Raw genomic sequence first — 55,138 nt, forward strand, 5'->3', positions numbered from 1 at the left:
GCGGCATGATGAGCGACATTGAGTCAGCAGTAAAAGCAGTAATCCCGATGCATCCGTAGCTCAGCTGGATAGAGTACTCGGCTACGAACCGAGCGGTCGGAGGTTCGAATCCTCCCGGATGCACCATCTCTTCTCTGTTCGTCTTCTGAAATTTCCCATCCGAACAAACTTTTCAGTTTTTAATGCTCCTTATTTGCAATACCGCCTCTACCCGCAGACAGCGACAATTTCAGCCATTTACGCTAAAGTAACCGCCTCGACATTCAGTGAAGTGAGGGTGAGATGTACGATCGCTATGACGGGTTAATCTTTGATATGGACGGCACGATTCTCGATACGGAGCCGACTCACCGTAAAGCCTGGCATGAAACCCTTGGCCGCTATGGCATGAGCTTCGACGAGCAGGCGATGGTTGCCCTAAACGGCGCGCCAAGCTGGAAAATTGCCGCTGCAATTATTGAAAGCCACAATGCCGATCTCGATCCCCACAGTCTGGCGGCTGAAAAAACCGTTGCCGTGCGCGCAATGCTGCTTGATACGGTGCGTCCGCTGCCGCTGATTGACGTGGTGAAAGCCTGGCATGGCCGCCGCCCGATGTCGGTCGGCACAGGTAGCGAAAGCGATATTGCAGAAGCGCTGCTCAAGCATCTTGGCCTGCGTCAGTATTTTGCGGCGGTCGTGGCAGCAGATCATGTTAAACATCACAAGCCAGCACCTGATACCTTCTTACGCTGCGCTGAACTGATGGGCGTGGCACCGGAGAAATGCGTCGTGTTTGAAGATGCTGATTTTGGTCTTCAGGCGGCGCGTAGCGCGGGAATGGATGTTGTGGACGTGCGCTTACTGTGAGCGACACGCTATCGCTCCTTTCACTGTTCACCAGCAGTTTCCTGAGCGCGACGCTGCTGCCGGGAAGCTCGGAAGCGGTACTTGTGGCGCTTCTGGTTGCCGGTAGCGGTCCCGTATCGGTTCTTGTGATAATAGCAACAATCGGTAATAGCCTTGGCGGTATGACTAACGTTATTCTGGGGCGCTTTTTCCCGCAGCGAATACAATCGTGCTGGCAGGGGAAAGCGACCGACTGGTTGACTCGTTTTGGCCCAGCGACATTGTTACTGAGCTGGATGCCGCTGATAGGCGATCTGTTGTGCCTGCTGGCCGGGTGGTTACGCCTGAGCTGGGGGCCGGTGATATTCTTTTTATGCCTTGGCAAAGCGCTACGCTACATCGTTGTCGCGGCTGCAACGGTACAAGGCATGGCGTGGTGGCACTAATTGCGTGGGATGAGTCTTCATCACCGGCGAAAACAATTATGCTTATTAAAATAAATTCGACAGGCGGGAGGTCAATTTGATCCCGGACGTATCACAGGCTTTGGCCTGGCTGGAAAAACACCCTGAAGCAGTAAAAGGCATTTGCCGTGGTCTTGAGCGTGAAACGCTACGCGTGACGCCAGAAGGCGATTTAGCCACCACCGGGCATCCTGAAAGCCTTGGCTCAGCGTTTACGCATAAATGGATTACCACGGACTTCGCCGAAGCCCTCCTGGAATTTATTACCCCGGTTGATGGTGACATTGACCATATGCTGACCTTCCTGCGTGACATTCATCGTCACACGGCGCGTGAACTGGGCGAGGAGCGTATGTGGCCGCTAAGTATGCCGTGCTACATCGATGACGGTCAGAACATCGAGCTGGCGCAGTACGGTTCTTCTAATGCGGGGCGTTTTAAAACGTTGTACCGCGAAGGGTTGAAAAACCGCTATGGCGCGCTGATGCAAACCATTTCCGGCGTGCATTATAATTTCTCCCTGCCGATGGCCTTCTGGCAGGCAAAGTGCGGCGTTAAAGATGCTGAAAGTGGCAAAGAGGCGATTTCTGCCGGTTACTTCCGTCTGATCCGCAATTATTATCGCTTTGGTTGGGTTATCCCTTATCTCTTCGGTGCTTCTCCGGCTATCTGCTCTTCGTTCTTGCAGGGCAAAGAGAGCGCATTGCCGTTTGAGAAAACCGAATGCGGCATGTATTACCTGCCGTATGCCACTTCATTACGCTTGAGTGACCTGGGTTACACCAACAAGTCGCAGAGCAATCTGGGCATTACCTTCAACGATCTGAACACCTATGTCGATGCGCTGAAGCGGGCGATTAAAACCCCGTCAGAAGAGTACGCTAAGATTGGTTTGATGAAGGACGGCAAGCACCTGCAGCTCAACACTAACGTGCTGCAAATTGAAAACGAACTTTATGCGCCGATTCGTCCAAAACGCGTGACGCGTGACGAAGAATCACCGTCAGATGCGCTGCTGCGCGGCGGCATCGAGTATATCGAAGTGCGTTCGCTGGATATCAACCCGTTCTCACCTATCGGCGTGGATGAGCAGCAGGTTCGCTTCCTCGACCTGTTTATGATTTGGTGCGTGCTGGCGGATGCGCCGGAGATGAGCAGCGACGAACTGCTGTGCACCCGTACCAACTGGAACCGCGTGATTCTGGAAGGACGTAAGCCTGGGCTTACCCTGGGTATGGGCTGTGAAACGGCTCAGCACCCGCTGTCAAAAGTAGGCAAAGATCTGTTTACCGATTTACGTCGCGTGGCGGAAACGCTGGACGGCATGACCGACAGCCAGGAATACCAGCAAGTTTGTGACCAGCTGGTCGCCAGCTTTGACGATCCGGAATTAACGTATTCAGCCCGTATTTTACGTTCTATGATTGATAACGGGATTGGCGGCACCGGCCTTGCGCTGGCCGAACAATATCGTCAGATGCTGATTCAGGAACCGTTGGAAATTTTAACTGCGGATGCCCTGCAGAAAGAGCATGATGCTTCATGGCAGCGTCAGCGGGATATTGAGGCGGCGGATACGGAGTCGTTCGATAGCTTTCTGGCGAAGAAGGCCTGACAGAAAAGAAAAAGGCCACATACTTGTGGCCAAATATTCATCTCTGAATAACAGGGATGATGATAACAAATGCGCGTCTTTCATATACTCAGACTCGCGTGCGTAAAAATAGTTTCAATTATTTTTAAAAAAAATCATTTTATCGGAGGTGACCAGATGCCGTTGTTGGATAGCTTCACAGTCGACCATACTCGTATGGGTGCGCCTGCAGTCCGTGTAGCCAAAACTATGCACACGCCACACGGTGACACCATTACGGTGTTTGACCTGCGCTTTTGTGTCCCAAACAAGGAAGTGATGCCGGAAAAAGGGATCCATACTCTGGAGCACTTGTTCGCCGGGTTTATGCGTGACCACCTGAACGGAGATGGCGTGGAGATCATCGATATCTCCCCAATGGGCTGCCGCACCGGGTTTTATATGAGCCTGATTGGTGTCCCGACAGAGCAGCGCGTGGCGGATGCCTGGAAAGCGGCAATGCAGGACGTGCTGAAAGTGAAAGAGCAAAACCAGATCCCTGAGCTGAACGTTTACCAGTGCGGGACTTATCAGATGCACTCTCTGCAGGAAGCGCAGGATATCGCGCGTCACATCATTGAACACGGCGTCAGCGTCAACAGCAATGATGAGCTGGCTCTGCCGAAAGAGAAGCTGAAAGAGCTGCACATCTAGTTTTGCGTAAATCGTTATAAGGAGCCACCCGGCTCCTTTTTTTACGTCTGCGGTATGCTATCTTCATCTTTTTGCTCACGAAATAAACTATGTCCACCAGCCTGAAGTTCAGTTTTGCCACGCGGCCACTGGTTCCTTTTGCCCATGATTACAGCCATGGCGCCTCGGAGCCCTGGCACAGTCACGACTGCGCGCAGCTGCTGCACACGTTGAGCGGTGTCGTGCGGGTCGAAACCGGGCGGGGAATATGGGTTGTTCCGCCGGGGCGCGGCGTCTGGCTGCCCGCGGGCACTCAGCACCGCCTGCAAATCACCGGCCACGTAGCGGCGCGCACATTGTTTATTGATCCGTTCGCCCGGGCTGACTTACCGTCGGTTTGCCAGGTCGTGCAGATATCGACTTTGCTGCGCGAGCTGATTATTTGCTCGCTCCAGTTACCGGAAGCTTATCCGGCGGGAAGTCGGGCAGAGCGAATTTACGAGCTTATCCTCGATGAGATTCGGGGCATCGCCGCGCTGCCGTTTAATCTTCCTGAGCCGCAGTCTGCGGGGCTACTGGCGCTATGTCGTCAGATTCAGGCCGAGCCCGGTCAGCCCTGGACAAACGCGTTGGCCGCCGAACGGCTTAACGTCAGTGAGAGAACCTTGCTGCGCCATTTTCGCCAGCAAACCGGCCTGGCATTTAGCGAATGGCTGCGCAGGGCAAGACTGATGGAGGCGCTCGATCGTCTTGCCCAGGGGCAGTCCGTACTGCGCGTTGCGCTGGACCTGGGGTATGAAAGCCACAGCGCTTTCAGCGCCATGTTTCGCCGAACGCTCGGCGTTTCACCGAGCGAATACTTCTTTTCTGACTAACCCATTGGCAGCGCGTTTAGCAGCGCCTGGAGCGACGCACGCGAAACGTCGTTATCAATGCCGGTTCCCCAGTGGCTCACGCCCTCCCTGAAGGTGCAGCGGATATAAGCCGCCGAGCGGCTTTCGCTGTGCCTGCCGAGCGTATGTTCATGATAATCTTCAATAGAAAACGCCAGGCTAAAACGAGATTTCAGGGCATCTGCCGCGGCGGAAAGTAAACCGTTGCCTTTGCCCTGCAGGGCAATCACGCCGTCGTGCGTCTGAACGTTAGCCCACAGCTGGAGCGAGCCATCGGCCTGGCTCTCCGTCCGGTAATCCAGCAGCTGGCGTGGGGCGGTTTGATGCGGGCCATAAAGTGAGCGGAACAGTTGCCACAGCGCGCTCAGCGTCATCTCGTTGCCCTCTCTGTCGGTTTGCGCTTGGACGTGGCGACTAAAGTCCTGCTGTAAACCGCGCGGCAGCACCAGGCCGTGGTTTTGCTCCAGCATCCAGGCGGCACCGCTTTTCCCGGACTGGCTGTTGACGCGGATCACGGCTTCGTAGCTGCAGCCAATATCGTTCGGATCAACGGGCAGATAGGGCATTTCCCACCGCGCTGAGCTGGACTCGCCCCGCGCGGTAAAACCTTTCTTAATGGCATCCTGATGCGATCCGGAAAAAGCGGTAAAAGCGAGCTTCCCGGCGTAAGGATGGCGAGGATGCACCGGTAATTGATTGCATTGCTCGACCAGTTCCACCACCTGCTTCATATCGCTGAAGTCCAGCTGCGGCGAAATCCCCTGGCTATAAAGATTCATCGCCAGCGTGACCAGGCAGACGTTCCCGGTGCGCTCGCCGTTGCCAAACAGGCAGCCTTCCACCCGATCGGCTCCAGCGAGGATGGCGAGTTCGGCGCTGGCCACGCCGCTACCGCGATCGTTATGGGGATGTACGCTGATGCACACCGCATCGCGGCGGGAGAAGTGGCGGCAGAAATACTCAATCTGATCGGCATAAACGTTGGGCGTGTTTACCTCAACGGTGGCGGGCAAATTGATAATCATTGGCCGCTCGGGAGACGGCTCCCAGACATCCGCCACCGCCTCGCAAATTTGCAGGGCAAATTCCGGTTCGGTGAAGCAAAAAGTTTCCGGGGAGTATTCATAGCGCCATTGCGTCTGTGGGTTAGCCTCGCACAGCGCCCGCACCTGGCGGGTGGCGTTGACCGCCAGCTGAACGATCTCTTCTTTGCTCTGGCGGAAGACCAGCCTGCGGAACAGCGGCGCCGTGGCGTTGTACAGGTGTACCGTAGCGCCATGTACCCCAGCCAGGGATGCAAAGGTACGCTCAATCAGGTCGCTGCGTGCCTGGGTGAGGACCTGAATGGTGACATCTTCAGGAATCCGATTTTCTTCAATCAGCTGGCGCACAAACTGAAAATCCGTTTCTGAGGCGGAAGGGAAGGCGACCTCGATCTCTTTGAAACCGCACTTAAGCAGTAAATCCCAGAAGCGCAGCTTGCGGGCAGCGTCCATCGGTTCAGCCAGCGCCTGATTGCCGTCGCGCAGGTCAGTGGAAAGCCAGCGTGGAGCGCTCGTCAGGGTTTTATCCGGCCACTGGCGATCGGGCAACGGAATCGGCGCATGGGCGAGGTATTTTTGCGATGGGTGGGTCAGCATCAGGTTTCTCCAGGTCAGGTGGTCTGTTTATCCTGGCGAATAATTTCTGCAGGGGCTGGCGCAAAGCTGACAACCTGTGTGGCGAAACCGCCAGATTCAGGCAAAGAAAAAGGAGCCCGAAGGCTCCTAAGGCTGCTGACAAAGAGGGAAAAAGCGTGGTTTTTCCCTCTTTGTGGTTATCAGCCGAAAATCAATAAATTGATTTTCCTGTTTTTTTTAACGAGCCGTCTGGTATTTCTTCTCTCGCCAGAGGTTTGTCCGCTGTCTTCGGAGCCCGAAGGCTCCTTTAGGGAGGAATGTCAGTGTGCGCCACCGCCGCCACCGCCCGCCCCGAAAGGCGGTTTAGCAAACCACACCAGCCCAAGCAGCAGAATAAACACCCCTGCCGAGAACCAGAAAATCTCGTTGGCGGAGATGATCAGCCCCTGGTTGGTGATCTGCTGGGCGATGTAGCCGGAAGCCTGTTGGTGCGACATGCCCAAGCCCTGAAGCTGGTTGTAGGTTTCAACCGAGTTCGGGTTATACGGCGTCACAGACTCGGTGAGTTGCGCATGGTGCAGCGACTCGCGGTTCGTCCACAGCGTGGTGGTTATCGACGTCCCAATCGACCCCGCCAGCGTACGGGTAAAGTTCGACAGACTCGACGCCGCGGCAAGGCGCTCCGGCGGCAGGCCGGATAGGGTAATTGTGGTCAGCGGCATGAAGAAGCACGCCACCGCAAAGCCCTGAATAAACTGCGGCCACGCCGATGCGGCGAAATCCATCCCCGGTTCAAAGGTATAGGCGCGCCAGTAGAAGCACACCGCATACATAATGAAGCTGAAGGTGACCAGGCGGCGCATATCGAGCTTGTGCGCGAAGCGGCCGATAATCGGCGACAGCAGCACCGGGATGACGCCCACCGGCGCAGACGCAAGCCCGGCCCAGGTTGCGGTATAGCCATACACTTCCTGTAACAGCTGAGGCAGCAGGACAATCGCGCCGAAGTAGAGCATATAGGCGAGGCTGATACACAGGCAGCCGATGGTAAAGTTTCGCGATTTAAACAGCGACAGGTCGACTATCGGATTATCGTCGGTGAGCTCCCAGACAATCAGGAAGCTGATGGTGACCACCGCAATTACCGTCAACACGATGATTTCCGTCGAGTTAAACCAGTCCAGCTCTTTACCCCGGTCGAGCATAATCTGCAGACTACCGATCCCCAGCACCAGCAAGGCCAGCCCTACGCCGTCGATGCGGCGCTGCTCGGTACGAGTTTCGCGGCCTCGCAGGGCCTGCAGGCCCATCAGTACCACGACGATACCAATCGGCACGTTGATGAAGAAGATCCAGCCCCAGTGATAGTTGTCGCTGATATAGCCGCCCAGAATAGGGCCGCAAATCGGCGCCACAATCACCGTCATCGACCACAGCGCCAGCGCAATGCTGCGTTTGGCGGGTGGATAGTTACTCAACAACAGGCTCTGGGACAGCGGAATCAGCGGCCCGGCAACGATCCCCTGGATAACGCGGAAGAAGATCAGCATCGTCAGGCTGTTCGACATGCCGCACGCCCAGGAGGCGATAGCAAACAGCACGGTAGACCACAGGAACAGTCTCACTTCCCCGAAGCGTTTTGCCAGCCAGCCGGTGATTGGGATTGAGATGGCGTTTGCCACCCCGAACGAGGTGATAACCCACGTCCCCTGGCTCAGGGATGAGCCCAGGTTACCGGCAATCGTCGGGATAGCCACGTTAGCGATGGTGGAGTCCAGCACCTGCATAAAGGTCGCCAGCGACAGGGCGATGGTCATAATGACCAGCTGGGCGCCTTCTAGCGGTTTTTGTTGTGCCATACACCCTCCGCTTTATTAACCCGCATTGGCCTGAATAATCTGGTCAATCAGCTGGTTAGCCGGCGTCAGATTCAGCTCACGCGCGTTACTTTCGTAAACCGGTGTGGTGCGGGTCTGAGATGACAGCACGCTCCCGTCGCGGTTGCTGGTATCCACGTTCACCAGCGTGGAGAGACCGATACGCAGCGGATGCTGTTCAACCTGTTTAGCGTCCAGTTCGATACGAACCGGCAGGCGCTGAACCACTTTGATCCAGTTCCCGGTGGCGTTCTGCGCCGGCAGCAGCGAGAAGGCGCTGCCGGTGCCCATATCCAGGCCGACAACTTTCCCGGTGTATTTCACGTCATCGCCGTAGATATCGCTGACGATGGTGGCCGACTGGCCAATGCGCATATGCGCCAGCTGGGTTTCTTTAAAGTTAGCATCAACCCACATACCGCTGGCCGGCACAATGGCCATCAGCGCCGTGGACGGGCTAATTTGAGCGCCAACCTGCACGGCACGGCGGGAAACATAGCCGGTCATTGGGCTGACGATGGTGGTTCTCTGCAGCGCCATCCAGCTGTTACGTACTTCGGTCGCCGCCTGTTGAACCGCAGGCTGCTCTTCCAGTTTGGTGCCGAGAATCATGGCCTGGTTAGCGTTGTATTGCTGCACCGCGACATCCAACTGAGCCTGAGCGCTGGTGACGGCATCACGGGCGTGCTGCAGTTCTTCGCGGCCAATCAGGTTGGCGCTGCCCAGCGGAATACGGCGGTTCAGGTCGCTTTGCGCCTGGGCCAGAGCCGTTTTCTGCAGTTCGATATTGGCCTGATACTGTTTGCTGTTGATCATCAGCTGACGAGTCTGCCGCACGCTGGAGGCCAGCTGGGTTTTGGCCTTCTCGAACGCCTGTTCGGCGTCGGCGCGGTCGAGGCTGACCAGCACATCACCCTGTTTCACAAAATCGGTATTGTCTGCCCAGACTTTCGTCACGCTACCGGAGACCTGGGCCATGATCTGCACCTGGTTGCCTGCCACATAAGCATCATCGGTCTCTTCAAAGTGACGCAGCACCAAAAACCAATAGATTCCATATGCCACAGCAATAATGACAAAGAGCAAGGTCAACAAGATCAGGGCGCTTTTACGTTTCCCCTTCTTGTTAGCCGGTTGCTGCGGGGCTTGAGTCTCCGCATTTGCGCTCATGCTAATCTCCACCTGGTTATTATTATTTCCGGTCAGCTGAGCCGACCTGTTAGACCTGACAGGCCAGCAAGGAGATTGCTGGCCTGAGAGTTGTTTTGAAATCGGATTGTTGTCAGACGTACAGACGGTAAAAGCTTAGCTCAGAGCTTCAAGGATCACTTTGTCCTCTTCCATCTGGTCGAGGCGGTTGAGCAGTTTACGGGTGATTGTTTCCAGCTGTGTTTTTTCGTCAGCATCCAGAGCGGACCACAGTTGATGCAGGCAGTTATGCTGCGGTGGCAGGACCTGTCTCAGGAATTCATGACCTTTTTCGGTCAAATGCAGATGCAGGCAGCGGCGGTCATTGTCGCTTTCACGGCGCTCAATCCAGCCGCGTTTTTCCAGCTCATCGGCAATACGCGTGGCGTTGGTGCGGGATGAACCCAGCGCGCAGCTCAGCTCAGAAGGCTGAATGCTGTGATTTTCCTGGGACTCAAGGGTAATGAGTGCCATGAATAAGGTCTCGTTGATCCCCTGCGCCTTCAGCATCTTATTGCGGTTTTCCAGCAGTTTACCCTGCATGTGCATACAAAGACGCGTCAACAGAACCTCCTGGTACGGGAACTCCTGATAACGTTTGGCGCGGAACTTCAGCATTTGTTCTATGGGCGTGAACGAACTATCCATTTTGGCATAACCTCATTAGTTGCAGCCGATATAGTAACGATGGTGACAAATAAAGTAAATGTATTATTTATACGTTTATATTCGTTTGTATACGTTTATATACGTTTGGTTGATGCCACCATCGGCGTAAACCACGCTAAGCCGTAGCCCAGAGTGCTAAGCAGCGTGGGGAGAGAAAATGGGTTTCGAGTGGTATAACGGCGTTTAACGGCAGCGAAGCCGGAGGCTTGATGCCTTGAGGAAAGGAGAAATGGCGATGGAAACGCTGCTTTCAGACTGACGAACAATTCCGCCCCGTGGCGATTGTCGGCTGAAACAGTTGCGGGTTTATCCATATAGGCTGTTAATAAATAACCTGCGTTAATGTCACTCGAATTAGTAAACGGGGACAACCTTAACAGACTGTCCCCGCCATTACATCTTCAATTTCCCTTACGGGGAGCGACGATACCGCGCTAATCGGCCTGCCGCTGGTATCCGCGCCACCACACTACCAAATTTAGTAGGGCGACGCTGGCGCCGGCAATACACACCCCGTTCCAGCCGGCATGTTGGTAAGCGCTCGCTGAAATCAAAGAGCCCGCCGCGCCGCCGATGAAGTAGCTGGTCATGTACCCGGCGGTCAGTCGGTTACGGGCTTCCGGCATCATGCGGTATATCAGGCTCTGGTTGGTGATGTGGACGCCCTGGACGGTGAGATCCAGCACCAGGATACCCACAATCAGGGCGAGGGCTGAGAACTGACCAAAAGCGATCGCGGCCCAGGAGAGCAGAAGCAGCAGCAGGCCGATGGTGGTGGTGTGGTGCCCTTTGCCCTTATCAACCAGCCCGCCAGCCGGGCGAGCGCCGAGTGCGCCAGCGGCACCTGCAAGGCCGAACAGGCCGATAACCCCTTCGGAATAGTTGAACGGTGGTGAAGCCAGCAGGAACGCCATCGAGGTCCAGAGAATGCTGAAGTTGGCAAAGGTCAGGCAGCCCAGCAGGGCGCGGGTCCGCAGCAGGCTGTTTTTAATAAACAGGCTGAAGATTGAGGTCAGCAGCTGTGGATAGTTGAGGTGGCTGTCCTGCTTCACCTGTGGCAGCCCGCGCCACAGGGCCAGCGCCATCAGCGCCATCAGCACGCTGGCAACCCAATAAACGGTGCGCCAGCCGCCAAGGCTTGCCAATAAACCCGCGACGGTTCGCGCCAGCAGGATCCCGAGCAACAGCCCGCTCATGATAGTCCCGACAACCTTCCCGCGCTTTTCCGGTGCCGCGAGCGTCGCGGCAAACGGCACAAGAATCTGCGCGACCACGGAGAAGAGCCCGGTCAGCGCGGTGCCCAGAATCATCATCCACAGGGACTGGCTGGTGGCGGTGATCAGCATCCCACCTGCCGCCAGCAGCGTCATAAAGACGATCAGCCCCCGGCGCTCGAACATATCCCCAAGCGGCACCAGCAATAACAGGCCAGCGGCATAGCCGAGCTGGGCGGTGGTAACGATAAATCCGGCCTGGTTCACCGAAAGCGAAAAGGCGTTTGCGATGGTGTCGAGCAGCGGCTGCGCGTAGTAGTTGCTGGCCACCGCGAGACCGGTTGCGACAGACATCAGGACGATCAGCGCCGGGCTGAGTCCGTGAGTATTGTTTTTCATTATTATCTTCAACTTGCCAAAGAGAGGTCTGAATAATAGCGAAAAATGATGACAGCAGAAGCGAAGGTGGGTGTCGGATCGTGCGGTTATTGACCCTCACCCCGGCCCTCTCCCTGTAAGAGAGAGGGGGAAAAGAAGGAGAAGAGAAAAGGTGTTTGTCTGTTTATCCCCTTTCCCTTTTGGGAAGAGAGACGGTCTTTACCGGGAAGGGAGAGGGGGAAAAGAAGGTGAAGGGAAAAGGTGTTTGTCTGTTTATCCCCTCTCCCCTTTGGGGAGAGGGTTAGGGTGAGGGGGCGTTATTTCGCCGCCAGTGCCTCTTTCACCCAGCCGTCAAACTGCGCCTGGTGCGCCTTAATCCAGCCGTCGACGTGGCCGTTAATGTCGGCCTCAGAAGACTTACCGTTATGCATCATCGCATTCTGGGCATTGATATCCGCCAGCGGCAATTTCATGACGGCAAACAGTTTAGCCGCCTGCGGGTTTTTCTCGGCCCAGGCCTTGTTAGCCACAATGTGCATGGTATTCACCGGGAAGCCGTAGTTCGCCCCGTTAGGCAGTTTAGTATCAATATCTTTCTGCTCGCCCGGCAGGGAAGAGAACGGCACCTGGAGCCAGACTACGTCTTTACCCGGTTTCAGCACATCGCTCACCCAGTACGGTGTCCAGGTGTAATACAGCACCGGCTTACCTTCTTTGAAGCGCGCGATAGTGTCGGCCATCATCGCCGAGTAGTTGCCGTGGTTCACGGTCACGGTATTCGCCAGCTTATAGGCTTCATTCTGGTGATTAATCACCGCCTCGCAGCCCCAGCCTGGCGTACAGCCCATCATGTCAGCTTTGCCGTCGCCGTTGCTGTCGAACAGTTTGGCGATTTTCGGATCTTTAAGCTGCTCGATATTGGTGATGTGGTACTGGTCAGCGGTTTTCTTATCAATAAGGTAGCCCTGAGCCGCGCCGGTCACAAAGGTGCCTTCCCGGTAGAATTTCTTGCTCCCGCCCGCAGCGGCGTACATATCATCATGCAGCGGCTGCCAGTTAACGGCGGTGAAGGTGGCGTCGCCGGAAGCGATGGAGGTGTAGCCTACGTTATAGTCCACCTCGCTTGGCTTGTTCACGGTGTAGCCCATTTTCTCCAGCGCGCGGCTGACCAGCAGCGTCTGGAAGGTTTCTTCGGCGATGGTGCTCTGTACCGGCTGAACGGTAATGCCTTTGCCCGGCAGGTCTGCGGCAAAAGCGCTGGTGGTAACGAGTGTCGCAAGAGCTGTGGCTAAAATAGCGTTGTGTCGCATCGTTATTCCTTATTTATGGTGATGGGGCGAGGGGCGGCCGAAGCCGCCGCCAGGCTTATTTCATGAAGGGACGGGTCACAAGACCCAGCGGGCCGGTGGTATACCAGCGGCGGTTGCCACGGGAGCGGGAATCGCGCCCAATGGACTGAGTCAGGCGGTCGAGAATAATGGCCAGGATCACGATCCCCACGCCACCGACCGTAGCGAGACCCATATCGAGGCGGCCAATGCCGCGCAGAACCATCTGGCCAAGCCCGCCCACGGCAATCATCGACGCGATAACCACCATTGACAGCGCCAGCATCAGCGTCTGGTTAACGCCGGCCATGATGGTCGGCATCGCCAGCGGGAGCTGCACCTTGAACAACATCTGGCGCGGGCTGGCACCGAATGAGCGTGCTGCTTCGACCAAATCTTCCGGCACCTGCTTAATGCCCAGGATAGTCAGGCGCACGATAGGCGGCAGGGCAAAGATAATGGTCACCACCACACCGGGCACGTTGCCAATGCCAAACAACATCACGATAGGCACCAGGTAAACGAACGCCGGGGTGGTCTGCATGGCATCCAGCAAGGGGCGAACGATTTTCGCCGCCCGCTCGCTGCGCGCCAGCCAAATCCCGAGGGGCAGGCCGAGCACCATACAAAACAGTAGGGCAGTCAACACCAGCGCCAGGGTAACCATCGCCTGCGACCAGGCGCCAATTGCGCCAATGGCGACCAGCGAGATCAGCGTGGCGACCCCCATGCCGAGGCTGGACATTTGCCAGGCAATCAGCGCGAAGACGATAATCGCGACCGGGGCGGGCATCCCTAAGAGCAGCTGCTGGAAGCCGCTCAGAATGTAATCCACCGGCACGCGAATGCCCTGGAATACGGGGCGGAAATGGGTTACCACCCAGTCGATCCCCTCCGTCACCCAGCTGTCGAGAGGGATCAGCGTTTTGTGAAACGGATCCAGAATATTGAAATGTTCAGGCGCGGCTGCCGGGGCCGAATTCAGCCAGTCAGCGCCGCCGCTGGTGGCCGCATCCGACGCCGGAGCGCCCCATGCGTCTGCAGAACCTGTTGTCTGACTGGTTGCGGCGTCTGTTGCCGCGCTGCCGGTATCCCATGGATTCGTTGCGTCACTCATTGACTTGCCCCCTCACGATCTAATGCCTGCAGCAACACCCCTTTTGAGATGATGCCCACGTACTGCCCCTCTTCGCTGACCACCGGCACCGCGCACGGAGCCTGGCCGACATGAGAGAGCAGATCGCTCAGCGAGGTTTCGGCGGAAACCGCCTCCGGGGAAGCCAGGAACGCATGGTCCAGGCCTTCGCCTGCCGCCAGCGCGGCTTTAAGCGAATCGGTAGAGACAATCCCAAGGAATTTCTGCCCGCGCTCAATGACATAGCCATATTCGCGGTCGTCATCCTGCAGCAGTTTCAACGCCGAACGAGGGCCAAAGCCGCTGGTTTTCCGCAGCAGGCCAGCCGGGCTACGGCGGGCAATATCTTTGGCGCTAAAGACCTGACTGATATCCACGCCGCGGAAGAAGGTGCGCACGTAATCGTTAGCCGGATTGTTAAGGATTTCATCCGGCGTGCCGACCTGTACCACTTCGCCGCCCTGCATAATGGCAATGCGATCGCCAATACGCATGGCTTCGTCGAGATCGTGGGAAATAAACACAATGGTGCGCTGATGTTTTGCCTGCAGCTTAATTAATTCATCCTGCATCTCGGTACGAATTAAGGGGTCGAGTGCGGAGAATGCTTCATCCATAAGTAATATGTCTGGATTAATGGCCAGCGCACGGGCTAAACCTACGCGCTGACGCATACCGCCGGACAATTCATCGGGATAAGCATGGGAATAATTTTCAAGCCCGACCTGACGCAGCGCATCCAGCGCTTTTTCATGCCGTTCTTTGACCGGAATTCCCGCAAGCTCCATACCGAAAGCGGCATTATTCAACACCGTCATATGCGGCATTAAAGCAAAGGACTGGAAGACCATTGCGATCTTTTTTTTGCGCACCTCGCGGAGTTCTGCGTCTGATATTTTGGCAATATCAATGCCGTCAATCAGTACCTGTCCACGGGTGGGTTCAATCAGGCGATTGAGAAGGCGAACCATGGTTGATTTTCCTGAGCCGGATAACCCCATGATGACAAAAATCTCGCCTTCTTCAATGGCCAGACTGGCGTCTTTTACGCCAAGCGACAGACCCGTTTTTTCCAGTAGTTCACTCTTGGAAATGCCCTTCTCAATGTATTTGAATGCGCGCTGTGGATGTTCGCCAAATACTTTATATAAATTCTTCACTTCTAATTTAATTGCCATGCAATAAACAGTTTCCTGTATTTAATTTATTTATAGGTGATTCCTGATGGAAATATTGACCGGTATATACCCTAACATACTAAGAATCTGAGGCAACCCTCGATTCTGTGATGTCGAAATATCCGCGTGATGAATGTGGAAGAAATTTCCCATGAGCACTGGCCTGAGAGGGAATAAGCGTGGTGAAATATTTTTTGTCAATGAGGGGAATATTCAGCCTGAACGTGGGTGATTCAGGCTGAAATGACAGGCGTATTACGGTTGTGCAATTAAATTAATAACGGCAGTTTTATTCCTGTTAAGCAGCCATTTGGCTTTGTCTTTAAATGTATTATTTTCCCGCCAGGCATGTGCGGCGGTAATCATATTCTCCAGGGCTTCATCGGGCTTGAACGGATCCATATTGGGCCAGGGCCACGAAGTTTGGCTATCGACAAACTGGGCGATGTACAGGTAGCCATTTTGCAGGCTGTGCTCACCGTTTTTGGCCTGCCAGACGTTGACCCCAACTTTTTCACCCAACAGCCCTAACGGGTTCCAGGCATCCAGAATAAAGTTGCTGTAATGCCAGGATCGCGTGCGCTCAATTTCCGTCACCGGCACGCCTTTGGCGTCAAACTGCACCGGAATGCGCTGGGTGGCAGAAATCAAACGCTGTTTGGCCGCGTCTTTATCTCCCAGCCACAGGGCAATCGCGGCGGCCTGAACGTCATACCAGGTGCCGTGGTTATTTTCAGCCGCGGCCTCTTTTTGGCCGTTTTCGCTGGTGGTCAGCCACTGGTAATAATCCCGATACCACTGCCGGAGCGCGCGCCAGGTTTTATCGTCCAGCTTGCCGCCGTCGTGCAGCAGTTCAATGGCGTCAATCAGCCGCACAAAACCACGCCCGTCAAGGATACCGGTGCCGCGCACGCCTTTTCGTCCGGGAATGGTTTGGGCGTAAGTGAGATTCGGCGTCATGCGGGTTTCCGGCGTGATAAACCAGTTCACCAGCTGCTGGCGGGCTTTCTCCGCGTAGGCATCTTTGCCGGAAAGCTGCCAGGCCAGCGCCAGATTCCATACGTCATCCGTCATGCTGTTTAGCCGGGCTTTGTCGCTTTGCTTGCCGACGGCGACGGGATTCATCTGGCCATCTTTTCGCACCCACGGCAGGCCATCGGGGCTTTTAGGATCGGGCCACCAATAGTCTGAAAAGCTGTAATAGTCGTGGGGATTACCTGCCGGCGCGCCGGGGCTTTTTTGGGTGATGCTGTAGAGCGGATGAATCAGCGCCTGGTCGGCTTTATGCTTAAGGGCTTGCCAGGCGGGCATCAGGGACGGGTTTTGCTGGCTAATCTCTTGCTTACTGTGCGCCAGCAGTGCCGTGTCAAGCAACAGCGGGGCGCCAAAGGCTAACGGTGCGCTGCCGCAAAGCAGCGCCAAAACAGAACAACGAAATAACGACATAGGCCACCTCGCAACATGCTCAGCGGCCAGATTACTAGAAATCCCAGTCCTCGTCCTCGGTTTCAACCGCCTTGCCCATCACGTAGGACGATCCAGAGCCGGAGAAGAAATCGTGGTTCTCATCGGCATTGGGGGACAGCGCGGCAAGAATGGCCGGGTTAACTTCCGCCATCTCCGCCGGGAACAGCGCCTGGTAGCCCAGGTTCATCAGCGCTTTATTGGCGTTGTAGCTCAGAAACGCCTTTACCTCGTCCTCCCAGCCCAGTTCACGGTAAAGCGTTTCGCTGTAAGCCAGCTCGTTATCGTAGAGATCCATCAGCAAATCGAGGGCAAAGTTTTGCAGCTCGGTCTGGCGTTCGGGGCTCTGCTGTGCCAGCGCTTTCTGATACTTGTAACCGATGTAATAGCCGTGCACCGCCTCGTCGCGAATGATCAGCCGAATGAGATCGGCGGTGTTGGTCAACTTGCCGCGGCTGGAATAATACATCGGCAGCCAGAAGCCAGAGTAAAACAGGAAGGACTCGAGGAACACGCTGGCAATTTTTTTCTTCAGCGGATCGTTGTCCCGGTAATGGCCCAGAATAATCGCGGCTTTGCGCTGCAGGGCTTCGTTTTGCTCGCTCCAGTCGTAGGCGGCGTCCACGTCTTTGGTCTGGCACAGCGTGGAAAATATCGAGCTGTAGGAGCGGGCGTGTACCGCCTCCATAAAGCTGATATTCGACATCACCGCCTCTTCGTGCGGCGTCAGCGAATCGGCCATCAGTGCGGGGGCGCCCACGGTATTCTGAATGGTGTCCAGCAGCGTCAGCCCGGTAAACACGCGGATAACGAGCTGTTGCTCCTGCTCGCTGAGCGATTGCCAGGCCGGAATGTCATTAGAGAGCGGCACCTTCTCCGGCAGCCAGAAGTTACTGGTCAGGCGGTTCCAGACTTCGAGGTCTTTATCATCCTCGATTTTGTTCCAGTTGATGGCGCTTACGCGCGTCAGTTGCATCATTTTCTTTCCTTGTGCTTTCGCGTTATAGCGCGCAGGACACGCAGCCCTGCACCTCGGTGCCTTCCAGCGCCAGCTGCCGCAGACGAATGTAGTAGAGCGTTTTAATGCCTTTTTTCCAGGCATAAATCTGCGCTTTATTAATGTCGCGGGTGGTGGCGGTATCGCGGAAGAACAGCGTCAGCGAAAGCCCCTGGTCAACGTGTCGGGTGGCCTCGGCGTAGGTGTCGATGATCTTTTCCGGGCCAATGTCGTAGGCGTCCTGGTAAAACTCAAGATTTTCGTTGGTCATAAACGGGGCGGGGTAATACACACGTCCCGTTTTACCCTCTTTGCGAATTTCAATCCGGGAGACAATCGGGTGGATGCTCGAGGTTGCGTGATTGATATAAGAGATAGACCCCGTCGGCGGGATAGCCTGTAAATTCTGGTTATACAGGCCATATTTGCGCACGTCGTCGCATAGCTGCTGCCACTGCTCGCGCCCTGGAATCGCAATCCCTGCTTTAGCGAACAGCGCCCGGACTTTCTCCGTTTTGGGCTCCCAGGTCTGCTCCAGGTACTGGCGGAAGTACTCCCCGCTGGCGTAGCGCGACCGTTCGAAACCGGCAAAACGCTGCTGCCGCTCCCGGGCTAATGCATTGGAAGCGCGAAGCGCGTGCCAGGTGATGGTATAGAAATAGATATTGGTGAAATCCAGCCCTTCCGCTGAACCATAGGCAATGCCCTCCCGCGCCAGGTAGCCGTGGAGGTTCATTTGTCCCAGGCCAATGGCGTGAGAGGCGGCATTCCCTGCTTCGACCGACGGCACCGAACGAATATGGCTCATATCCGACACCGCCGTCAGGCCGCGAATGGCGGTCTCCACGGTGCGGCCAAAATCCTCAGAATCCATGGTATGGGCGATGTTCAGCGAACCAAGGTTGCAGGATATGTCTTTGCCCGTTTGCGCGTAATCCAGGTTTTCATCGTAGGTAGACGCGCTGTTCACCTGCAAAATTTCCGAGCAGAGATTGCTCATGTTAATGCGCCCGGCAATCGGGTTGGCCCGGTTAACCGTGTCCTCAAACATGATGTACGGGTAGCCGGATTCAAACTGGATCTCCGCCAGCGTCTGGAAGAAATCTCGGGCGTTGATCCAGCTTTTGCGAATGCGGTCGTCGGCCACCATCTGCTGATAAAGTTCGTTGACGCTGATATCGCCAAACGGCTTGCCGTAGATTCTTTCCACGTCATAAGGGGAAAACAGCGCCATCTGCTGATTGGTTTTGGCGAGCTGGAAGGTGATGTCCGGGATAGTCACCCCGAGCGACAGCGTTTTAATGCGGATCTTCTCGTCGGCATTTTCCCGCTTGGTATCGAGGAAGCGCAGAATATCCGGATGATGCGCATTAAGGTAAACCGCCCCCGCGCCCTGACGAGCGCCAAGCTGGTTGGCGTAGGAAAAAGCGTCTTCCAGCATCTTCATCACCGGGATCACGCCTGAAGACTGATTCTCGATGCGTTTGATAGGGGCTCCGGCTTCACGCAGGTTGGAAAGCAGGAAGGCAACGCCGCCGCCGCGTTTCGACAGCTGGAGCGCCGAGTTAACCGCGCGGCCAATCGACTCCATATTGTCTTCAATCCGCAGCAGGAAGCAGGAAACCAGCTCGCCCCGCTGCTTCTTACCGCAGTTGAGGAACGTCGGCGTGGCGGGCTGAAAACGGCCGCTGAGCATCTCTTCCATCAGGCGTGTGGCAAGAAGCTCATCTCCCTGCGCCAGGGTCAATGCCACCATGCAAACGCGATCCGGAAAATGCTCCAGATACTGCTTCCCGTCCCAGGTTTTCAGGGTGTAGCTGGTGTAGTACTTCCACGCGCCTAAAAAGGTCTGGAACTGAAAGCCGCTGCCGTGGGCGCTATCGAACAGTTCAAGGATAAACGGGCGCGAATAGCGGGTCAGCACGGCATCGTCGTAATAGTGTTCGGCCACCAGATAGTCCAGCTTCGCCTGCAGGCTGGGGAAGCTGACGGTGTTCGGTAAGACGTGCTGGGCAAAGAAGCTTTCGACGGCCCGTTTGTCTTTATCAAACTGAATATTCCCCTCTTTGTCATAGAGGTTGAGCATGGCGTTGAGGGCGTGGTAGTCCACGCTTTCCGTCGCTAAACGGACTGCTTCTGTCGTTGCCAAAATTCGCTTACTCCCTTACGCACGTTGTCGATGTCTTGCGGGGTGCCCAGTAGCTCAAAACGGTAGAGATAAGGCACCTGGCATTTCTGTGAAATGACGTCCCCGGCCCGGCAAAACCCTTCGCCAAAACTGCGGTTGCCGCTGGCGATCACCCCGCGGATCAGCGCGCGATTTTTTGGGTTATTAAGGAAGCGGATCACCTGCGGGGGCACCGCGCCGGCAATGCCGCCGCCGCCATAGCTGGGCACGATTAAAATGTAGGGTTCCGTCACTTCCAGGCGCGCTTTTACCTCTAGGGGAATGCGTAAGGCGGGTAGCCCCAGACGTTCGATAAAACGCAGGGTATTTTCCGACTCGCTGGAGAAGTAGACGAGGGTACTCATGCGCTGGCGGCAAGGCACAGGCGATTGATCATATCCGGGCGGAAGCCGCTCCAGCTTTCTGCTTCGGTCACCACCACCGGCAGCTGGCGGAAGCCTTTAGCTCTGAGGTCGTCAGCCGCCTCCGGACACTGATCGAGGTTGATCATGTCGAAGGCAAAGCCCCGGCTCTCCATCGCCCGTTTTGTAGCATGACACTGAACACAGTCATCTTTAGTGTAAATAGTAATGCGCATGATTCGTATTTCCCTTTAGAATAATGGAACGCCGCATAAAGTGGACTGCGGGTGGTGTGTTCTTACTGAAAGAAATACTAGATGTTGATTTTAAAATTTGCAACCACGCAAGATATAGTGTTTTTGTTGTTTTTTGTAGGGGATTGAAAAGTGTAGGGGAAGGGGGATCTTTTTCAGCAGAAAGAGCTTTATCTATGAAAGAACGGTTGAGATTCCGTTCACTTTAAGTCCTGTTTTATATGCAGCCCCAGAACTTGTGAACGGCTCAGGGGAATCACCGTCATTCCCCTAAGAACCCGGACTCCCGGCCAAATAAATCGACCGCGTGAGCGGCAGACCTCCGTTTTATCTCCCAGTCCTGGGTTGGCTGAGATGCGTTCCCGACGCTCTCGGCCACAACGTCTCTGCTTCTTTTACCCTCACCCTAACCCTCTCCCTGGAAGGGAGAGGGAATACACAATGTTTCCCGTAGATTTTGTTTTCTCCCTCGCCCCTTTGGGGAGAGGGCTGGGGTGAGGGGAGATTTGTCCCGGCTCTCATCGCCCCCGGTGATGACCCAACTCAGGCGGGGTTGAGCTGTCGGGAACAACGAAAGAGAGCGATCGTCGGGAACGCATCGCGAACGACCCCGAATGTTTGGGTGATAGCCGGTGCGTTTACCGCTTCAGCGGCGATGAGCTCGCCGGGCGCCGGGGGTCTCGGGGGAGTGACGGTGACTCCCCCGAGACGTTCACCGGTACAGTGGCTGCATATCAAACAGGCATGGAAGTGAACGTAATATTCTCCAGGCTACATAGAACGTGTTTGTGTATCAAAGACAAAAAAATCGCTTACTGCCGCATCCCAATCGCCACGCGGTTAAACGCATTCATCATGCTGGCCGCCAGCGTCAAATCAACAATCTCCTCGGCGCTAAAAAACGCCAGTAGCGGCTGGTAGACGTCGTCTTCGGCATTGCTGTCGGCAATCAGGGTGAGCGCTTCTGCCCACGCCAGCGCCGCGCGCTCTTTTTCGGTGAACTGGTGGCTAACTTTCCAGCCCGCCAGTGAATCCAGCTTCACCTGATCAACGCCGGATTTACGCAGCGCTTTGGCATGCATTTCGAGGCAATAAGCGCAGCCGTTAATCTGCGACACGCGCAGGAATACCAGCTCTATCAGCTCGTTGCTCAGAGGGCCATTCTCCAGCCCCTGCAGCGCCTGGCGCATGGGTTTGATCACGTTGGGGGAAAGCTCATAGTAAGGCTGACGTAATTCGATCATGGTGTGGCTCCTCATGTTGGTGTGAGGGCAATTTATCACTATGATGGACTATCAAAGAGAGCCATAAATTAACTAAGAAACCAGACCATGAAAGCAAAATTTGCGCCGCTTACCGTGGCCTCTCATCCCGCTCAGCCACGCTACCAGCAAATTGCCCGTCAGCTAAAGCAGGCGATAAACAACGGCGAACTGGCGGCAGGGAGTCGCCTGCCCTCCAGCCGGACGCTGGCGCTGGAGCTGGGGGTTGCCAGAGCCACGGTTGAGAATGCTTATGGCGACCTGGTGGCTCAGGGCTGGCTGGAGCGACGGGGGCAGGCGGGCACTTTTGTGAGTCCATCGGTTAAGCACGATCCCGGGGAGCAAAAGTTTTCAGCTGCTCACCCGCAGGGTGCGCCCAGGCCTTTTCAGATGGGGCTTCCCGCGTTGGATCTTTTTCCTCGCGCGATTTGGGCCAGAGTGATGGGGCGGCGCTTACGGCAGCAAACTCGTTTTGACCTGATGCTGCCGGAGCCCAGCGGAGAAGCCTCGCTGAAGCAGGCGATTGTGGATTACCTGCGTTTTTCCCGCAGTATTGACTGTCAGCCGGAGCAAATCTTTATTACCTCCGGGTTCCAGGCCGGTATAGCCCTGGTTCTCGCCACGCTTGCACGGCCCGGGGACAGTATCTGGCTGGAAGATCCCGGTTACCGCTTTGTTCGGCCTGATTTTGCAAAAGCCGGGATGGCAATCCGGGCGATCCCCGTGGACGAGGAGGGCATGCAGGTTGATGACGGCGTGCGTCGTTTTCCCGACGCCCGTTTTGCACTTTTGACGCCCGCACACCAAAGCCCGTCCGGCGTGGCGCTCTCTCTTTCACGGCGGCATGCGCTGCTGGAATGGGCCAGTCGGGAACAAAGCTGGATCATTGAAGATGACTACGACAGCGAGTTTCGCTACCACGGCAAGCCCTTGCCGCCGCTAAAAAGTCTGGACAGCCCGCAGCGAGTTATTTATGCCGGGACTTTCAGTAAGTCGATGTTTCCGGCCCTGCGTGTTGCCTGGCTTGTGGTGCCTTCCCACGCGGTAGCGGATTTTCAGCGCCAGGCGGGCAGGCAACCCTGTACCGCGCCTATCCTTATTCAGCAAGCTATCGCCGACTTCCTGCGGGAGGGGCATTTTTGGCGGCACTTAAAAAAAATGCGTCAGCGCTATGCCGAGCGTCGGCTGTGGCTTGAGCGGGCGCTGAGCGAGCAGGGCTTCATGGTTGTGCCTCAGGCAGGCGGCATTCAGATGGTGATTGGCGTCGAAGGGGATGACAATACCGTGGCGGAAAAAGCCAGAGCCGCGGGACTTGCTGTCCAGGCGCTTAGCCACTGGCGAATTGAACATCATGGGCCGGGTGGTTTGCTGCTGAGTTTTACCAATATCAGCTCGTATGAAATGGCTCAGCGCTATGCACTTCAACTGCGGCTGGCCATAAAGTAAAAACCCCGGCGAAAGGTGCCGGGGTTACAACGCGCATTTAGTCTCATTTATCGACTGTTAGGTGCCTGGGATTAGCGGCGTGACGCCAGCAATGCCCCAAGGAAAATACCCACCGCCGCACCAATACCCACGCTCTGCCAGGGTTTGTCGCGGACATAGGAATCGGCGCAGCCAACGGCATCGCGCGCGGCCTGCTTCACACGACCCTGATTGCCGTTAATCCGTGCGCGGGTCTCTTTCAGAAGCGCCTCAGCTTTTTTGCGTGCGGCATCAACTTCATCTTTTGCATCGCTCCCGAAGGACTTCAGTACATCCTCCAGCGTATCTGCCAGCTGGCTGACATCGTTATTGATTTCGTCTACCTGAACATCAACGTCATTTTTGTTTGCTCGGCTAGCCATGTATCTCTCCCTTTTTAAGATGTACGGCTAAGTGTAGACCATGAATTTTGGTTATGTGGCCGCTCAAGGCCATTGACGGGCTTTCTGGACAATTCCGAAAGCGTTGTCAATGCTGCTTATTGTATGGTTGCGATGCAGTAAATGATGACGAGGAAAATCTATGTATTTACGACCGGATGAGGTGGCCCGAGTGCTTGAGAAGTCGGGTTTTACCATGGATGTGGTAACAGCAAAAACCTACGGCTACCGTCGTGGTGAGAATTACGTTTATGTTAACCGCGAAGCGCGCATGGGGCGTACTGCCCTGATTATTCATCCCACGCTGAGAGAACGCAGCCAGTCGCTGGCGGAACCGGCATCAGAGATGAAAACCTGCGATCACTACCAGCAATTCCCGCTCTATCTTGCCGGCGAAACGCACGAACACTACGGCATTCCACACGGCTTCAGTTCCCGCATTGCGCTGGAAAGATACCTGACAGGATTATTTGGCGAGTCTGAATAAGTGAACGACTGGCTTCCGGCCAGTCGCCCTTGCAAGCCGGGGCTCAGGCGCCCGCTTTCACGCCCATCTGGCCGCTGACGCGAAACAGGCGGCGGCAGAAATCCAGGAAGTAGCCGTAAGCGGCACCCATCATCATCGATACCAGCAGGTTTGAGGTCACGGCGGCCACAATCTGGTGCCAGTCAGCGCCCACGCTCCATAGAATCAGCACGTAAACCGGGGACTGGAAGGTCACATAAGCCAGCACGTCAGCCAGATTTTTTGCCCAGCTCGCCGGAGTCAGGCGGCGCGCCGTGCGCATAAAGGCATCGCGGTAGAAGCCATAGGGCCAGGCGATAATAATGTTGACCGGCACGGCGACCAGGCGGGAAGAGAGCGACTGCTCAAAGGTCATGCCTGAGAGGAAGATCTCAATCATCATGTTCACTACCGAGCAATACACTACCATTGCAAAAATATCTGCGGCGGCATGGCGTAAGCGTGACTCAGGGGAAAACATAATGTTGACTCCAGTTTAAAGGCAGTTATTTGAGCTGCCTTTATGGCCAGTAATTAGTGTTATAAAACATGTAATTTAATGTGCGTAGAGTATGCCACTACAATGGTTTCATCAATTAGCTATAAATTTTTATTTATAGGTTTTTTGTCGATAAAGTGCGTTGAAACACACTTTGCCGCTGGCATTTCCTGATTTTGTGGTTCTCATTTTAATTTTCTGATGATTATCAAAGAGATGATTTAACTGTGTCTTAAAGCACAAAATCCCCCTAAAACCCTGGGTTTTAGGGATACCCATCGCGGATAAAATCGTTATATAATTATTTATATAGCGAGTGATAAGGAGTCGCTGATGGATAACCATTTTGGTAAGGGGCTGATGGCCGGAATGAAAGCCCGACAGGCCGACAGCGCGCTTAACGTGGAGCGTTTTTGCGCGGATTACAAACGCGGATTTGTGCTGGGCTTTACTCACCATATGGCCGAGCAGACCGGCGATCGCCAGCGCGCAGCCTGGGAAGCCGGGGTGCTAACCCGCCGCTATCACCTGGATAAAGAGTCGGTGGCTGACTTTCTGAAAGAGGTCAACGCGGACGTTGTGGTTCGATGTTTCTTTGCGGGTTATGAGAAGGGCTATTGATTGCTGGCCTGGATTGCCGCCGTGCCCGGTTGTTTATGAATGGCGACGACAAGGATAGGGGCACTTTTATTGAGAAGAACGGCGTGATTAATCTCACGCCGTTTTTGTTGCTTAGCAAACGCCGAAATCGCCTTCTTCCTGGTACAGCGAAACCGAATCTGCTTTCAGCGTGAGTTGATCCGCACCCAAGGTCGCGGCCGGGACGCAAATCAAATCCTCTCCCTGAACCTCAACCACCTGCAGCTTAGGGCCACCCTGTTTAGGTTGCACCACATCTCCTGGTTTAAACATAAAAAACCTCTGAATGCTAAGGGAATTTAATGCGGTTTTGCCGCCTGATAACCATAGATCAGAAATCGAGGCGGATAAAGCAAGATACGCTAACGGCGGTTCCACGGCAGCCAGGCCAGTAGACGTGCCATACCGCAAAATCCGCTGATGCCTGCGAACAATAAACCGGCGCCCACGAAACCAGATAGCAGGAAAAATCCGCTATTAACGCTGTACCCGAGCACGACCCCAAGCAGAATTAACGTCCCCGCCACAATTTGTACCTGCCGCATGATTGGCAGAGGCTGGCTTTTATCTGCCAGAATCTCCTGCCCGCCTTTTTTCCATGCTTCGAGGCCCCCGGCCAGCAGCATGACCTGGGCCGGTTCGGCAAGCGCCGCCAGCTTTTGAGCATGCTGAGAAGAACGCATTCCGGACTGACAGTGGAAAATCACCACGTCGTGAGGATCTAGCGGCCCCAGCCTGGCGCCGTTTTCAATGGCGGAAAGCGGCATCAGATGCGCCTCTGGAATGTTCTCACGGGCATGTTCATCCGGTTCGCGGATGTCGATCAGCGCGGCACCGCAGGCAATGAGCTTTTTCGCGTCTTCTGGCAAGATGGATGAAATAGTCATGATGTTCCTCAGGGGCAGTAAATGGTTTTCAGCGTCGCGATCACTTCGCGTACCGCGCTATTTTTGATGAAATAGAGCACACGCTGAGCATTACGCTGGTGCTCTATGAGCCCTTCATCCTTCATTTTCGTCAGATGTTGGGAGGTTGCTGAGGGGCTCAATCCTGCGGCGGCAGCAAGTTCTCCGGCCCCGGTGCCGGGGGAGTCGAGCAGCAGGCACAGAATGAGCAAACGCTTCGGGTTGCTCATGGCTTTTAGCAGTTTGGCGGCTGCCTCCGCGCTGGCCTGAAGTTGGGAGAGATCGGGTTGCATATTTTTATTTTAGATAATTCTAAATTAAGTAAATGCTAAATTAAAACGTTAACAAAGGAAAGCGTGTGCGAGTAATTTTGGTCCGGCATGGGGAAAGTGAAGGCAATCAACAGGGCATGATTCAGGGCAGACTGGAAAGCCCGCTCACCGCCCGCGGTCTCCGGCAATGCCTTGCGCTGGCTGCGGCCCTGTCTGAATTCCCTGTGACTCAGGTTTACACCTCGCCGGCTTTGCGGGCGCAAAACACCGCCGGCGTGCTGGCCGGCCACTTTACCTGCCCGATAACAACGGATGAAAGGCTGCATGAACGCCATTTTGGTTTGCTGCAGGGGCTGACCCTGGACGAGGCCCGGAGACAATACCCCGCCGCGATGCGCCAGTTGTCCGTCGGCGACCCTCTGCCCCGGATCCCTCAGGGAGAATCCGTCGCTGAGGTCAGCCATCGCCTGCTCGATTTTTTTAAAACATTGCCGCTTTCAGACGTGGATGACGCCGTGGCCGTCGTGACCCACGGCGCGGCGCTGGAAATTCTTCTCTGGCAGCTGAAAGGTGCGGCCCCGGGGGAGGAGCTTAGCCGCTACGGCCAGCAAAACTGCAGCTATAGCCTGCTGGCCGTCACCGCTTCGGGGATCGAGTTACAGCGCTGGGGCATAGGCACCCATTTATTGAACGTCAACCGACGGGCCTGACAAACTGCGTTGATTTTATTTTTATCCCACGCCCTGAATATGCTATCTCCAGAATAGATAATTCCCATCTAAATAATCTACTTAAAAAATAAATCCTTCTGGCTATGCTAGACAGGTACCAACGGCGCTGGCGCATTTCTTTTTTCTGACCACAACGCGGGAATACATTGCTATGGCCACATTCGACAGAAGAGATTTTATTAAATCGGTCCTGGTTGCCGGGGCAGGAATATCGCTCACGCCCGGCCGCGGCTGGGCCAGTTCGGGCATCACCCCGGAGGCCACATTAATTATCGCCAACGGCTGGGTGCCCAATAATTCAAGGCTGCCGGTTTTGCATTACAGAAACGTGGTGACCCGGGGAGATATTGCCTCCGGCATGGAGGCGATTTTTGCTGCGAATCAGTGGTTTCCGCAATGGCGAAACGGGGTTTATGACTACCACCACTACCACTCAACGGCGCATGAGGTACTGGGGTTTGCAGGCGGCACGGCGCGTTTGATGCTCGGTGGACCTGAAGGACACGAGGTGACGGTCAATGCCGGAGATGTGGTGCTTTTGCCCGCCGGTATTGGGCACTGCCGCCTGTCGGCCAGCGATGATTTCCTGGTCGTCGGGGCTTATCCGGCGGGACAAAGTTTTGATATTTGCCGGGAGGCGCCCACCGCCGAAATGAAGGCGCGTATGGCTTCTCTGTCGTTTCCCAAAAACGATCCGGTGAATGGGCTAACGCCAGACATTACCGCTTACTGGAAGGCATAACGCTTGAATGAGCAGTGAATTAAATTTCTTACGGGAGTCACTATGCAGTATGTCAATCTTGGCCAGTCCGGCCTGCAAGTTTCACAGTATGTGCTCGGAACCCTGACTTTTGGCGGCGACTTCGGTTTTGACCGCGCCGGTAGCGTGGACGTGAAACAGGCCACCTCGATGATCGCGCTCTCCCGCGAGGCGGGGATTAATGCGATTGATACCGCCAACCTGTACTCTTTTGGTCAGGCAGAAAGCATTCTGGGCGAGGCCTTACAGGGGCAGCGCAATGACTGGTTGCTGTTCAGCAAAGCACGGTTTCGCATGCATGAAGGCCCGAACGGCAGCGGGGCATCGCGTCAGCATCTCATCCCGCAGGTGAATGCGTCCCTCACCCGGCTGAAAACGGACTGGCTGGATTTCTTTTGGATCCACGGCTGGGACGGCGTAACGCCGGTAGAAGAGACGCTGGAAGTGATGGATTCACTGGTGCTGGCCGGTAAAATTCGCTATTGGGGCGTGTCTAACTACAGCGGCTGGCAGCTGGCGAAAACCAAATATTTAGCGGAGAAACTGGGCTATACCGCGCCGGTGGCCCAGCAGATTTATTACACTGCGGAAGGGCGTGACGCTGAATATGAGCTGCTGCCGGGCGGCAAAGAGATGGGGATCGGGTCGATGATCTGGAGCCCGCTGGGGGAAGGCTTGCTTACCGGGCGCATAGACCGCGAGACGCCGCCGCAGGACGGTACCCGGCAGGGCTCGACGTGGACCGAGCCGCATATCAGCGATCGTGCCCGGCTCTACCAGGTGATTGACGTGTTGAAGGAAGTGGCGGCGGAGTGCGGTAAAACCGTGCCACAGGTGGCGCTGGCGTGGGTCAGGCAGCGCCCGAACGTCGATACCCTCGTGTTAGGGGCGCGAAACGAGGCGCAGCTAAAGGAAAATATTGCCTCCATTCACCTGACGCTCACCGAAGCACAGATGTTGAAAATCGAAGCGGCGGGGCGCCCGGCGGCCATTTATCCGTTCTGGCATCGCGCTCAACTGGCTCTGGATCTGCCGTCACCGGCGGAAAAAACGTATCTGGAAGGATGGCGCGAAATTCAGGGGCTGTAAGTCGCCCAGGGTTGCGCTGTAATCTAAGAGAGGCCCTGGGCCTCTCTTTTCTGTTATGAAAATTAAGTCAAAAATTATGCAATCCTATAAAAAATCGGCGCTGACGCTGTTTGCGCTCTATTTCACTAACGGGGTTATTTTCTCTACCTGGGGCGTTTTTATTCCCTGGCTGAAAGAAGCCCACTAGGTGAGTAACAGCCTTTTATCCATCGCGCTGTTTTCGATGTCGCTGGGGGCAATTCTGGCCATGAAACGCCTCGGGCTGTGGGTCTCATCGATGGGGGCCAAAAAAGCTATTGGGCTGTTCAGCGTGCTTTATCCGTTAAGTTTATGGCTGGTATTTCTTAGTCCTTCCTTCGCGGCCTCATGCCTGTTACTGATGGCGTTTGGCCTGTCTCTGGCAGTGCTTGACGTGGCGACTAACGTGGAAGCGACGGCTGTGGAGCGGGCCAGCGGGCATAAATTTATGTCGAAGCTGCACGGAATGTTTAGCCTCGGGGGAATAGGCGGGTCGCTGGCAGGCTTGCTGTCGCATCGGCTCACATTCTCGGCGCTTTACTACCTATCCGTCGTGCTGATTGCGGCCGGGCGTTTTAGCGGCGACACGCTCCGTCGCGCAGTACGCGAGAAAACGCTACTGTCGCTGATGGCCACGCTGGGGTTTATTGGCATGAGTATCGTGCTGCTGTCGTCCTCGCCCGGCAATGCATTGGTCGGCTTTTTGCTGCTGGGGCTGGGCATTTCGACGCTTGTGCCGCTGATGTTTATTATTGCGGCCTCGCAGGGGGAAGGCGATGCCAGTAAAGAAATCGCGCTGGTGACCCGCATGGCCTATACCGGCATGCTGCTGGGGCCGGTAATAATCGGTGCTTTGAGCGGGTGGCTTGGGCTGCAGCTTGCTTTGTGGCTGGTGGCTATTCTGCTGGCCGGGATTGCGCTGACCGCCAAAGCGAGGCGCCTCTCTGTACCGCCAGCCGCAAATGGTTCCTGACGAACCCGGAAGATCAGGCTTCTTCTTCTGCCGGGCCTAAAATGTCCAAAAACTCTTGTACCGGGCGGTCGTGAACCTTCAGGCTGCCCGGGCTGTCGCTCAGCCAGACCACGGCCAGCTCCCAGCATAGGTCTGCGTTGCTGATCTTCCGTCTCGTCAGTCTGTCCCCGCGCGCCATAACCACCTCTTCCGGGAGCAGAGCCACCCCCATTTTCCGCTCTAAAAGACTGAGCAGCGTATCGAGATCGCTGACTTCAAAGGTGATTTTTCGGCTTAAGCCCCGCAGGGCAAAGCAGCCGTCATTGACCTTGCGCGTGCCCTGGCCCGATTCAAAGTCGATAAATGACAGGCCGGCAAGCGCTTCCATCGCGATGGCTTCTCCCTCTGGGGGCAGGCCGGGAAAATCGTGGGCGAAGGCCAGCACCATTTCGTCGCAGGCGATGATGCGCGAGGCCAACCGGTCTGAGACCTCTTCCACCGGCATAATGGCGAGACTGATTTGCTGGTTTTGGATTTTTTCATTTAGCCTTTCAGAAGAGCCCTGGCAAAGCTTGACCTCAAAATCGGGAAACTTGCGGATAAATGTCTCCAGCAATTCGGGGAGATCAATAAACGGCGGCACGCTTTGTACGGTGCCAATGGACAGCGTCCCGGTTTTTAAGGAGACAATCGCCTCCACTTCCTGGACCGCTTTATCCACGTAATGGCCGATGGTGCGGGCATAGTGCAGAAATACTTTCCCGGCCATGGTCAGGCGAACTTTGCGCGTGGAGCGAATAAACAGCGGGGTGCCCAGCTCTTCTTCCAGTTGCTTGATAGAGGTGGAGAGCGCCGACTGCACGATATGCATGCTGAGCGCGGCCCGGGTAAAATTTTCATGTTCCGCAACGGCAATAAAATGCCGAATCTGGCGCAGCTCCATCATTTATCTCCAGTAAAGATTAATGCAATCTCAATAATGAATTTTACAGATTAACGATACGCTGCGAAAATAGATTTCGCAATGAGTATTTATCTCGCCCTAAATATTCATTCATTGATTAATCCCTTTTAAATAACTCCGGTGATTTGTTGCCTGGTATTTACCTCTGCTCGATAAGTTTTGCATTATTCATTTAATGCGAACTTGCCCTTGATATTTTCTTCACCATGAGGAATGCGTTATGAATTATAGTGCGTCGCCATCTCGCTACAGTAATAATATGCAGTACCGTAAAACGGGGAAAAGTGGCCTGGCGTTACCGCTTATTTCGTTGGGGCTATGGCAGAACTTCGGCGGGGTGGATGTTTTTGAAACCGGCAGGGCTATTCTGCGTCACGCTTTTGATAACGGCATTACCCACTTCGATCTCGCGAATAATTACGGCCCACCGGCGGGGTCGGCGGAAGAGAACTTTGGCCGCTGGATGGCGAAAGATTTTGCCCCTTACCGTGACGAACTGATTATTTCCACCAAGGCTGGGTGGGATATGTGGCCTGGCCCCTACGGCGGCCCAACGGGCACGAAAAAACACCTGATTGCCAGCTGCGAGCAAAGCCTGAAGCGAATGGGGCTGGACTATGTCGATATCTTCTATAGCCACCGCGTGGATGCCGATACGCCGCTGGAAGAAACCATGGGTGCGCTGGTGCAGCTGCATCGCCAGGGCAAAGCGCTCTACGTGGGGATCTCGTCTTATTCCCCGGAGCTGACCCGTCAGGCGGCGCAGATCCTGGCCGAAGAGAAAGTCCCGCTGTTCATCCACCAGCCGAACTACTCCATGCTGAACCGGACCATCGAGCACGGGCTGCTGGATGTGCTGGCGGAGTTGGGCAGCGGCTGCATTGCTTTCTCACCGCTGGCGCAGGGTATGCTGACGTCGAAATACCTGAACGGGGTGCCGCAGGGGGCGCGTGCGGCCGGGGAGGGTTCCCGGGTGGCAGGCATGCTCAATACCGAGAACCTCAACAAGATCCGCGCACTGAACGCCGTGGCCGAAAGCCGCGGGCAGACGCTGGGGCAAATGGCGATTGCCTGGGTTCTGCGTGACTCGCGTGTCACCTCTGCCCTGATTGGGGCGCGTACCGTTGAGCAACTGGCGGACTCGCTGCAGGCGCTGGATAACCTGGCATTCAGCGCTCAGGAACTGGCTGAGATCGACCAGCATGCCACCGAAGGCGGCGTGGACTTATGGCGCGTCTCTTCGCAGATCAAATAGCCTGTTTGACTTATTTACGCCGCCGCCGTGCGGCGTTTTTTGTTTTTAACTGGCCGTGCTTCGCGCAGCGTTTCGCCAGGCTTTTGGCGACAGGCCGGTTTCACGTTTAAAAGCATTACTGAAGGCGCTTTCCGAGGTATACCCGAGCGACTGGGCCACCATGGCGATTTGATCCGCCTGTTCGCGCAGCGCTTTTTCTGCCAGCCGCATACGCCACTGGGTAAGATAAGTCCCCGGCGTGATCCCCGATGCGGTACGAAAATATTGCGCAAATGTGGTGCGCGACATGGCGCAGGCTTTGGCGAGATCTTCCAGGCGCCAGTTACGAGACGGATCAGCGTGTATAAGCTGCAGCGCCGGGGCAAGGCGGGCATCACCCAAGGCGCGCAGCAAACCTGCCGGAAGCGAACTGCTGGTTTGCAAATGGGCACGAAGGATCTGAATAAACAGCAGCTGTGAAAGCTGTGCGGAGGCGAGCTGGGTGCCGGGCTGAGCCTTTTCTCTTTCGGCAATCAGCTGATCGAGCAGCCAGCGGAAAGACGCCGCCTGCGGGGATGCGGCCGGGATGTGAATCCACTGAGGCAACACCTGAGCAAGCATCTGCCCGCGATTGGGATCCAGCAGAACGTGGCCGCCCATATACTCAAACTCTTTCCCTTCCCCCAGCGCGGCGTAGTTCCGCTCTCCGGCCTTAAAAACGCTCATGGCATCGACCGGTTTGATCTCCGGTGAGCTGGCGACAATAAACGCCCGCCTGGCATTCAGCAGGCCGACGTCGCCGGTGCAAAAATGTATCGGTTCCGGGTGGCCTTCGAGCATCACCCAGCAACTGCCTTTGACGATGGCGAAGAACTTGATTTTATCCGGCGGGGGGAAGTGAAGCGCCCAGTCGCCGCCCGCGGTAAAACCGCCGGTCACCAGCGACTCTGCGTCGGCAAACTTGAGGATTTCAGAAAACGGGTCGGTATGCATTTCCGTACTATTACGCAAGTAGAACGGACTATCAAGCATTCAAAATCCGACTGGCCGGTTTTATCCTGCGCAGCAAGAGCACGTATGCCATTTGCCTACCAGCCACAGAGGACAACAGGATGACACAAGATATTGTATTGGTTACCGGGGGAACCGGATTTATCGCCCAGCACTGCATTATAACGCTGCTGGAAAAGGGCTATGAGGTTCGTACCACCGTGCGTTCCGCCGATCGTAAAGCAGAAGTGCTCAAGAACCTGAAAGAGGGCGGCTGCGAGCCGGGCGATCGTCTCTCCTTTTTCGTCGCCGATCTAATGGCGGATGAAGGCTGGGCTGAAGCGATGGCCGGGTGCCGCTATGTGATGCATGGCGCCTCGCCGACGCCCTCCGGTAACCACGCCACGGACGAGGACTGGATCAAACCTGCGGTGGACGGCAACCTGCGAGTTCTCCGCGCCGCAAGCTTTGCTGGCGTTAAGCGCGTCGTGCTCACCTCTGCCTTTGGGGCCGTAGGCGTTGGGCATCCGGCAAGCCATCGCCGCCCGTTTGACGAAACGGACTGGAGCGACGTTTCCGGGAAAGTGTGGCCCTATCAGAAATCGAAAACGCTGGCGGAAAAGGCCGCCTGGGCTTTTGTTGAGACTGAAGGGCGTGGCCTGGAGCTGTCGGCGGTGAACCCGGTGGCGGTAATGGGGCCGGTATTAGGGCCTGATTTTTCCCACTCCACCCGGCTGGTGAAAAACATGCTGGACGGGCAAAAGGGCAACCCGAACATCAACTCTTGTTTTGTGGACGTACGCGACGTGGCCGATTTACATCTGCTGGCGATGACGCACCCGGCGGCAAACGGCGAGCGTTTCCTCGCCAGCTCCGGGAATAGCCTGCTGATGGTTGAGGTGGCGAAAATCCTGCGCAAGCATCTCGGTGAAGCCGCCGGGAAAGTCTCCACCCTGGCGCTGCCCGACTGGATGGTGCGCCTGGCGGCGCACACAAATCCGGGAATGAAAGGCTCGCTGACCCTGCTCGGCGTGGACATGAACGTGACCAGCGCGAAAGCGGTGAACCTGCTCGGCTGGGCGCCTCGTTCCCCGGAAGAGGCGATTGTCGCCACCGCCGAAAGCTTTATTCGCCTGGGCTTACTGGAGAATTAAGCGCTATCGCTTCGCGCGGAGCAGCAGGGCTGACAGCGAGGCGATAAGCCCAAAGGCCGCCATCAGTAGCCAGGCCGTCTGGAACTGAGCGGCGGCCCTGGCGCTGCCAGAAACCGCCACAAAGACCCCCACGCCAATCGCCGCGCCAATCTGCCGGGAGGTGTTAATGATCCCGGTGCCGGTGGCGTACTGACTGGCGGGCAGGGCAGACGCACCGCCGGCGATAAAGCCCGTTTGGCCAATGCCCGCGGCAATGCCCGTCAGGATCATGCCCGGCCAATAGGCCAGGAAATAGTGGGCTGTATCCCCCAGAACGCCATACCACCAGATGCCTGAGACCAGAAACAGCAATCCTGCGGTGACGGTGAGTCGCTTCGGTGAAACGTGGGTTCTGCCGGCGATAATCGAAGCCACGACCGCGCTACCGGGCCCGAAGGCAAACGCGGCGCCCGCTTTCATTTCGGGCCAGTGCCAGACCTGCGTCAGGAACAAGCTGCCACCCAGCAGCATGATGGCAAATCCCATATAGAAAAAGGCCATCCCCAGCGTGGCAAGGGTAAATGTCGGCACCCGGAATACCCGCAGGTCGAGCGCCGGGGCGGGCTGCGTCAGGCAGCGGCGCACGAACAGCATCAGAAAAGCAAATGCTCCGGCCAGCACCGCCCAGAGTCTGGGGCTGGTGAATCCCCAGTCGCTGGCCCAGGAGATCCCGGCCACCAGCAGCGCCAGGCCGGCGATCAGCATCAGCGAGCCGAGGATATCCGGCAGCCGGCTTTTGACCACTTCCGTTTCCGTCAGGTGCTTACTTAGCCACAGCGCCGGGAGCGCCACCGGCAGGTTAATCAGAAAGATCAGCCGCCAGTCGATATTGACCAGCGCGCCGCCAAGAATCGGCCCAAGCGCGGCGGCAACCGACCCTGTCGCCGCCCAAATCCCCACCATCTGCTTATGGCGATCTTTGGGGTAGGCGGCCAGCAGCAGCCCCAGGCTGGTGGGGATCATTAGCGCGGCGCCCACGCCTTTCAGGCCGCGGGCGAAAATCAGGGAGAGAACGTCCGGCGCAAGCGCGCAGGCCAAACTCGCCACAGAGAACACGGCCAGGCCAGCTTTAAAGACGCGTTTGCGGCCGTAAATATCCGCCATTCTGCCCGCCGGGACCAAAAATGCGGCAAAGGCGATGGAATAGGCGCTGATCACCCAGGAGAGCGCCTGGTTAGTGGCCCCGGCAAAGCTATCGCGAATGGCCGGGAAAGCGAGGTTAACGACAAACAGATCGAGCGATGACAGCACGCTTCCCGCGCCAATCACAATCATGACCCAGGCTGAAACACGCGCGCTGGCCCGGTGGACGGGCGGTGAATCTGTGGAATAAGACATACTCTGCTCCGAAGAAAGTAAGAACCTTAAAACGCAGGAGTATGAAAAGGTCAGCGGCGGCCGTATTGGATATTTGAAAAATGCGCGTTAACAAATTGTGCCGGCGTAATGCCGAAGCAGCCTTTAAAGCGGCGAATCAAATGGCTCTGATCGAACAGGCCCACGGCGGTGGCCACGTCGGCGGCGGGCAAACCGGTGCGGAGCATTTGCCTGGCGGAGTCCATGCGCACCCTGTTGAGGTAGGCGTGCAGCGACAGGCCATAAGCGGCGCGAAACAGTTGGTTCAGCCGGACCCGGCTCAGGCCGGATGCCTGCGCCATATCTTCGGTGGTCAGCGGGGAGGCAAAGCTGGCGTGCATCAGATCGCGCACTTTGGCTATTCGCGGTTCGCGGCGTTCTTCCTGCGGCGTAAACCGGCGCGTGGAATAGCGGCTCAGCAGCGGCTTTAACGCGTCAATCAGCAGTACCTCCAGCGCTAAGTTATCCTGCGCTTGAAACAGCGTGCGGTGCAGCATTTGTAGCCTGGCGACGATGTCCGGATCGTTCAGAACAGGGCTGGTGAAGCACAGGCTGTGGCCGGAATTCAGTTCCAGCTCGTGGGCAATGCCGTCCACAACCCAGGGCTGCACGTAGAGCATGCTGTAGGTGTAGCCCTGCTCGGAATAAACGCTGCCGTCGTGGGCGTCCCCCGGATTCACAATCATTGCGCTGCCTGCCGGGGCGATGATCGATCCCCGACCCAGGCCCACCTTCGAGGCCCCGACGTCCATGGTGCCAATCACAAAGTAATCATGGGAATGGCGTTCGTAGCGGTGCTTATTAAAATGGGCGTGCAGGCCCTGGAGCCCCTGTGACGGCGCCGCGACAAATTGCGTCCACTCATTAGCGAGAAGCTCCATACAACCTCGCTATTTGAACGGCTGCTGAGTTGCTGCACCGGCCGTACGCTGGTGGGCGTAAACCTGGAGATGGCAATAAGCCGCCCGGTAAAGCGGCACGTTCAGGCCGTGCCGGGTGGCGCGGGTAATCATGTCGCCGACGATGGCATCTCCTTCAAGGCGTGGCGCGTTGCTGGCAATGTCGCGCATCATTGAGGCGGCCCAGGCAGAGTGGGGATCCAGCAGACGCTTTTCAATGCTGGTGATTTCCTCCGGCGGCAGCTTATAGCCTTCCGCCGCGGCAACGCTCAGGCTTTCCGAAAGCGCCTGTTTCATCAGCGCCTCACCATCCTGTGTCGCCAGAATATCTCCCACTGTGCCGCGCATCAGGCAGTTCATCAACGCGCCGGAAGCCAGCATTACCCACTTGTTCCACAGCGCCTGCATGATGTTATCTGACAGGATGCGCGCGCCTGCGGAAGAGGCTAAAAGCGCGTAAACAGCTTTTGCGACATCAAGCGTTGCTGGCGATCTCGCGCCGATAACAACGTGATCCGCCGCACCCATCTGTTTGATCTCGCCGTTGGCGTTAAGCGTGGTGGCAATATAAGCCGCGCCGCCGAGTACCCGATCGCGGCCAAAGCGAGCGTCGAGTTCGTCGTAAACCGAGAGGCCATTGAGGAAAGGCAAAATAGCGGTTGAAGGGCCAATTGCGGGCGTAATGTCCTCGATAGCCGCCTGCAGATCGTAAGTTTTACAGCTGAGCAAAATCAGATCGTAGCCCGGCCGGAGGCTCTCCTTGGTGACTGCGTTAACCGGGGCGTTAAAATTGCCCAAACTGCTTTCCAGCCGCAGCCCTTGCTTTGCCAACAGCTCAGCCCGTTTTGGCCGGACGAGAAAAGTCACGTCAGCGCCGGCTTGAATCAGCCTTGCGCCGTAGTAACCTCCGATTGCACCTGCCCCAACCACCAGTATTTTCATCACTTTTCTCACTGAGTTGACGTTGATCTTGCCCGACTTAGCTTTCGCTGGGTTCGGGGGTTCTGATTCGACCCGCCGAACGCCAGCGGGTGAGGTCGTCGGCACCGGGGCCCAACTCCACCATGACGTCCTGCGGCGAAACTTGCTGCCCGGTTTCGACATCCACGAGGGCAACTTTAACTTTATGTCCGCTGCTGCCGTCCACCATCAAAAGCGACGGCCCGATAAGGTCAGGGATATTCCACTTGCTGCCTATCTGCATCATGCTCAGCAGCACCAGCCCGATATCCCGCCCTTTTTCGGTGAGCAAATATTCGTAGCGATCCGGTCTCGTCTGGTAGCGCTGCCGGGTAATCAACCCTTGCTCTTCAAGCGCTTTTAACCTGTCGGACAGCGTGGCATTGGTGATGCCGCTGGAGCGGCGAAAATCATCGTAGCGGCGCAGGCCTAAAAACAGGTCCCGCATAATCAGCATTCCCCAGCGATCGCCTAAGGCTCCCATCACGCAGGCGACGGAGCAGGTCATACCTTCAAAACCTTTCGAGCGCATAGCGTTCCTTATTTTTCATCAACGTGGATCCGGTAACAGTGTATCGCCGGATTTAAGCCATCGGCTAATCGTTAAACCGCTGTTGATCTTTTCATTGTTACTCTTATTATAAGAGTTAATGGTTGAGCGGGCAAGTTTTAAACAGCCCGATGCCAGACAACAGTCGCTCATTTACCCAGGTGAATTTTGATGAAATCTACGCGTAGCCTCACGAAAGCCAGTCTGCTGTTAAGCCTCTTGCTTGCCGGAGCCGGGATCTCCAGCCCCGTATTTGCCGCCCCCGCAGCAGCACCCGCAGCTCCCTGGGACACCCAGCTCAACCCGGCGGCACATCAGGCCGATGCCGTATTCGCTAACTACACGTTTCGGGATGGCGAAACGCTGGCGCAGGTGAAACTGCACTACGCCACGCTCGGGAAGGCGCACCGAAATGCGCAGGGAGAGATTGATAATGCGATTCTTGTCCTGCACTGGACGGGGGCAGACAGCCGCGCGCTGCTGAGCCCGGTCTGGACCAAATCCCTCTATGGGCCGGGTCGCCCGCTGGATTCGAACCGCTACTATCTGATTTTTGCCGACAGCATTGGTCACGGCCAGTCGAGCAAGCCGAGCGACGGCTTAAAGGCGAAGTTCCCCAACTACGATTACGGCGATATGGTTGATTTGCAGCACAAGCTGGTGACCGAAACGCTGGGTATTCAACATCTGCACGCCGTGATAGGGATGTCGATGGGGGGAATGAATGCCTGGCAATGGGCGGTGGCGTATCCGAACATGATGGACGGCGTCATGCCGGTGGTGTCGCTGCCGATCAAAGTTTCCGGGCGTAATCTGCTGTGGCGCAGAATGATCGTGGACGCGGTGCGAGCCGATCCGACCTGGCACAACGGCAATTATACTCAGGCGCCTGAGAGCTGGCTTCAGGGCTACAATATCCTGAGAATGATGATCGACAGCGCGCCGGATCTGCAAAGGGCGATCCCGGACGGAGCCGCAGCGGACAAGTTCCTGGCGAACAACCGTTTCACCGCCAACCATATCGACACCAATGATGTTCTGTATTCGCTCAAATCCTCCTTCAGCTATAACCCGCAGCCTGACCTGAGCAAAATCACCACCAAACTGTATGCGCTGAACTTCTCGGATGACGAGTTCAATCCGGACAGCCTGCGCGTGCTGGAAACCGAGGTGCCGAAGCTTAAACAGGGCCGCTACGTGGTGCAGTCTGGCACCCCGACATCGCCGGGGCATTTCACCATGACGAGGCCGGATCTGTGGGCGAATCACGTCGGCGAGTTTATGCAATGGATTGGAGATAAACGAGTTAAGCGTCCTGCCAGTAGGGCGGAGAGCCAAACTTTGCCATAAAGAAGTCTATCGCGGTGCGGGTGTTAAGCGACGGGAAGCGCCCGCCGGGGTAGAGCATAAAGAGCGAATGGTCGGTGGCGCTGTAGGATGCGGTGTAATCCGTCATCATCGGGATAAGCCGTTTTGCCCGCAGCGCATCGCTGATTTGCCAGTCCGGGAACAGCACGATCCCTGCGCCATCCTCTGCCGCTTTCACCAGCATTTCAGCGTTGCCGGAGATGATTTTAGGCTCCGGCGTGAGCTGTACTTTTTCTTCGCCCTGTGTGAAATACCAGCGCTGTAGCCCCATCAGGCCGCGGTAGGCCAGCAGTTTATGACTGTGCAGCTCTTCGGGCTTCTGCGGCGTGCCGTAGCGTGCGAGATAGGCCGGGCTGGCGACCAGCCAGGCGCGCTGGCGGGTAATAAAACGCCCGTGCAGCGAGCTGTCCTGCATCGGCGAGATACGCAGCAGCAGATCGGTGCCGTCCGCCAGCGGATCGATGTAGTTATCGGTCAGGTTTAGCTCCAGCCGCAGCGCCGGATAGCGTTCGCTGAATTCAGCAATCCACGGCGCGATGTGGCGCAGGCCGAAAGACACCGGCGCGTTGAAACGAAGCACGCCGCCGGGCTGCTGGCGGCGCTCGCCAATCTGGTTTTGCGCCTGTTCAAGCTGGCTCAGCATTTCCCTGAACGCCGCGGCGTAAATATTCCCCGTCTCGGTGGCGACCACGGCTCGCGTGTTGCGGTAAAGCAATTGTGTTTCCAGCGATTGCTCAAGCTGAATCACGGTGCGGGAAACGGAAGAGGGCGAAAGGTTCTCCTGGCGGGCCACTTCGGAAAAGCTGCCTGCATTGATAACGGCAAGGAAGAGGCGCATTGAGCGCGCATTTATCTGGCTCAGATCTTTCATTTGTGCAATTTCCGCAAAAGTCCTTAATGGATTATACGGTTTTTCGCGACGTCCGGCAGCGCTATCCTCCCCGGCAAGTCATGATTCCCGAACCGTCGGGGAAGCACAGAGAGGATGCTATGAGCAATAAAGTTTTGGCTTTTGACGAGGCAGTGCGTCAGCGTTTTTCATCCCGGGCGTTTCTGCCCACGCCGTTGACTGAGGCGCAAATTCGCGATGTCTTGCAGGATGCCCAGCATTCGCCGTCCAACTGCAACACGCAGCCGTGGAACGTCCATATTGTCTCCGGCGCAACCAAAGATGCGCTGCAAAAGATGATGATTGAGAACGATACGGCGGGCAACGTCACGCCGGATTTCAGCTTCAGCTATGACGATTTTCACGGCGATTACTATGAACGCAGCCAGCGCCAGGCGAAGGTTTATTACGATGCATTAGGCATTGCCCGCGACGATAAAGAGAAGCGCCGCGAAGCGTACCTGCGCAACTTCAACTTTTTCGGCGCGCCGCATGTGGCGTTCCTGTTTATGCCGTCGTTTGGCGACAACGTGCGCGTGGCGTCCGACATCGGCATGTACGGACAGAGCTTCCTGCTGTCTTTGGCAGCGCGCGGTTTTGCCGGCATTCCGCAGACGCTGCTCGGTTTCCATGCCGATGCAACGCGTAAAATTCTGGGCGTGCCGGATGATTATCGCCTGCTGTTCGGGATCTCTTTCGGCTATGCCGACCCGAACGCGCCTTCTGCTCAGGTTCGCATGTGGCGCCAGAGCGTGGACGACAGCGTGACGCTGCATAACTAACGGCTAAGCGGACGCGCTTTCTTCATGCCGATGGCCAGGGCCAGCAGGATCGCCGCCAGCGAAAGCGCGCTGGTGAGATCGGGGTCCTGGCCGAGAATCAGCGCCGAGCTGAGCATAGCGAAGACCGGGATCAGCAAAGAAAGCGGTGCCACGCGGGAAGCCGGGTACGTGTGGAGCAAGGTGTTCCAGCCCCAGTAGCAGAAGTGCGTTGCCGCATAAACCTGGAACAGTAGCGAAAGCACGGCCTGCTTATCAATATTTTGCGCCAGCGAAGTGAAGGGTGCTGAGCCGTGCCAGGCCCAGGTCAGCAGCGTCAGCGGCACAGGGGGAAACAGGCTGGCCCACACCACAAAAGCGAAGATCTCTTTCACGCCGGAAAGTTTGATGATGATGTTGCCGACGCTCCAGGCCAGCGCGCTGACGACAATCAGCCCCAGCCCGGTGAGCGTTGCGCTGCCGGAGCCATCCAGCAGTATGCCGAGCAGGCCTGCCGCTGCCAGCGCGATGCCATAGCGCTGCGGGCGTGTAAGGCGTTCGCCGAACAGCAGGACTCCCCAGCCCAGGGTAAAAAAGGCGCTGAGCTGTATAAGCAAGGCGGCGCTGCCGGGCGGGACGCCAAACGCGATGCCAAGATTGATCAGCGCCCACATCGCCACGCCAAAAATCAGGCCGTAGGCCGCTATCCAGCGCAGACCCACCGCCGGGCGTCGAATAAAGAAAACCCATGGCAGGGCGGCAAGCGTAAACCGCAGGGCGGTTAATAGAAGGGGATCGATATGGGCCAGCCCAAGCCGGGTAAGAGGAAAGTTAATCCCCCAGGCGGCGGTGACGGCCAGGGCGAGAAAAAGGTGTTTGCGCTGCATGTCTGCGTCCGGTGAAAAGTGTTGCCGGAACTGTAGCGGTTCACTGATTGGCCTGCTTTTATTAACGGGTCAATTATGGATAAAATTGGGCCATGCAAAATAATCACGCAGCACTCTATCAGGATTCGCCTCAGGCAATCATCGTCACGGAAAAGCACTTCGCCGATGGCGATTATTTCCCCCGGCATAGCCACGAGCGCGGGCAGTTCGCCTACGCCGCAAGCGGTGTTATCTCCGTGGAGACGCCTGCCGGAAACTGGGCGGTGCCGCCGCAATGTGCCATTTGGGTGCCGGGCGGCCTGGTTCACGCGATGCAAATGCGCGGACCGGTCATTATGCTTAACGGCTATATCAGTAATACCGCGGCGCACCGGCTCGGACTGCCGCAGTCGAGCCAGGTTTTTGGCGTATCAACGCTGCTGCGCGAACTGCTGGCGCAGGCCATATCCCTGGCCGATGTCATTCAGCCTGAAGGGCGCGGCCAAAGCCTACTTGATTTGCTGCTCTATGAAATTGCCTCAATGCCCGGGCTTTCTCTCAACGCCCCGCTGCCCGACGAACCTCGTCTGCAGGCGGCCTGCCGGGCGTTCTTGCGGGCACCTTCGCTGGAAACGTCCGTTGATGATATGGCGACGCGCGTGGGCATGAGCCGCAGAACCTTTACCCGCCAGTTCAGGCAGCAGACCGGCATCAGCTTTGTGGCATGGCGGCAACAGGGCTGCCTGCTGGCGGCGATAGGTCGGCTAGGTGAAGGGGAAGCCATTACGCGCATTGCGCTGGATTTGGGCTACAGCAGTCCGGGGGCTTTTTCTGGCGTGTTTAAAAAGGCATTGGGGAAAACGCCGGGGCGATATTTTGCTGAGAAACCGGCAGATTGAAGCAATAAAAAAGCCGCTTTCGCGGCTTTATCTTCAAAGAAAGCGAATTACTCGGTGACCTTTTTCTTCAGATCGGCCGCGCCTTCTTTGGTCTTATTCCAGCCTTTTTCAGCGCCTTCTTTGGTTGCGTCCCAACCTTTCTCGGTGCCTTCTTTGGTTTTATGCCACGCCTTCTGGGAGCCTTCGCTTATCTTGCTGCCCGTGCTGTCGCTCTTCCCTTCGGCGGCGTGTTTCGACTTAAGCTTCAGCTCTTCGCCTTTGTTTTCCGCCTCGTGCAGTTTCTCTTTGGCAGTGTTCGCGCCTTCGTGCGCCGCGGCGACGGTCTCATCGGTTGCATGTGTGGTGGTCGCGGCAAAAACAGGGGCAGCCAGCAGAATTGCAGATAAAGCGATGATCGTTTTTTTCATAATATCCTCAACAAACGTTATCAGTCCTTATGACCGTGAATAAGCCTGGCACAGCGAAGCGGATGTTGCCTTAGGTAATATTCCTAAATGAAACAGGGTGTTCACGGCTGGTGGATATATTCTGTTGAATAATCCACCAGAAGATACGCTTATGGGTGGCGAATAAAACGCCCTATTCGCTGCCGGAGCAGGCGATTCTCCTGGCGCAGGCGTTCGTTCTCCTCCATCAGGGTGAGCGCCACGGCGATGCCCGGCCAGTCCAGCGCTAATTCTTGTCTTAACCGTAAAGCCCGCTGCGCCACGCTGATGGCGTGGTCGTCAAACTGCCACGGTTCAACCTCAAAATCGTAAGGTTCGACGACGCCAAGGCCGACGATCTCATTGAGTTCCTCCGCCTGAATGCCGGTGTGCAGACAAAACTCGGTGATGGTAAAAGTGACGGTAACGTTAGCCATTATTTTTTCCCCCAATCCTGGCGTGGATTGAACGCCGACTGGGCGTCTGCCAGCTGTTGCCAGAGCGCCGCGGTGTTTTCATCCGGCTTAGGCGGCATCACGATTTTGATCACCGCGAACAGGTCGCCGGTGTGCTGTTTGCTGACCAGCCCTTTGCCCTTGATGCGCAGCTTCTGCCCGGCCTGGCTGCCGGCTGGAATGGTCATCAGAATGCTGTCTTTAAGCGTAGGAACCTCGACTTTTGCCCCCAGCGCAGCTTCCCACGGGGCCAGCGGGAGCACGACTTCAAGGTTGTGACCGACGATGTCGAACAGCGGATGCGGCGCGATATGAATCACCAGCCACAGGTCACCGTTTGGCCCACCGTTTTCACCTGGCGTACCCTGGCCTTTGAGCCGGATGCGCTGCCCATCGCCGACGCCCGCCGGGATTTTCACGTTAAGCGTTTTCGGGACTTCCCGCTCGACGATACCAAACACGTTATAGACCGGCAGCTTGTAGCTGATGGTGCGGCTGTGTTCGGCCAGCGTTTCCTCCAGGAATACCGCGACTTCAATTTCTAAATCATGGCCCCGCGCGGCGTGCGGCTGGCGAGTATGCCTGGCCTGCTGGCCAAACATGGAAGAGAAGATATCTTCGAAGTCCTGGGCGTTGTAGCTCTGCTCGCCGCCCTGGTGGAACTGCTGATTAAACTGCGGATCGTTGCGGTGCTGCCACATCTGGTCGTACTCGGCGCGGCGCTGCTCGTCGCTCAGCACTTCCCAGGCTTCCGCCACTTCTTTAAAGCGGGCTTCTGCGTCGGGCTCTTTGCTGACGTCGGGGTGATATTTGCGCGCCAGGCGGCGGTAGGAGGTTTTGATGGTTTTGAGTTCGTCCGTCGGTTTCACGCCCATGATGGCGTAATAATCCTTTAATTCCATATCGTTATCTCGCATAAATCGGTGCATGCAGAACAGAACGTGCGGAAAAGTGTCGCCGATAAGTATAGGCCTGTTGCGGGAAGGTGGGGCGATGAGCGTCGGATTTTTGTCGAGGCGATTAACGATCGGGCCGGGCGCTTTTATCCAAAATCAGGCTTTATTCCGCTGGTGGGAAAAACGCTAATTCACTTTTTATCCTCCACGTTTGATTGAGAAATTAGTTGAGCATGAATAAACGATCTATTTGATCGCCCGCCAGTTTCAGACTTACTGAATTGAAATCTAGTGCACTTCCTTCTATGGTCTGAGATCGGAGAATGATCGAGTATTTTCCGGGCACCTGCCTCTGAAATATTTAAATAAAGACTAAAAGGAATCTCGTTTTTGAAAACTTATCATATCGTTACCCTGGCATCTGCTTTTCTGCTGGCCGCCTGTGCGGGCCCGCAGTCGGCAAAAACATCGCAAATTAAAGACCTGGCGGCTCCGCAAACCATCGCTTTTGCCGGCAAAACCTACGGGCAATCCTTCACTCGCTCAACGCCTCAGCAGGCGGTATGGGAATACACTACCGACGGTGAAAAGGCCGAAAACTGGCAGTGGACCCGGCTGATTACGGTCAATCAGATCAAACTCAACGCCCCGCTTGACCGCTGGATGCAGGCAACGGCGGTGGAGTTAAACCGCACGGTGCCGAAGCCCCATTTCGATATAGCGAAAAATGGCGACGTGGCCGAGGTTCGGATTATCTACCTGCCGAAACCGGGAGACGCAAAACAAAGCGGCTACGAGTCAGACGTGTGGCTTGCCCGTGAGGCCTGCGGCGGCATCGTCAACCTGCAGTTTGCCCGCCAGTATCCCGCTGACGCGAAAGTAACCGAAAACGACATGGTGAAGCGTATAAAGGCGGATAACGACAAAGATATGGCGGCGCTGCAGGCGTTAAACTGGCAACCAGAGTGCCGCTAACCAGTTTCCCCGGTCAAAACAGGCCGGGGCATTTTATTAAACATCAGCTACATGACTTATTATTCAGCATGGCAAAGACTTGAACTTATTTACCGGCCTGCCAGAATTCATTTATTGAATAGTTTAGCGCCGAAACTTATTAAAATTAAGTTTTCGGTTATTTTGAGCTGGGTCCCAGGGAAAGCTCAGATTGCTTCAAAAAAAACCTGACATTTGTTATATTGTGCTTATTGATTATTCACCTTAGCGGTGCCAAAAAGAACAAGATTCACCGCGACCCAGGAAAATGAAATGTTAGATTACCGCTTCCCGACAGCTTTGCAGATGGTTCTCAGCGTAGCGATGGCGGAGCAAATGGGTGAACGTTCGACCAGCGCGATCCTCGCCTACGGCCTGGAAGCCAACCCGAGCTTTATCCGTAAACTGATGGTTCCCCTCACGCGCGACGGCATTATTGTTTCGACGCTGGGGCGCAACGGTTCCATTCATCTTGGCCGTCCGGCCGAAGAGATAACCCTGCGAGATATTTACCTGTCGGTGATTGAAGACAAAAAGATTTGGGCTTCCCGCCCGGACGTGCCTGCCCGCTGTGTGGTAAGCGCCAACGCCTGCTGGTACTTCAAAACGATTGCGGAAGAAGCCGAAGAGGCGTCTCTGGCCGTGCTGGCGCGCCATACCGTGGCCACCGCGCTGGAGAAAGTGAAAAAGAGCGATACCAGCGGCTGCCAGCCGGTGCCTGAGCTGGAGTCTCTTTACAAAAAAGGCCATTAAGCCCCGCAACGCTTTGCCGCAGAAATAAAAAAACCGCCTCTTTTGAAGGCGGTTTTTTTTATTGGGCTGAGCGGGTGGTTTTGCACCACCCGTTTTGTAAGTCTTATGCCTCGACGGTTTTTGCCTGGGTTTTACCGCGCGTAACGAGCTTACGCAGCGTGACGTAGAACACCGGCGTCAGGAACAAACCAAACAGCGTCACCCCTAACATACCCGAGAACACCGTTACACCTGTCACGCCGCGCACTTCCGCACCCGCGCCATGGCCCAGAATCAGCGGAATAGTCCCGGCGATAAAGGCGATGGAGGTCATCACGATAGGGCGCAGACGCAGGCGGCAGGCTTCCAGCGCGGATTCCATAATTCCCTTGCCCTGCATCTCCAGCTCGCGGGCGAACTCGACGATCAGAATGGCGTTCTTACAGGCCAGGCCCATCAGCACCACCAGTCCGACCTGGACGAACACGTTGTTATCGCCGCCGGTCAGCCAGACCCCGAACAGCGCGGACAGCATGGTCATCGGCACGATCAGGATCACCGCCAGCGGCAGCGTCCAGCTTTCGTACAGTGCGGCGAGCACCAGGAAGGCCAGCAGCACCGCCACCGGGAAGACGATCATCGCCGTGTTGCCCTGGGTCGCCTGCTGGTAGCTCAGATCCGTCCATTCGATGTTCATCCCGTTCGGCAGCACCTGGCCGGACATGGCGGCCAGTTTAGTCATAGCCTGCGCGGAGGAAAGCACGCGTGGATCGGCATCCCCGATGAGATCCGCCGCCGGGTAACCGTTGTAGCGGATCACCGGGTCCGGCCCGTAGGTGGTGGTGATTTTCACCATGCTGCCGATCGGCACCATTTCCCCCTGACTGTTGCGGGTGCGCAGGTTGCCGATGTCTTCCACGCTGTCGCGGAACTGCCCGTCGGCCTGGGCCATCACGCGCCAGGTACGACCAAACTCGTTGAAGTCGTTCACGTAGGACGAGCCCAAATAAGTCTGCAGCGTGCCGAACAGATCGGTCAGCGACACGCCCTGGGCTTTGGCTTTGTCGCGGTCTACCTGCACATCCAGCTGCGGCACGTTCGCCTGGTAGGTGGAGATCGGGAAGTGCATCCCCGGCGTTTGCATGATCGCGCCGGACATGGTGTTCACCGCGGTTTGCAGCGCCCCGTAACCTAAGCCCGCCCGGTCCTGGATATACAGCGAGTAGCCGGAACCCTGACCCAGCCCCAGAATCGGCGGCGGCAGAATCGAGAAGCCGAAGCCTTCCTGGATTTGCGAGATTTTGGCGTTGATCTCGGCGTTAATTTGCGCCGCGGTATGTTTACGCTCGCCGAACGGCTTCAGGCCGAAGAACACCGTGCCGGTATTCGGCGTGTTGGTGAACTGCAGCGCGTTCAGGCCAGGGAATGCCACCGCGTAATCCACGCCCTCGGTGTTCATACCGATTTCGCTCATCTTGCGGATCACCGCGTCGGTGCGTTCCAGCGAAGAGCCTTCCGGCATCTTCACGCCGCCGATCAGGTAGAGTTTATCCTGGGTTGGAATAAACCCGCCCGGCACGGTTTTGAACATCACGCCCGCGGCACACAGCAGCAGCACGTAGACCGCAAACACTGCACCACGGCGGCCAAGGGTTTTACTCACCAGCCCCTGGTAGCCGTCCGAACTGCGGTGGAAGAAACGGTTGAACGGGCGGAACAGCCAGCCGAACAGGCGGTCGATCAGCCGGGTAGGCATGTCCTTCGGCGCGCCGTGCGGCTTCAGCAGCAGAGCTGCCAGCGCCGGGGAGAGCGTCAGGGAGTTAATCGCCGAGATCACCGTCGAAATGGCGATGGTTACCGCGAACTGTTTGTAGAACTGCCCGGTCACGCCGGAGAGGAACGCCATCGGTACGAACACCGCGCACAGCACCAGGGCGATGGCGATAATCGGCCCGGAAACCTCGCGCATGGCCTGATGCGCCGCCTGCAGCGGGGCAAGCCCCTCTTCGATATTACGCTCGACGTTTTCCACCACCACGATGGCGTCGTCCACCACGATGCCGATGGCGAGCACCAGCCCGAACAAACTCAGCGTGTTGAGCGAGAAGCCAAGCAGGTAGAGGATGCTGAACGTGCCCACCACGGAAACCGGGACGGCAATCAGCGGGATGATCGACGCGCGCCAGGTTTGCAGGAACAGGATCACCACCAGCACAACAAGCACTACCGCTTCCAGCAGAGTTTGCACCACCGCCCGGATAGAGTCGCGCACGAAAACCGTTGGGTCGTAAGGTGCCGCCCACTTCATGTCTTCCGGGAAGCGCGTGGACAGCTCGGCCATCTTGGCGCGTACGGCGTTAGACAGATCGATGGCGTTGGCGCCGGGTGCCTGGAAGATACCGATCCCGACCGCGTCTTTGTTGTTCAACTGGGAGCGCAGGGCATAACTGCCTGAACCCAGCTCGATACGCGCCACGTCGCGCAGGCGAACCAGCGAGCCGTCCGGGGCGGTTTTCAGGATGATGTTGCCGAACTCTTCTTCGCTGTGCAGGCGGCCCTGGGCGTTAATCGAAATCAGGAAATCGCTCGCTTTCGGCAGCGGCTCTGCCCCGAGCTGACCGGCAGACACCTGCACGTTCTGCTCCTGCATCGCCGTGACCACGTCAGACGCCGTCAGGCCACGCGCCGCCACTTTGTTCGGATCCAGCCACACGCGCATGGCGTATTCGCCGGAGCCGAAAATCTGGATCTGCCCGACGCCCGGCAGACGCGCGAGTTCGTCTTTCACCTTCAGCGTGGCGTAGTTACGCATATACAGCGAGTCGTACTTGCCGTTCGGCGAGAACAGATGTACCACCAGGGTCAGCGTCGGCGACTGTTTCTGGGTGGTGATGCCGAGGCGGCGAACGTCTTCCGGCAGGCGAGCTTCGGCCTGGGAAACACGGTTCTGCACCTGAACCTGGGCCTGATCCGGATCGGTACCCGGACGGAAGGTCACGGTTGTCACCAGCACACCGTCAGAGCCAGCAACGGATTTCATGTACATCATGTTTTCGACGCCGTTAATCGCTTCTTCCAGCGGCGTCGCCACGGTTTCAGCGATCACTTTCGGGTTGGCGCCAGGGTATTCCGCCCGAACCTGCACGCTCGGCGGCACGACGTCCGGGTATTCACTGATCGGCAGCAGCGGGATCGCGATAAGCCCCGTAGTAAAAATCAGAATCGACAGCACCGCGGCAAAAATCGGCCTGTCGATAAAAAAGCGGGAAAAGTCCATGCGTCGGATTCTCTGGTAAGGGATCAGTTAACGGCAGCGCGGGTGGCGGCCATGGCGACAGGTTTCGCGTTCACCGGCATGCCCGGCATAAACACTTTCTGTAGCCCGTCGACGATGACTTTATCGCCAGGGTTCAGCCCCTGCTGCACGATGCGCAGCCCGGCAGCCAGGCGGCCCGGCGTGATGTCGCGGCGCTGCGCTTTGCCGTCTTTATCCACGATGTAGACGTATTTTCTGTCCTGATCGGTCAGCACCGCTTTGTCGTTGATCAGCAGGGCCTGGAACTCCGCGCTGCCCGGCAGACGAACGCGGGCGAACAGCCCCGGGGTGAACTGACGCTGGGCGTTATCCAGCACGGCGCGCATGCGGATGGTACCGGTGCTGGCGGTGAGCTGATTGTCGAGGAAGTCGACGGTGCCCTGATGCGGGTAACCTTCTTCGCCGGACAGGCCAATTTCTACCGGCAGTGCCTTATGGTCACTGGACGCGCCCTGGCCGCTGCGGGCAAGGTTCTGGTAGTGGAGATAGGTGGATTCGTCCACGTCGAAGTAGGCGTAAACCGTCTTCTGAGAAACCACGGTGGTGAGTACGCTGGCGCTGTCGCCCGCCGTGACCAGGTTGCCGCTGGTGATCAGCGCGCGGCTGGCGCGGCCGTCGATTGGCGCGGTGACTTTGGTGAAGTCGAGGTTAAGCTGGGCCGCGTCAACCGCCGCCTGGGCCGCACGAATATCGGCGTCGGCCTGGGTAGCGGCGGAACGGCGCTGTTCCCACTCTTCGCGGGAAATCACGTTGGTGCCAATCAGCTTGTCGGTGCGGCTGGCTTCGCTGCGGGCGAGGCTGGCCTGGGTTTTGGCTCTCATCAACGCCGCCTGCGCCTGTTCCAGGGCGGCGCGGTAGGTTCTGTCGTCGATGGTGAACAGCACTTCACCTTTCTTCACTTCCTGGCCGTCGGTGTAGTTCACTTTGTCGATGTAGCCGGAGACGCGGGGGCGGAGCTGAACGCTTTCCACCGCTTCGATGCGGCCGTTGAAACTGTCCCACTGGCTGACGGGTTTCACCACCACGTCGGCGACGCTGACGGCAGGTGCCTGCGGCACGGCGTTTTGTGCGACTCCCCGGTCGCATCCGGCGAGCAGCGCGGCAAGCAGTACCGGCCCCAACACGCGCAGATGAAGGCTAACCCAATGTTTTTGCAGGCTCATTATTCTTATTCCGATAGTTGAAGTCGGCCGGGCAAGACGCAGCGGAGGGTGCCGCGCCACTTCCTTTGTCCGGGCTGACCTGAGGCCATTTGTGTCGCTCATCGGCACAAAATGTGTATCAATTACCAATACAGTATCGCGGCGATTGTAGGAAGGCGTAGAACTAAGTGCAAGAATAATTGTTGCACTTTCTGTGCTATTTGTGCCATTCGAAAAAGGCCCATTTGTAACGAGGATTTAATGTAACAATAAAACTTGCAATTTTTGTCAAAGCGGTTCAAGTTTAAATGCAACTGATAAAGATGCTTTTAACAAAACCCGCAGGGGAGAGAGACAATGAGCACCGATGCCTTCATGCACGATTTACTCGGCTGGATTGATACCCACCTCGACAGCCGCCTCGATATCAACACCGTTTCCGAGCGGGCCGGGTACTCGAAGTGGCACCTGCAGCGGATCTTCAAGCAGCACACCGGCTACAACATGGGCGAGTACATCCGCGCGCAGAAGCTGAAGAAATCCGCCGAGCGCCTGAGCCGCACCGAAGAGCCGATCCTGAACGTGGCGATCTCCCTCGGCTTTGACTCGCAGCAGTCTTTCAACCGCAGCTTTAAGCGCCAGTATGGCATCGCGCCGGGCGTGTGGCGCCGGCAGCTGGCGCACACCGGGAACCGCTATGGGGCCTGAGAGACGTCTACTTCCAGCCTGCCCTTTGATCAGGGCGGGTTGGGGGATGAATATTTAAGTCATATTAAAATGGCGTTCAGACTGTTGAATCAGAATGAATATATAGTCGATGAAATAAACCTGCCTATATACAATATATAACATAGTTAACCCGCCTTTTTGCTATATTCCATTTTGTACAAATGCTTATTCAAGTAATCACCGTGATAGTAATGTGACATTTATAAGCCTGTTAAAAACAGGCCTATTAAAAATAAAAAAATAATGTTTTATGGTTGTTTGATCTTTTGCCTGGCCTGTATTAGAAATTATATCAGGGTAGGGAATGCATTGTTTTACCGCCTCACTATCCGCGAGAGCTTTTAACCTTTCTTTCCGTTTATTTTATTATGGTGAAAATCATGAAAGAATTATCCACTCAGGAAGTTAAGTCAGTTAGCGGTGCGGGTTTACTGGATGGCGTGCTCGGCGGCGCGGGCGATCCGCTGGGCACCGTGGGCGGCATTGTTAGCGGCCTGCCGGTTGTGGGCGGCGTGCTCAATGGCGTGACCCAACTTGTGGGTGGCGTGGTGAATAGCGTGGTTAGCGGCGTGAGTTCTATTCTGGGCGGCCTGCTTGGCGGCACCGGTCTGTTCGGCAGCACCAAGCGTTAATATCGCGGACGCGATGCTTTTCCCAATGGAATAACGGAACGGCATTTTAAGGGATTAAAACACTCCCCATAATATATGGCAGCCGCCGGAAGGGTGCTGCTGTATATTTTCGTTTATGCAATTTCCTTTTCTATTTAATGACTATAATCCTGGCTTAAATAAGAGGAATGTCTCCTCTTATTTAAGCCGCTGGTCACTATCCTAAATCTATCACCCGGTTAGCGCTGGCGATTGTCGACGGGCGATGGGCAATGAAGATGCGGGTTATTTTTAGCGCAGCGATAGCGGCATTGATATGCGCCTCATTGGCCAGATCCAGGTGGCTGGTGGCCTCGTCGAGAAACAGCAAACTGGGCTGCCGGTAAAGTGCCCTGGCGATCAGTAGCCGCTGTTTCTGCCCCCCGGAAAGGTTGCCCCCCAGTTCGCCAATCAGCGTTTCATAGCCCATCGGCAGGCTCATAATTTCGTCATGAATATTGCAGCTCCGCGCGCAGCTGACAATGCGCTCCGCATCTTTGCTGCTGTCGAAGCTGCCGATGTTGTCGGCTATCGACCCGGCAAAAAGTTTGTCGTCCTGCAGCACGCAGGCGATGCTGTCGCGGTAGTTATTCAGCCCGACTTTGCTAATGTCCAGGCCGTCGATCAGGATCTGCCCACGGGTGGGGTCGAGCAGCCCGGCCATCACCTTCATTAAGGTTGTTTTCCCGATCCCGGAAGGGCCGACGATGGCCACGCTTTCCCCGGCGGCGACGGCGATGTTCAGATCGGCGAAAATTGGCCTGGAAAGCGCGTCGTACTGAAAGACCAGGTCGCGGGCTTCAAAGCTGGCGGGCTGATTTTTAGGCAGCAGCTTGCGCGGCGGCTGGCTGGTTTCGGTCTCGGTAAACACCACGTCGGCGATACGGTCGCTGTGCAGGCCGAGCATACGCAGCTGCAGAATCATATCGATCAGGCTGGCCGCCCGCTCAGAGAACTGCCCGCGATAGGCGTTGAAGGCGACGAACATCCCGAGCGTCATCTGGCCGTTAATCACCATCAGCGCGCCCAGCCACAAAATCACTATCTGATCGACGGCACCGATAAAAGTGTTGATGCCCCCGAACAGCATATCCAGCTTGGTGATGCGGATGTTGGCGTTGGCGGTATCTATATTGAGGTTGAGCCAGTACTGCGAGCGCGTGGTCGACAGCCCCAGCGCTTTCAGCGTGCCGATGCCGTAGAGGGTTTCCATAAAGTGGGAATTGGCCCGCGCGCTTTTGACAATTTTCTCTTCCGAGGCCTGGCGGTACTGGTTGTAGGTGGCCAGGCGCAGCACCATATAAAACGCGGTAAAGCCCAGCACCACCCACACCAGCCAGCCGCCGTAAAGCACCATCATAATCAGCACGCCGACCGACATCAGGGTGTCGATGATGCCGTTGACCAGGTTGGTGGTCAGCGTGGTGCGGATAGTATCCAGGGAGCCAAAGCGGGACTGGATATCGCCGAGTTTACGCTTCTCGAAATAGGCGAGAGGCAGTTTGAGCAGGTGGTCGAACATGCCTGCTTTCCACTGCACTTCAATCAGGGAATTCATCACCAGCGACGTCCAGGCCCGGAGCATGCTGACGAAGGTGCGAAACAAGGTAAAGAACAGCAGCCCGATGCAGATCAGCGCCAGTAAGTCATGATCCTCCGCGATGATGACGTGGTCCATCACCAGCTGGGTGCCGATGGGGATCAGCAGGTTGATTGCCTCCACCACCAGAGACAGGCAGAAGATTTTCGTCAAAAAGCCTTTCAGGCCGCCGACGTTGCCGAGCAGGGTGCGGAAGCTGAGGCGGCTGCGCTGGGTCACGCGGGCAAACTCGCTGTCCGGCCAGAGTTCCAGCGCGACGCCGGTAAAATGCCGGGACATTTCCGCCAGGCCCACGACGCGGCGGCCAAAGCCCGGGTCGTGGATCACAAAGCCCGAGCGTTTGACGGCGACCAGCACCACAAAGTGGCTCATGTCCCAGTGGAGAATGCAGGGCGTTTTCAGCTCGCGCAGCTCGTTCAGATCCAGCGAAAGCGGGCGGCTTTTCAGGCGCAGCTGGGTGGCGATATCAATCAGCAACGCCAGCGTCGCGCCGTGAGAGGAGATGCCAAACCGCTGGCGCAGGCTGAAGAGGTCGATGTTCATGCCGTGGTAGCGGCAGACCATCACCATGCAAGCCAGGCCGCACTCTGCCGCTTCCGTTTGCAGGACCTGGGGCACTCTGCGGCGCAGGCTGAAGTTCAGCTGATGCATCATGTCTTTCAAAGCGGATTCATTCATGCACGGGTCCGGTTAGGCTTTTTTTAAGGTCGTAGTAAGGGGCGAGCATCCACTGGTAGACGGGGCGTTTTTCCAGGAATAGCGTGGACTCCGCCTTCATGCCGCTGGAGAGCCGCAGGGGGTTGTCTTTGGCGGTGAGGCGGTTCAGGTCGAGCGTGACCAGCACTTTGTAAAAGGGCTGACTGGTGGTGCCGGATGGCTGGCGGGGCACATTGTTGTACATCGCCATTTCCTGCGCCGAGGCGGGCACGCTGGAAATCGACAGGATCTTGCCGGGGAACTGGCCAAACTTCTCAAAGGGAAAAGCCTCGTAGCGGATGTTGATGCTGTCCCCCGGCGTGACGTAGGGCAGGCTGCTGTTGGGGAGCCACAGCACTAGCGCGTAGCCGTCGCCCCCGTTGGGAACCAGCTGGGCGAGGCTGTCGCCGGCGTTGACCATCTGCCCCTGGGTGACGCTCAGGGAGTCGATTTTTCCGTCGCTGGGGGCGTCGATAAACACAGTTCCGCCGCCGTCCACTTCTGTCAGCTGGCGGTTGAGGCCACTTAGCTGGAACTGGTACTGGGAGATTTGGTTGTCAAAATCCGTCGCCCGCGTGGAGAGCTCGCTTTGCAGGTTGGTGATCTGCAGGCTTTCCTGGATGCTCTGGGTGTTCAGGCTTTGGTAGGCGGTTTGCTGCTGATAATAGAGGTAGCGCTGGTTGTTGAGCTGGTCTTTGGTGATCATGCCCTTGCGCTGGTAGCCGTCGTAGTTGTCCATGCTCTGGCGCATCTCTTCCATGCCTTTGGCGGCGTTCGCCACCAGGGCCAGGGACTTCTCG

55 protein-coding genes and 1 tRNA gene (1 of these 56 cut by a window edge) are annotated in these 55,138 nt (G+C 56.5%); 22 read left to right on the forward strand and 34 right to left on the reverse strand.

The window, feature by feature from the left end:
- Window positions 1-49: 49 nt before the first annotated feature.
- The 6 genes from F3J29_RS21025 to F3J29_RS21050 all read left to right on the forward strand — a co-directional run bounded on the left by F3J29_RS21025 (window position 50) and on the right by F3J29_RS21050 (window position 4,433).
- Window positions 50-126: transfer RNA gene (locus tag F3J29_RS21025), tRNA-Arg, on the forward strand.
- A gap of 156 nt (window positions 127-282) precedes the next feature.
- A complete protein-coding gene (gene yqaB, locus F3J29_RS21030; protein WP_166869008.1) occupies window positions 283-849 on the forward strand; it encodes a fructose-1-phosphate/6-phosphogluconate phosphatase in 567 nt (188 codons plus the stop codon).
- Window positions 846-1,274, forward strand: coding sequence for a YqaA family protein (locus F3J29_RS21035; RefSeq protein WP_166869010.1), 429 nt, complete (start codon window positions 846-848; stop codon window positions 1,272-1,274). The genes yqaB and F3J29_RS21035 overlap by 4 nt, the downstream gene beginning before the upstream one ends.
- A 76-nt stretch (window positions 1,275-1,350) precedes the next feature.
- Entirely contained in the window at window positions 1,351-2,907 is a 1,557-nt protein-coding gene (gene gshA / locus F3J29_RS21040) for a glutamate--cysteine ligase (protein ID WP_166869012.1), read from the forward strand.
- Window positions 2,908-3,063: 156 nt separating this feature from the next.
- Window positions 3,064-3,579, forward strand: coding sequence for an S-ribosylhomocysteine lyase (gene luxS, locus F3J29_RS21045; protein WP_166869014.1), 516 nt, complete (start codon window positions 3,064-3,066; stop codon window positions 3,577-3,579).
- 89 nt (window positions 3,580-3,668) lie between these two features.
- A complete protein-coding gene (locus F3J29_RS21050) occupies window positions 3,669-4,433 on the forward strand; it encodes an AraC family transcriptional regulator (RefSeq protein WP_166869016.1) in 765 nt (254 codons plus the stop codon).
- Here F3J29_RS21050 and leuA read toward each other — a convergent pair.
- From leuA to F3J29_RS21120, 14 genes are all read right to left on the reverse strand, one after another.
- A complete protein-coding gene (leuA, locus tag F3J29_RS21055; protein ID WP_166869018.1) occupies window positions 4,430-6,091 on the reverse strand; it encodes a 2-isopropylmalate synthase in 1,662 nt (553 codons plus the stop codon). The two genes, F3J29_RS21050 and leuA, sit on opposite strands and share 4 nt — an antisense overlap.
- A 299-nt stretch (window positions 6,092-6,390) precedes the next feature.
- On the reverse strand, window positions 6,391-7,929 hold the full coding sequence (gene emrB / locus F3J29_RS21060) for a multidrug efflux MFS transporter permease subunit EmrB (RefSeq protein ID WP_008458243.1): 1,539 nt from the start codon (window positions 7,927-7,929) through the stop codon (window positions 6,391-6,393).
- A 15-nt stretch (window positions 7,930-7,944) separates the two neighbouring features.
- On the reverse strand, window positions 7,945-9,117 hold the full coding sequence (emrA, locus tag F3J29_RS21065) for a multidrug efflux MFS transporter periplasmic adaptor subunit EmrA (RefSeq protein WP_008458242.1): 1,173 nt from the start codon (window positions 9,115-9,117) through the stop codon (window positions 7,945-7,947).
- Window positions 9,118-9,252: 135 nt separating this feature from the next.
- Window positions 9,253-9,783, reverse strand: a complete 531-nt coding sequence (gene mprA, locus F3J29_RS21070; RefSeq protein ID WP_008458241.1) for a transcriptional repressor MprA — start codon at window positions 9,781-9,783, stop codon at window positions 9,253-9,255.
- Window positions 9,784-10,238: 455 nt separating this feature from the next.
- Window positions 10,239-11,417 (reverse strand): MFS transporter, encoded by a 1,179-nt coding sequence (locus F3J29_RS21075; RefSeq protein WP_008458239.1) that lies wholly within the window; start codon window positions 11,415-11,417, stop codon window positions 10,239-10,241.
- Between the two features lie 296 nt (window positions 11,418-11,713).
- Window positions 11,714-12,706, reverse strand: coding sequence for a glycine betaine/L-proline ABC transporter substrate-binding protein ProX (gene proX, locus F3J29_RS21080; RefSeq protein WP_008458237.1), 993 nt, complete (start codon window positions 12,704-12,706; stop codon window positions 11,714-11,716).
- A gap of 55 nt (window positions 12,707-12,761) precedes the next feature.
- Window positions 12,762-13,841 (reverse strand): glycine betaine/L-proline ABC transporter permease ProW, encoded by a 1,080-nt coding sequence (gene proW, locus F3J29_RS21085; protein WP_166869019.1) that lies wholly within the window; start codon window positions 13,839-13,841, stop codon window positions 12,762-12,764.
- The gene (gene proV / locus F3J29_RS21090) at window positions 13,838-15,037 is read right to left on the reverse strand and encodes a glycine betaine/L-proline ABC transporter ATP-binding protein ProV (RefSeq protein ID WP_166869020.1); all 1,200 of its coding nucleotides are present in this window, start codon (window positions 15,035-15,037) and stop codon (window positions 13,838-13,840) included. Before proV ends, proW begins: the two co-directional genes overlap by 4 nt.
- Window positions 15,038-15,292: 255 nt before the next feature.
- A complete protein-coding gene (locus tag F3J29_RS21095; protein ID WP_166869021.1) occupies window positions 15,293-16,483 on the reverse strand; it encodes an alginate lyase family protein in 1,191 nt (396 codons plus the stop codon).
- A gap of 34 nt (window positions 16,484-16,517) precedes the next feature.
- The gene (nrdF, locus tag F3J29_RS21100; RefSeq protein WP_205246878.1) at window positions 16,518-17,477 is read right to left on the reverse strand and encodes a class 1b ribonucleoside-diphosphate reductase subunit beta; all 960 of its coding nucleotides are present in this window, start codon (window positions 17,475-17,477) and stop codon (window positions 16,518-16,520) included.
- A 25-nt stretch (window positions 17,478-17,502) separates the two neighbouring features.
- Window positions 17,503-19,647 (reverse strand): class 1b ribonucleoside-diphosphate reductase subunit alpha, encoded by a 2,145-nt coding sequence (gene nrdE, locus F3J29_RS21105; protein WP_166869023.1) that lies wholly within the window; start codon window positions 19,645-19,647, stop codon window positions 17,503-17,505.
- On the reverse strand, window positions 19,620-20,030 hold the full coding sequence (gene nrdI / locus F3J29_RS21110) for a class Ib ribonucleoside-diphosphate reductase assembly flavoprotein NrdI (protein WP_039297519.1): 411 nt from the start codon (window positions 20,028-20,030) through the stop codon (window positions 19,620-19,622). The genes nrdE and nrdI overlap by 28 nt, the downstream gene beginning before the upstream one ends.
- Entirely contained in the window at window positions 20,027-20,263 is a 237-nt protein-coding gene (gene nrdH, locus F3J29_RS21115) for a glutaredoxin-like protein NrdH (protein ID WP_166869024.1), read from the reverse strand. Before nrdH ends, nrdI begins: the two co-directional genes overlap by 4 nt.
- Window positions 20,264-21,093: 830 nt before the next feature.
- Window positions 21,094-21,525 carry a carboxymuconolactone decarboxylase family protein gene (locus tag F3J29_RS21120; protein WP_166869025.1) on the reverse strand — a complete coding sequence of 144 codons (432 nt, stop codon included), beginning with the start codon at window positions 21,523-21,525 and terminating at the stop codon, window positions 21,094-21,096.
- Window positions 21,526-21,612: 87 nt separating this feature from the next.
- Here F3J29_RS21120 and pdxR point away from each other — a divergent pair, with 87 nt between their 5' ends.
- Window positions 21,613-22,989, forward strand: a complete 1,377-nt coding sequence (gene pdxR, locus F3J29_RS21125; RefSeq protein ID WP_166869026.1) for a MocR-like pyridoxine biosynthesis transcription factor PdxR — start codon at window positions 21,613-21,615, stop codon at window positions 22,987-22,989.
- A gap of 71 nt (window positions 22,990-23,060) precedes the next feature.
- On the opposite strand, the gene F3J29_RS21130 is transcribed toward pdxR, so the two are convergent.
- A complete protein-coding gene (locus tag F3J29_RS21130; protein WP_166869028.1) occupies window positions 23,061-23,390 on the reverse strand; it encodes a DUF883 family protein in 330 nt (109 codons plus the stop codon).
- A 160-nt stretch (window positions 23,391-23,550) separates the two neighbouring features.
- Here F3J29_RS21130 and F3J29_RS21135 point away from each other — a divergent pair, with 160 nt between their 5' ends.
- Window positions 23,551-23,895, forward strand: a complete 345-nt coding sequence (locus tag F3J29_RS21135) for a DUF2002 family protein (RefSeq protein ID WP_008458222.1) — start codon at window positions 23,551-23,553, stop codon at window positions 23,893-23,895.
- A 43-nt stretch (window positions 23,896-23,938) separates the two neighbouring features.
- Here the strand turns inward: F3J29_RS21135 and F3J29_RS21140 are convergent, their stop codons facing one another.
- Window positions 23,939-24,394, reverse strand: coding sequence for an L-alanine exporter AlaE (locus F3J29_RS21140; protein WP_039297511.1), 456 nt, complete (start codon window positions 24,392-24,394; stop codon window positions 23,939-23,941).
- A gap of 351 nt (window positions 24,395-24,745) precedes the next feature.
- Between F3J29_RS21140 and F3J29_RS21145 the strand changes: the two genes are divergently transcribed.
- Window positions 24,746-25,033, forward strand: a complete 288-nt coding sequence (locus F3J29_RS21145; protein WP_166869030.1) for a DUF2623 family protein — start codon at window positions 24,746-24,748, stop codon at window positions 25,031-25,033.
- Between the two features lie 111 nt (window positions 25,034-25,144).
- On the opposite strand, the gene F3J29_RS21150 is transcribed toward F3J29_RS21145, so the two are convergent.
- The 3 genes from F3J29_RS21150 to F3J29_RS21160 form a co-directional block, all read right to left on the reverse strand.
- Window positions 25,145-25,324, reverse strand: coding sequence for a GDFGVC terminal motif YodC-like protein (locus F3J29_RS21150; RefSeq protein ID WP_008458219.1), 180 nt, complete (start codon window positions 25,322-25,324; stop codon window positions 25,145-25,147).
- 89 nt (window positions 25,325-25,413) lie between these two features.
- Entirely contained in the window at window positions 25,414-25,938 is a 525-nt protein-coding gene (locus F3J29_RS21155) for a rhodanese family protein (RefSeq protein WP_166869032.1), read from the reverse strand.
- Between the two features lie 8 nt (window positions 25,939-25,946).
- Window positions 25,947-26,249, reverse strand: a complete 303-nt coding sequence (locus tag F3J29_RS21160; protein ID WP_166869034.1) for an ArsR/SmtB family transcription factor — start codon at window positions 26,247-26,249, stop codon at window positions 25,947-25,949.
- A gap of 65 nt (window positions 26,250-26,314) precedes the next feature.
- Between F3J29_RS21160 and F3J29_RS21165 the strand changes: the two genes are divergently transcribed.
- The 4 genes from F3J29_RS21165 (at window position 26,315) to F3J29_RS21180 (ending at window position 29,799) form a co-directional block, all read left to right on the forward strand.
- Entirely contained in the window at window positions 26,315-26,938 is a 624-nt protein-coding gene (locus F3J29_RS21165) for a histidine phosphatase family protein (protein WP_166869036.1), read from the forward strand.
- 172 nt (window positions 26,939-27,110) lie between these two features.
- The gene (locus F3J29_RS21170) at window positions 27,111-27,701 is read left to right on the forward strand and encodes a cupin (protein ID WP_166869038.1); all 591 of its coding nucleotides are present in this window, start codon (window positions 27,111-27,113) and stop codon (window positions 27,699-27,701) included.
- A 42-nt stretch (window positions 27,702-27,743) separates the two neighbouring features.
- The gene (locus F3J29_RS21175) at window positions 27,744-28,808 is read left to right on the forward strand and encodes an aldo/keto reductase (protein ID WP_166869039.1); all 1,065 of its coding nucleotides are present in this window, start codon (window positions 27,744-27,746) and stop codon (window positions 28,806-28,808) included.
- A 187-nt stretch (window positions 28,809-28,995) separates the two neighbouring features.
- Entirely contained in the window at window positions 28,996-29,799 is an 804-nt protein-coding gene (locus F3J29_RS21180) for an MFS transporter (protein WP_166869041.1), read from the forward strand.
- A gap of 13 nt (window positions 29,800-29,812) precedes the next feature.
- On the opposite strand, the gene F3J29_RS21185 is transcribed toward F3J29_RS21180, so the two are convergent.
- On the reverse strand, window positions 29,813-30,724 hold the full coding sequence (locus tag F3J29_RS21185) for a LysR family transcriptional regulator (RefSeq protein ID WP_166869043.1): 912 nt from the start codon (window positions 30,722-30,724) through the stop codon (window positions 29,813-29,815).
- Between the two features lie 238 nt (window positions 30,725-30,962).
- On the opposite strand from F3J29_RS21185, the gene mgrA reads away from it, so the two are divergent.
- The gene (gene mgrA / locus F3J29_RS21190) at window positions 30,963-31,997 is read left to right on the forward strand and encodes an L-glyceraldehyde 3-phosphate reductase (RefSeq protein WP_166869044.1); all 1,035 of its coding nucleotides are present in this window, start codon (window positions 30,963-30,965) and stop codon (window positions 31,995-31,997) included.
- Window positions 31,998-32,042: 45 nt separating this feature from the next.
- On the opposite strand, the gene F3J29_RS21195 is transcribed toward mgrA, so the two are convergent.
- On the reverse strand, window positions 32,043-33,008 hold the full coding sequence (locus tag F3J29_RS21195; RefSeq protein ID WP_166869046.1) for an AraC family transcriptional regulator: 966 nt from the start codon (window positions 33,006-33,008) through the stop codon (window positions 32,043-32,045).
- 80 nt (window positions 33,009-33,088) lie between these two features.
- Between F3J29_RS21195 and F3J29_RS21200 the strand changes: the two genes are divergently transcribed.
- Window positions 33,089-34,120, forward strand: coding sequence for an SDR family oxidoreductase (locus tag F3J29_RS21200; RefSeq protein ID WP_166869048.1), 1,032 nt, complete (start codon window positions 33,089-33,091; stop codon window positions 34,118-34,120).
- Between the two features lie 3 nt (window positions 34,121-34,123).
- On the opposite strand, the gene F3J29_RS21205 is transcribed toward F3J29_RS21200, so the two are convergent.
- From F3J29_RS21205 to F3J29_RS21220, 4 genes are read right to left on the reverse strand one after another with little or no spacing between them, the layout of a single operon-like run.
- On the reverse strand, window positions 34,124-35,497 hold the full coding sequence (locus tag F3J29_RS21205; RefSeq protein WP_286175466.1) for an MFS transporter: 1,374 nt from the start codon (window positions 35,495-35,497) through the stop codon (window positions 34,124-34,126).
- A gap of 50 nt (window positions 35,498-35,547) precedes the next feature.
- Complete coding sequence (locus F3J29_RS21210; RefSeq protein ID WP_166869049.1) at window positions 35,548-36,396, reverse strand: AraC family transcriptional regulator; 849 nt, start codon at window positions 36,394-36,396, stop codon at window positions 35,548-35,550.
- 9 nt (window positions 36,397-36,405) lie between these two features.
- On the reverse strand, window positions 36,406-37,356 hold the full coding sequence (locus F3J29_RS21215; RefSeq protein ID WP_166869051.1) for a ketopantoate reductase family protein: 951 nt from the start codon (window positions 37,354-37,356) through the stop codon (window positions 36,406-36,408).
- Between the two features lie 37 nt (window positions 37,357-37,393).
- The gene (locus tag F3J29_RS21220; protein ID WP_166869053.1) at window positions 37,394-37,906 is read right to left on the reverse strand and encodes a winged helix-turn-helix transcriptional regulator; all 513 of its coding nucleotides are present in this window, start codon (window positions 37,904-37,906) and stop codon (window positions 37,394-37,396) included.
- 189 nt (window positions 37,907-38,095) lie between these two features.
- Between F3J29_RS21220 and F3J29_RS21225 the strand changes: the two genes are divergently transcribed.
- Complete coding sequence (locus F3J29_RS21225) at window positions 38,096-39,274, forward strand: alpha/beta fold hydrolase (protein WP_166869055.1); 1,179 nt, start codon at window positions 38,096-38,098, stop codon at window positions 39,272-39,274.
- Here the strand turns inward: F3J29_RS21225 and F3J29_RS21230 are convergent.
- On the reverse strand, window positions 39,231-40,163 hold the full coding sequence (locus F3J29_RS21230) for a LysR family transcriptional regulator (RefSeq protein WP_166869057.1): 933 nt from the start codon (window positions 40,161-40,163) through the stop codon (window positions 39,231-39,233). The genes F3J29_RS21225 and F3J29_RS21230 overlap by 44 nt on opposite strands.
- 119 nt (window positions 40,164-40,282) lie before the next feature.
- On the opposite strand from F3J29_RS21230, the gene F3J29_RS21235 reads away from it, so the two are divergent.
- On the forward strand, window positions 40,283-40,963 hold the full coding sequence (locus F3J29_RS21235) for a nitroreductase (protein ID WP_166869058.1): 681 nt from the start codon (window positions 40,283-40,285) through the stop codon (window positions 40,961-40,963).
- Here F3J29_RS21235 and F3J29_RS21240 read toward each other — a convergent pair.
- On the reverse strand, window positions 40,960-41,826 hold the full coding sequence (locus F3J29_RS21240) for an EamA family transporter (protein ID WP_166869059.1): 867 nt from the start codon (window positions 41,824-41,826) through the stop codon (window positions 40,960-40,962). The two genes, F3J29_RS21235 and F3J29_RS21240, sit on opposite strands and share 4 nt — an antisense overlap.
- A gap of 92 nt (window positions 41,827-41,918) precedes the next feature.
- Between F3J29_RS21240 and F3J29_RS21245 the strand changes: the two genes are divergently transcribed.
- Window positions 41,919-42,704, forward strand: coding sequence for an AraC family transcriptional regulator (locus tag F3J29_RS21245; protein WP_166869061.1), 786 nt, complete (start codon window positions 41,919-41,921; stop codon window positions 42,702-42,704).
- Window positions 42,705-42,751: 47 nt separating this feature from the next.
- Here the strand turns inward: F3J29_RS21245 and F3J29_RS21250 are convergent, their stop codons facing one another.
- The 3 genes from F3J29_RS21250 to cbpA all read right to left on the reverse strand — a co-directional run bounded on the left by F3J29_RS21250 (window position 42,752) and on the right by cbpA (window position 44,486).
- Complete coding sequence (locus F3J29_RS21250; RefSeq protein ID WP_166869063.1) at window positions 42,752-43,111, reverse strand: KPN_00521 family repetitive protein; 360 nt, start codon at window positions 43,109-43,111, stop codon at window positions 42,752-42,754.
- 149 nt (window positions 43,112-43,260) lie between these two features.
- On the reverse strand, window positions 43,261-43,566 hold the full coding sequence (gene cbpM, locus F3J29_RS21255; protein WP_166869065.1) for a chaperone modulator CbpM: 306 nt from the start codon (window positions 43,564-43,566) through the stop codon (window positions 43,261-43,263).
- On the reverse strand, window positions 43,566-44,486 hold the full coding sequence (cbpA, locus tag F3J29_RS21260) for a curved DNA-binding protein (protein ID WP_166869067.1): 921 nt from the start codon (window positions 44,484-44,486) through the stop codon (window positions 43,566-43,568). Before cbpA ends, cbpM begins: the two co-directional genes overlap by 1 nt.
- Window positions 44,487-44,870: 384 nt before the next feature.
- Between cbpA and F3J29_RS21265 the strand changes: the two genes are divergently transcribed.
- Both F3J29_RS21265 and oqxR read left to right on the forward strand, forming a co-directional pair.
- On the forward strand, window positions 44,871-45,455 hold the full coding sequence (locus F3J29_RS21265) for an HI_0983 family protein (RefSeq protein WP_166869069.1): 585 nt from the start codon (window positions 44,871-44,873) through the stop codon (window positions 45,453-45,455).
- Between the two features lie 291 nt (window positions 45,456-45,746).
- The gene (gene oqxR, locus F3J29_RS21270; RefSeq protein WP_166869071.1) at window positions 45,747-46,226 is read left to right on the forward strand and encodes an efflux pump transcriptional repressor OqxR; all 480 of its coding nucleotides are present in this window, start codon (window positions 45,747-45,749) and stop codon (window positions 46,224-46,226) included.
- 103 nt (window positions 46,227-46,329) lie between these two features.
- Here the strand turns inward: oqxR and oqxB are convergent, their stop codons facing one another.
- Together oqxB and oqxA are read right to left on the reverse strand one after the other, a co-directional pair.
- On the reverse strand, window positions 46,330-49,482 hold the full coding sequence (oqxB, locus tag F3J29_RS21275; RefSeq protein WP_166869073.1) for a multidrug efflux RND transporter permease subunit OqxB: 3,153 nt from the start codon (window positions 49,480-49,482) through the stop codon (window positions 46,330-46,332).
- Window positions 49,483-49,505: 23 nt separating this feature from the next.
- Complete coding sequence (gene oqxA / locus F3J29_RS21280; protein ID WP_166869074.1) at window positions 49,506-50,684, reverse strand: multidrug efflux RND transporter periplasmic adaptor subunit OqxA; 1,179 nt, start codon at window positions 50,682-50,684, stop codon at window positions 49,506-49,508.
- Between the two features lie 336 nt (window positions 50,685-51,020).
- Between oqxA and F3J29_RS21285 the strand changes: the two genes are divergently transcribed.
- Window positions 51,021-51,371: a helix-turn-helix domain-containing protein gene (locus tag F3J29_RS21285; protein WP_166869076.1), complete on the forward strand. Its 351-nt coding sequence runs from the start codon at window positions 51,021-51,023 to the stop codon at window positions 51,369-51,371.
- Window positions 51,372-51,772: 401 nt separating this feature from the next.
- Complete coding sequence (locus F3J29_RS21290) at window positions 51,773-52,024, forward strand: hypothetical protein (protein ID WP_166869006.1); 252 nt, start codon at window positions 51,773-51,775, stop codon at window positions 52,022-52,024.
- 196 nt (window positions 52,025-52,220) lie between these two features.
- On the opposite strand, the gene F3J29_RS21295 is transcribed toward F3J29_RS21290, so the two are convergent.
- The gene (locus F3J29_RS21295; protein ID WP_166869078.1) at window positions 52,221-54,320 is read right to left on the reverse strand and encodes a peptidase domain-containing ABC transporter; all 2,100 of its coding nucleotides are present in this window, start codon (window positions 54,318-54,320) and stop codon (window positions 52,221-52,223) included.
- A protein-coding gene (locus F3J29_RS21300; protein ID WP_166869080.1) for an HlyD family secretion protein crosses the window boundary here: on the reverse strand, window positions 54,313-55,138 show its 3' portion. The gene runs 464 nt beyond the window's last position; the window shows 826 of its 1,290 coding nt (coding positions 465-1,290); its start codon lies beyond the right edge, outside the window; the stop codon is at window positions 54,313-54,315. The genes F3J29_RS21295 and F3J29_RS21300 overlap by 8 nt, the downstream gene beginning before the upstream one ends.

The organism is Enterobacter sp. Cy-643, from assembly GCF_011752815.1.
Lineage (GTDB): Bacteria > Pseudomonadota > Gammaproteobacteria > Enterobacterales > Enterobacteriaceae > Cedecea.

What these genes read in the sequence shown, in the direction of transcription:
- oqxB (WP_166869073.1), bottom strand. Translation starts at nt 49,482, where the DNA reads ATGGACTTTTCCCGCTTTTTTATCGACAGGCCGATTTTTGCCGCGGTG.
- F3J29_RS21140 (WP_039297511.1), bottom strand. Translation starts at nt 24,394, where the DNA reads ATGTTTTCCCCTGAGTCACGCTTACGCCATGCCGCCGCAGATATTTTT.
- mprA (WP_008458241.1), bottom strand. Translation starts at nt 9,783, where the DNA reads ATGGATAGTTCGTTCACGCCCATAGAACAAATGCTGAAGTTCCGCGCC.
- oqxA (WP_166869074.1), bottom strand. Translation starts at nt 50,684, where the DNA reads ATGAGCCTGCAAAAACATTGGGTTAGCCTTCATCTGCGCGTGTTGGGG.
- mgrA (WP_166869044.1), top strand. Translation starts at nt 30,963, where the DNA reads ATGAATTATAGTGCGTCGCCATCTCGCTACAGTAATAATATGCAGTAC.
- F3J29_RS21225 (WP_166869055.1), top strand. Translation starts at nt 38,096, where the DNA reads ATGAAATCTACGCGTAGCCTCACGAAAGCCAGTCTGCTGTTAAGCCTC.
- oqxR (WP_166869071.1), top strand. Translation starts at nt 45,747, where the DNA reads ATGTTAGATTACCGCTTCCCGACAGCTTTGCAGATGGTTCTCAGCGTA.
- F3J29_RS21240 (WP_166869059.1), bottom strand. Translation starts at nt 41,826, where the DNA reads ATGCAGCGCAAACACCTTTTTCTCGCCCTGGCCGTCACCGCCGCCTGG.
- leuA (WP_166869018.1), bottom strand. Translation starts at nt 6,091, where the DNA reads ATGCTGACCCACCCATCGCAAAAATACCTCGCCCATGCGCCGATTCCG.
- F3J29_RS21250 (WP_166869063.1), bottom strand. Translation starts at nt 43,111, where the DNA reads ATGAAAAAAACGATCATCGCTTTATCTGCAATTCTGCTGGCTGCCCCT.
- proV (WP_166869020.1), bottom strand. Translation starts at nt 15,037, where the DNA reads ATGGCAATTAAATTAGAAGTGAAGAATTTATATAAAGTATTTGGCGAA.
- F3J29_RS21185 (WP_166869043.1), bottom strand. Translation starts at nt 30,724, where the DNA reads ATGATGGAGCTGCGCCAGATTCGGCATTTTATTGCCGTTGCGGAACAT.
- F3J29_RS21210 (WP_166869049.1), bottom strand. Translation starts at nt 36,396, where the DNA reads ATGGAGCTTCTCGCTAATGAGTGGACGCAATTTGTCGCGGCGCCGTCA.
- F3J29_RS21220 (WP_166869053.1), bottom strand. Translation starts at nt 37,906, where the DNA reads ATGCGCTCGAAAGGTTTTGAAGGTATGACCTGCTCCGTCGCCTGCGTG.
- pdxR (WP_166869026.1), top strand. Translation starts at nt 21,613, where the DNA reads ATGAAAGCAAAATTTGCGCCGCTTACCGTGGCCTCTCATCCCGCTCAG.
- F3J29_RS21145 (WP_166869030.1), top strand. Translation starts at nt 24,746, where the DNA reads ATGGATAACCATTTTGGTAAGGGGCTGATGGCCGGAATGAAAGCCCGA.
- F3J29_RS21160 (WP_166869034.1), bottom strand. Translation starts at nt 26,249, where the DNA reads ATGCAACCCGATCTCTCCCAACTTCAGGCCAGCGCGGAGGCAGCCGCC.
- F3J29_RS21295 (WP_166869078.1), bottom strand. Translation starts at nt 54,320, where the DNA reads ATGAATGAATCCGCTTTGAAAGACATGATGCATCAGCTGAACTTCAGC.
- cbpM (WP_166869065.1), bottom strand. Translation starts at nt 43,566, where the DNA reads ATGGCTAACGTTACCGTCACTTTTACCATCACCGAGTTTTGTCTGCAC.
- nrdH (WP_166869024.1), bottom strand. Translation starts at nt 20,263, where the DNA reads ATGCGCATTACTATTTACACTAAAGATGACTGTGTTCAGTGTCATGCT.
- F3J29_RS21215 (WP_166869051.1), bottom strand. Translation starts at nt 37,356, where the DNA reads ATGAAAATACTGGTGGTTGGGGCAGGTGCAATCGGAGGTTACTACGGC.
- proW (WP_166869019.1), bottom strand. Translation starts at nt 13,841, where the DNA reads ATGAGTGACGCAACGAATCCATGGGATACCGGCAGCGCGGCAACAGAC.
- nrdI (WP_039297519.1), bottom strand. Translation starts at nt 20,030, where the DNA reads ATGAGTACCCTCGTCTACTTCTCCAGCGAGTCGGAAAATACCCTGCGT.
- F3J29_RS21155 (WP_166869032.1), bottom strand. Translation starts at nt 25,938, where the DNA reads ATGACTATTTCATCCATCTTGCCAGAAGACGCGAAAAAGCTCATTGCC.
- F3J29_RS21245 (WP_166869061.1), top strand. Translation starts at nt 41,919, where the DNA reads ATGCAAAATAATCACGCAGCACTCTATCAGGATTCGCCTCAGGCAATC.
- emrA (WP_008458242.1), bottom strand. Translation starts at nt 9,117, where the DNA reads ATGAGCGCAAATGCGGAGACTCAAGCCCCGCAGCAACCGGCTAACAAG.
- emrB (WP_008458243.1), bottom strand. Translation starts at nt 7,929, where the DNA reads ATGGCACAACAAAAACCGCTAGAAGGCGCCCAGCTGGTCATTATGACC.
- F3J29_RS21150 (WP_008458219.1), bottom strand. Translation starts at nt 25,324, where the DNA reads ATGTTTAAACCAGGAGATGTGGTGCAACCTAAACAGGGTGGCCCTAAG.
- F3J29_RS21075 (WP_008458239.1), bottom strand. Translation starts at nt 11,417, where the DNA reads ATGAAAAACAATACTCACGGACTCAGCCCGGCGCTGATCGTCCTGATG.
- F3J29_RS21095 (WP_166869021.1), bottom strand. Translation starts at nt 16,483, where the DNA reads ATGTCGTTATTTCGTTGTTCTGTTTTGGCGCTGCTTTGCGGCAGCGCA.
- yqaB (WP_166869008.1), top strand. Translation starts at nt 283, where the DNA reads ATGTACGATCGCTATGACGGGTTAATCTTTGATATGGACGGCACGATT.
- F3J29_RS21235 (WP_166869058.1), top strand. Translation starts at nt 40,283, where the DNA reads ATGAGCAATAAAGTTTTGGCTTTTGACGAGGCAGTGCGTCAGCGTTTT.
- F3J29_RS21120 (WP_166869025.1), bottom strand. Translation starts at nt 21,525, where the DNA reads ATGATCGAATTACGTCAGCCTTACTATGAGCTTTCCCCCAACGTGATC.
- F3J29_RS21175 (WP_166869039.1), top strand. Translation starts at nt 27,744, where the DNA reads ATGCAGTATGTCAATCTTGGCCAGTCCGGCCTGCAAGTTTCACAGTAT.
- luxS (WP_166869014.1), top strand. Translation starts at nt 3,064, where the DNA reads ATGCCGTTGTTGGATAGCTTCACAGTCGACCATACTCGTATGGGTGCG.
- proX (WP_008458237.1), bottom strand. Translation starts at nt 12,706, where the DNA reads ATGCGACACAACGCTATTTTAGCCACAGCTCTTGCGACACTCGTTACC.
- F3J29_RS21050 (WP_166869016.1), top strand. Translation starts at nt 3,669, where the DNA reads ATGTCCACCAGCCTGAAGTTCAGTTTTGCCACGCGGCCACTGGTTCCT.
- nrdF (WP_205246878.1), bottom strand. Translation starts at nt 17,477, where the DNA reads ATGCAACTGACGCGCGTAAGCGCCATCAACTGGAACAAAATCGAGGAT.
- F3J29_RS21230 (WP_166869057.1), bottom strand. Translation starts at nt 40,163, where the DNA reads ATGAAAGATCTGAGCCAGATAAATGCGCGCTCAATGCGCCTCTTCCTT.
- cbpA (WP_166869067.1), bottom strand. Translation starts at nt 44,486, where the DNA reads ATGGAATTAAAGGATTATTACGCCATCATGGGCGTGAAACCGACGGAC.
- F3J29_RS21285 (WP_166869076.1), top strand. Translation starts at nt 51,021, where the DNA reads ATGAGCACCGATGCCTTCATGCACGATTTACTCGGCTGGATTGATACC.
- F3J29_RS21290 (WP_166869006.1), top strand. Translation starts at nt 51,773, where the DNA reads ATGAAAGAATTATCCACTCAGGAAGTTAAGTCAGTTAGCGGTGCGGGT.
- F3J29_RS21195 (WP_166869046.1), bottom strand. Translation starts at nt 33,008, where the DNA reads ATGCTTGATAGTCCGTTCTACTTGCGTAATAGTACGGAAATGCATACC.
- F3J29_RS21205 (WP_286175466.1), bottom strand. Translation starts at nt 35,497, where the DNA reads ATGTCTTATTCCACAGATTCACCGCCCGTCCACCGGGCCAGCGCGCGT.
- F3J29_RS21130 (WP_166869028.1), bottom strand. Translation starts at nt 23,390, where the DNA reads ATGGCTAGCCGAGCAAACAAAAATGACGTTGATGTTCAGGTAGACGAA.
- F3J29_RS21170 (WP_166869038.1), top strand. Translation starts at nt 27,111, where the DNA reads ATGGCCACATTCGACAGAAGAGATTTTATTAAATCGGTCCTGGTTGCC.
- F3J29_RS21135 (WP_008458222.1), top strand. Translation starts at nt 23,551, where the DNA reads ATGTATTTACGACCGGATGAGGTGGCCCGAGTGCTTGAGAAGTCGGGT.
- F3J29_RS21200 (WP_166869048.1), top strand. Translation starts at nt 33,089, where the DNA reads ATGACACAAGATATTGTATTGGTTACCGGGGGAACCGGATTTATCGCC.